Raw genomic sequence first — 41,945 nt, forward strand, 5'->3', positions numbered from 1 at the left:
GCGTCAACAGGACGCACAGGCGCCCGCCGGAGACCGTCAGCACTGCGGTGTCGGTGGCCACCGAGGGCCGCGGGTAGTCCTCAAGGGTCCGCCCCGAGCTGTCGCGATAGGTCACAGGCCGATTTTACGCTGAACTGCGTAATGTCGGAGGCGCCTGGGATGCTGAAGACATGGAAATGACAGACGAACAACTCGACCGGGCGATCGGCGCCGTCCTCGCCTCCGCCGCGGGCGACGCGCTCGGATCGCACTACGAGTTCGGCCCCGCACTGGACGACGCCGTGACGCCGGAGTTCGGAATCGGATGCTTCGGCCACGACGTCGGCGAATGGACCGACGACACCAGCATGGCCCTGCCGATCCTCCAGGTGCTCGCGGATGGCCGCACCCTCGAGGACTCCGCCGCACTCGACGAGATCGTCACCCGCTGGAGCGATTGGTCGCGGACAGCGAAGGATGTCGGCACCCAGACCCGCGGCATCCTCTCGCACCTCACCGACACGACCGCCGACGCAGCGCTCGCCCGCTCGCGTGCCGTGCATGAGTCGACCGGGCGCAGCGCCGGAAACGGATCGCTCATGCGCACGGGCCCGGTCGCCCTCGGCTACCTCGACCGCTCGCCCGGGGAACTGGTCGCGGCCGCAGGTCGGGTCGCGCAGCTGACCCACTGGGAGGACGACAACGTCGACGCGTGTGCGATCTGGTGCCTCGCGATCCGGCACGCGATCCTCACCGGCGAGCTGGATGTCCGCGCGCAGGTGGCGCTGATCCCGGCCGGGCGCCGGGGCCGCTGGACGGGCCTGATCGATGAAGCTCTGGCACCGGGCATCCATCCGCGCGATTTCCAGTCCGGGAACGGCTGGGTGGTGCGGGCATTCCAAGCCGCGCTTGCTGCGGTCAATGGAGCGGCGGCGCTGACGGACGCGCTCGAGCGAGCCGTGCGCGGCGGTGGCGATACCGACACCGTGGCGGCGATCGCGGGGTCGCTCGCAGGCGCGGTGCACGGCGGCAGCGCCGTGCCCCTCGGCTGGAAGCGCCGGCTGCACGGGTGGCCCGGCATCGACGCAGAAGAGCTGACCAGGCTCGCCGGACTCGCCGCGCGCCACGAGACGCTCGAACGCTAGGCGGCACCGCCCGGACTACAGCGGGCCGAAGACCCTGGAGGGATCGGCATCCAGCCCCAGCACTTCGAGCGCACCGAGCAGTTCGCGCTCCTCGTAGCGGAAGTGCGACTCCATGATCGCGCCGATGCCATCGAGATGCCGGCGGAGCACCGCGCCGGGCTCGCCCGACTGCAGCGCGCGATCGAGCTGCGCCAGCAGATGGGCGATCATGCCGTGATCCTGCTCGAGCTTCGCGATCACGGGACGAAGGTCCGGATGCCGCGCCTTCAGTTCGGGGAACAGCCCGGCGTCCTCGCCGACATGGTGCGTGCCGAGGGCCACGCAGAACCCGTGGCAGTAGAGGAGCAGATCGCGGGTCACCGATTCCGGGTCGGATTCGAGGCCGGAGCGCGCGACCTGCAGCGCGGCGCGCAGACGCTCGTGCGCGGTGCGAAGCTCGGCGTCCCACGCGATGAGTCTCGCCCGGTCGCTGTCGCCCACTCCCCCACTCTGGGGCACGGCGAAGCCGATGTCGACCGCGATCTCCTTCGCTCTGGGCGCGTCGGCGCTCCTCCTCCGCCCAAGCCGCGGCGCTGGCTCCTGGGAACTGTTCTGACCCCGTCGAAGGGTCGCCGATCACATCGAGGCATCACTGCATCACGGTGCCTGATGTTATGATGCAGGATGCGCACAACCATCACGCTGACACCTGAGGCCGATGCCCTGGTGCGCCGGATGATGCGAGAGCGCGGACTGTCTTTCAAAGACGCAGTGAACGCCGCGATCGTCGACGGTATCGCCCCACAACCGCGCACCGCCTACGAGACGCCGGTGCGACGCCTGGGCCGGGCGCGCATTCCCCTCGATCGGGCGCTGACCGCGGCATCCGATCTGGAGGACGAAGCGCTCCTGCACAAGCGGGAGCTCGGCAAATGAAGCTCGTCGACGCGAACGTGATGCTCTACGCGGTGGACGCGGATGCCCGCCACCACGAGCAGGCGAAGCGCTGGCTCGATCGCGCCCTCTCGGGGGCCGACACGGTCATGCTGCCGTGGGTGTGCGCGCTCGCATTCGTGCGCCTCACGACCAGCGCGCGGGTCTATGAGAACCCGCTCTCCGTCGACGATGCCCTCGACATCGTCGGGAGCTGGATGTCGCAGCCGAACGTGATCACGCCGGAGCCGGCGAGTGGGCATCTCGAGCGGATGCGCGAGCTGCTCACCCACACCGGATCCGGCGGCAACCTCGTCACCGACGCGCATCTCGCCGCGCTCGCACTCCAGCATCGGGCAACTGTCGTCACGTTCGACAGCGACTTCGGGCGGTTCGACGGGGTCGACTGGATGCGGCCGGAGTAGCCGGGGTCACTCCCCCAAGGCCTCAGGGCGAGGAAAGTCACCCACTTCGACGGCTCGCCCGGCGGAACGTCCATCGGGAACCACACCCGACCGGGAACGATGTCCTCCTGCAGCCACGTGCCGTCGGGCTGACGACGGGAGCGCACAAGCTCGAGAGTCTCGTCCACGCGCGAATCGAGCGGCACTCCATCACGACGTGCGGCCTGGGTGAAGTAGTCGACGGCCTTCAGCGCCGTGAACGGCGCCCGATACGGCCATAGGATCACGGTCGCCCAGCGCGTGACCTGCTCGCCATCGGACAGCCGATAGCGCAGCCGGCGCTCGAGCAGATACTCCTCGCCCCGCTTGCGAGCCGCGCGCAGCTCCGGCGTGCTGCCGGAGATCTCCTCGTACGCGAGGATGCCGCGGAGGGCATTGATCGTGGAGTGGAACGACGATCGGGTGGAGCCCTCGATCCATTCGCAGTTCCACCCGCCGTCGGCGAGCTGGTGCTCGGGAAACCATGCGGCGAGCGCACTCACGTCAGCGCCGAGCCACGCGCCGTTCGCGAGGGTCATCGCGTTGATGCAGACATCCACCTCGCCGTCCCAGTAAGGCAGGTCGTCGTACTCCCACCGCGAGTTGGCCGCGATCTTGGCGGCGGTGCCGGCGAGGGCCGCGGCATCCATCCCCCATTCGCGCAGCGCGGTGAGCGACCAGGTGGTCGCGGTCCATGGCTGACCCGCTTCGTCGTCGGTCATGTCAGCGGGGAAGAACGCCCCACCCGCCCACTGCCCATCGGGATCCTGGTGGGCAAGCAGAGCGGCGCCATTCCCCTCGGTCGCGATGCGTGCCCGGGTCGCCTGCCAGACCTCCGGCGGCGCTCCGACGAGGTCGCGCTCGACCTGCCAGCGCAGCGTCGGATCGGAGTCGAGCAGCCAGGCCATCACGTCCATTCGCCCACGCTAGATCTCACGGCCGACATACGCCACGGATGCCTCTACCCCGCGCCGATCGAACCCACCCGTCGTACGCTCGATGCATGGCGACCGAAGCGGGCTGGTACGACGACGGCTCCGGCAGGCAGCGCTGGTGGGACGGAGCGCGCTGGACGGAGCACTACGTCGACCTCAGCGAGCGGGACATCGCCCTGCACGCGGATGAGGCGACACCGGGTCGCGCTCCGGCCCGAGCGGGCTGGTACGACGACGGTCGTGGTCGCGAGCGTTGGTGGGACGGCGCCCGCTGGACGGACGCGGCCAAGTTCAGCGGCGACGAGCGGTCGCTCGCGGGCATCGTCATCGATGGGCGCTGGATCCACTTCGGGGCGCTGAGTCAGCCGGTCACCGGCGCCGGCGCGGTGCAGGTGACGGGGGCTGAGCTGCTCAAGCGCGGTCGTCTCCAGAAGCCCGCCGTCGCCCGGACGCTCTTCGGACCCTCGGGCCCGATCACCCCGCATCTGCTCAAGCGCTCGGTGCGGGCCGAGGCGACCTACCTCCTCATCGAGGTGGCGGGACAGACCTGGCTCACCGCCGTTCCCCCGGGACAGGATGCCGAGGCCCGGCAGTTCGCGACCTGGATCAACCAGGTCTCGCAGCATTACCGCTACCGGTGATCGGACCAGAGGAACTCACAGCGCGTCCCCAGGTTCGCGGGACCAAAAGCAGCGCGGCATCCGTTCTTCTCTATGGCGCCGCAGCCAGCAGCGCCGATCCAGGAGGGACCACCCAGTGAGCACCGACTACCGCAAGACCCCCGAGGCGCTCGAGCGCCTCACCGACACCCAGTACCAGGTGACCCAGAACGCGGGCACCGAGCCGCCGTTCCGCAACGAGTACTGGAACAACCACGAGGCCGGCATCTACGTCGACGTGGTCTCGGGCGAGCCCCTGTTCTCGTCGCTCGACAAGTACGACAGCGGCACCGGCTGGCCGAGCTTCACCCGGCCCATCGTCCCGGACGCGGTCACCACCAAGACCGACTGGAAGCTCCTGATGCCGCGCACCGAGGTGCGCTCGTCGGCCGCCGAGAGTCACCTGGGGCACGTCTTCAAGGACGGGCCGCGCCAGGCCGGAGGCCTGAGATACTGCATGAATTCGGCTTCGCTGCGCTTCGTCGCCGTCGCCAAACTCGAGGAGCAGGGTTACGGCGAGTACCTGAGCCTGTTCGACAACACCGACAGCACCACCAGCACCAACACCAACACCGAGGAGCACGCATCATGACCAGTGGCAGGACCGACACCGGCATCATCACCCAGACCCCGGGCACCGAGACCGCCGTGCTCGCGGGTGGCTGCTTCTGGGGCATGGAGGATCTCATCCGCCGCCAGCCCGGCGTGCTCGACACCCGCGTCGGGTACACCGGCGGCAAGAACGACCACGCCACGTATCGGCATCACCCCGGTCACGCCGAGGCGGTCGAGATCGTCTTCGACCCCACCAAGACGTCGTTCCGCGACATCCTGGCGTTCTTCTTCCAGATCCACGACCCGTCGACCATGAACCGTCAGGGCAACGACATCGGGTCGAGCTACCGGTCGACCATCTTCCCGCTCTCGCCCGAGCAGGAGCAGGTCGCCCGGGACACGATCGCCGACGTCGACGCATCGGGCCTCTGGCCCGCCAAGGCGGTCACCACGATCGAGCCCGCCGGTCCGTTCTGGGAGGCCGAGCCCGAACACCAGGACTACCTGATCACGTACCCGAACGGGTACACGTGCCACTTCCCGCGCGCGGGATGGGTGCTGCCCAAGCGCTCCGACGCGACCGTCTAGTCGACGCGATGACGGATGCCGGGGCCCGACGGGTCTCGGCATCCGCTCATTTCCGGCACCTAAACTCGAACCCGTTATGAGTCCACTCACCGACGCCCAGATCCGGGCATCGTTCATCAACGCGTCCCGCAGCGAACAGAAAAACGTCACCCTCCCGCCCGACCTCGACGACCTCGTCTGGGACCGGCTCGATTTCCTCGGCTGGCGCGATCCCAAGCTGCCGCACGTCGGATACCTCGTGCTCCACATCGACGACGAGCCCGTCGGCCTGATCCTGCGACAGACCGACACCCGAGCCCGCAGCCGCCCGCAGTGCTCGTGGTGCTCCGACATCCTGCTCCCCAACGACGTTGTGCTCTACACGACCAAGCGCGCGGGCCATGCCGGCCGCCGCGGCGACACGGTCGGCACGCTGATCTGCGAGAACTTCGAGTGCTCGAAGAACGTGCGGACGCTGCCGCCGATGGCCTACATCGGCTTCGACCGCGAAGCAGCCAGAGACCGTCGCATCGAGACGCTGCGCGAGCGCGTCGCCGGATTCGTCCGGGAAGTCCGCGGCGAGATCTGATCAGCGGATGCCGCGGCACGGCCGCCGGGTCGCGACAGCCGTCGCGTCTGCGATCAGCTGTGACGGACGACGACGACCGACACGGGGTCGCCGATGTCCTTGCCGAGCTGCCCCCGCACCTTCGCGTTGAGCGAGACCATGTGGCCACCCGTCCCGGTGACCATCGCGCCCACGTTCTCCAAGCGAACCTCGTCGATGACGGCATCGACGCGCACGGTCTTGCGCGTACCGAAGAATTCGGCGGACCCGGGGATCTCGACGCAGGCCCAGGTCTCGCCCTTGATCTCGATGCCGATCGTGGTGTCGAAGCGAAGTTCGTCTGAAGGAGTCACGCTGATCCGGTCGTTCGCTCCGCGAGCGCGGCGAGCGCGTCGCCCGTGAGGCGCTGGGTGGTCCACTCGTCCATCGGGGTGGCGTCGAGCGAGCGATAGAACGCGATCGCCGGCGCATTCCAGTCGAGGACGGTCCACTCGAGGCGGCTGTATTCCCGCTCGACGCAGACGGCCGCGAGCGACGCGATGAGCGCCTTGCCGTAGCCGCGGCCGCGCTGCGCCTCGTCGACGATGAGGTCCTCGAGCCAGATGCCGTGCCGGCCGGTCCACGTGGAATAGGTGAGGAACCAGATCGCGATGCCGACGATCTCACCCTCGCGCTCCACGACGTGCGCGAACGCCTTCGGTGCGGCGCCGAAGAAGGTCTCGGTGATCGCTTCGACGGTGTTCTCGACGGCATCCGGCTCGCGCTCGTAGACGGCGAGCGCGTGGATGGACGCGAGGATGCCGGGCTCGTCGCCTCGGCGAGCCTCGCGCAGCACGGCACCGTCGGAGAAGGTTCGGGGAGTCACGATTCGAGCGTAGAGGCAGCGGGGCGCGGCATCCGTCGCCGGCGGACCAGAGCGGCGATCAGCCGCCAGCCGACGAGGAACAGGAAGAGCACGATCGACGCGACGATGACGAAGGCGGGCACGACGCCCTGCCCGGTCATGGCACGAAGGACCATTCCGCCGACGACCGTGACCACCCAGAGCCCGAGCCCGGTGCGGATGGGAGCACCCGGAGCACGCCACGCGACGGTGACGGCCCAGCCGACGACGAGTCCGGCGAGGAACGGCCAGGCGGTGTGCCAGAGGCCGGCGAGGGCGTCCTCGTCATGGCTGGCGCGGCCGATCGCGGCGAAGAGGACGACGAGAATCACGTCAAGAACGAAGGAGCCGGCGATTGCCCGAGGAGTGGGCGGGGAACCACTCATCAACGGACCGGTCCGATCGCGGCGAGATCAGGCGTCAGCGCCTCGCGCTCGTCGAAGACGAAGCACTCCCCCGTGAAATGGTCGCTGCCGACCTGCTCGAAGTAGCCGAGGATGCCACCGTCCAGCTGCAGCGCGTCGACGCCGAGGCCGCCGAGGTAGAGCGCCGCCTTCTCGCAGCGGATCCCGCCGGTGCAGAAGCTCACGACGGTCTTGCCTTCGAGGTCCGCGCGGCGCGCGGTCGCGGCATCCGGGAACTGCGTGAACCGTTCGATGCGCCAGTCGAGCGCTCCCTCGAAGGTGCCGTAGTCGACCTCGAACGCGTTGCGGGTGTCCAGCAGCACGACTTCGCGACCCGCGTCGTCGCGTCCCTGGTCCAGCCACCGGCGCAGGGTCGTCGGTGCCACTGCGGGCGCGCGCACCGCGGTGGGTCGGATGGTCGGGTGGTCCATCCGGATGATCTCGCGCTTGACCTTCACGAGCATCTTGCGAAAGGGCTGATCCTCGGACCAGCTCTCCTTCGTGGTGAGCGCTGCGAATCGCGGATCCTCGCGCATTTCGTCGACGAAGCGGCGCACGGCGTCTGGGTCCCCGGCGAGGAAGAGGTTGATCCCCTCCTCGGCGAGCAGGATCGTGCCTTTCAGGCCCGCCGCGTCGGCCCGCGTGCGCAGCAGGGGACGCAGCGCGGCGCAGTCGTCGAGCGCCGTGAAGAGGTACGCGGAGATGTTGAGGACGGATGCCACGGCTCAAGCCTACGGACGACGCGAAGTGCCGAGCGACGGGAGCGCCTAACCCGCGACCGGGCGATCGTCAAGGGGTGGGTCGTCGGTGGCCACCCGGCGGAGGATGAATCTACCCGTCACACCTCGGCGGGGAATGGAGGATCCATGAACGCGTCACTTCCGGAGTCACCCCTTCCCGGACCCGGCGAGGTGCCCGCGGCTCCCTCCGCCCCCACCGGCCCGCCGCAGCCAGGGACTCCCGGCACGCCCGCGACACCACCGCCGAACGCTCCGCAGCCGGTCGCCCCCACGCCCGACGAGCCGCTCGCGCCGAATCCGGCAGAGCCCACCGTCCCGACGCCGACCGAGCCGCTGGCCCCGAATCCGCCGGAGCCGACCATTCCGGCGCCGGCCGAGCCGCTCGCGCCGCGTCCCGACGAGACTCCCCCGCCCGGCCTGGATCAGCCGACGGCCCCGAACCCCGCCGAGCCCGCCCCGATGTAGCCACGGCGGGGTGCGGCATCCGTCGTCATCTCATCGCGGAGGCAAGGCGTCGCCGAGATGTTCTTCGAGCCACCCGCACCACTCCGAGATCGCGTGCCACCGCTCGCAGATGACCYCACCCGCCTCCGGCGTCCACATCCAGTCGGCGGGCGGATCGCTGCGGCGGATGGCCAGGCGCTTGAGCCGCAGGAACTCCACCCGCGGGTGATCCGCGGGGTAGCCACGCGGTGCCGTGCGCAGCGCGTCGTCCGTCGAGAGTTCGAACTCCCGCGCATCGAGCGCCCGCAGGACGGAATCGAGCGAGCGAGCGGATGCCTCGTCGTCGACGAGTTGCCGGAAGCGCGCGAGCGCCGCGGGCGGGACGTCGAAGACTCCGCCGCCGGTGAGGAGGCCCTCCTCGCTCAGGTGCACGTAGTGCGCGACCCGCGCGCGAGTGACCATGCCGATGTGGAGCTTGTAGGGCGACTTGTCCGCACTGAACCGGACATCCCGGTAGGGCCGGAAGATCTTCACCTCACCGAACTCACCTTCGAGATCGGCGGCCAGCTTGAGCATCGGCTCGTGGACATGCCGCTCGTAGCGAATCTTGTTCGCCGTCCACCATTCCTTCGTGTTGTCGCCGCGGAGCTCGGCGTAGAAGGAAAGCGCGTCGCGGTCGAACCCGGAGAAGCCCACGGCGCGATGCTAGTCCCGTCGCCAGTCGCTGTCGCGCCTCAGTCCGATCGCCCGCGGCGACCCCACAGCCCCCCGAACAGGGCGTGCAGCAGGGCGGGAACCGACGCGACCTTGAGGACGGTCCCCAGGACCCGCGCCTCCGGCCGGGCCACGAGGCCGCCGACGAGGAGTCCGGAGAACAAGACAGCCGACACCATCCGGCGGTTCGCCCGCTCCAGCCGTCGCATGCGCTGATTCAGCGCCGGGGAATCGATGGCGAGCTTTCCGCCCTCCAGCCGTGTGGTGAGTGCGTCGAGCCGCTGGGGCAGGCGCGCGTAGACTCCCGCGACCGCGAGCGCCTGCTTCGCGAACGTCTGCACGACATTGCCGCCCTGCTCGCGCAGCAGCTGAGCGGCGAACGGCTCGACGGCACCCCACATGTTGAAGCCCGGGTCGAGAGCGCTGCACATGCCCGAGGTCAGCGACATGGCCCGCACGATCAGGAGGAAGTTCTCCGGCAGCTGGAACGGGAGTGCCCGCACCACATCGCCGAACTCGGTCGCGAAGTCGCGCAGCTCCCGGGGATCGACACGCTGCAGCTCGGACAGGCCCATGCCCCCGAACCGGGCGAACAGCTCGGTCATCGCCCGCTCGAGTTCTGCCGTGTCGGCAGACGGAAGCAGGACGCCTACCTCGTGGATGCTCTCGACGAGTGCCTTGCCGTCGCGCGAGGCGACCGCGATCATCAGCTTCTGCAGGCCTCTGCGCAGGTCGTCGGTGACCTCGCCCATCATCCCGAAGTCGATGAATGTCAAGGTCCAGGTGCGGCCGGTGGCGGCATCCGGAGCGCCCGCAATCGGGGTGACGAAGATGTTGCCCGGATGCGGGTCGGCATGGAAGTAGCCGTCCGAGAAGAGCTGCTCGAACATGACGGCGGCGAACTCGGCCGCGACAGCGGCCGGTTCGATGCCCGCCGCTCGCAGGGCATCGAGGTCGTTGATCTTTATCGCGGTGACATCCGCGAGGGTCAGCACCCGACGGGTGGTGCGCTCCCACACCACCTGCGGAGCATCGACCCGCGGATCCTCGGCGAAGTTCTCGGCGAAGCGCTCCGCGTTGCCGGCTTCGTGGATGTAGTCGATCTCCTGCAGGCTCACATGGGCGAACTCCTCCACAAGGGAGGGCAGGTCCACGTGGTCCGCCACGACTCTCACCCGACTGAGCCACGAGGCGACGCGACGGAGGGCCCGGAGGTCGACGGCGACGATCGCGTCGATGCCCGGCCGCTGGATCTTCACGACCCCCTCATCGATCCCGGTGTCAGCCGCGTCGACGGCCGACAGCCGCACCCGATGGGCCTGGCCGAGGGATGCCGCAGCCAGCGGAGTCGGATCGATCGATGCGAACGCACGCTCGAGGGGCATCCCCAGCTCAGCCTCGGCGATCGCGCGGATAGCCGCGAAGTCCACGGGGGGAACCTCGTCCTGCAGCCCTTCGAGCTCCTTCGTGATCTCGGGCGGCAGCACATCGAGGCGCGACGACATGAACTGGCCGACCTTGATCATGAGCCCGCCGAGCGACACCGCCAGCACGTGGAACCGCTTGGCGATGGTCTCGAGCCGCTTGCCGCGCCCTCGTGCCGACAGCCTTCCGAGCCCGATCCTGGGGAGGAACAGCTCATACCACCACGCCTGGACGATGTATCGCCCAGCGAAGCGCAGAATCCGGCGATAGCGGGCGCGCGAGTCAACTGCGTCGAACATCAAGCCTCCTTGACGCCGACGGGCCGGAGCCGACAATCTCAGTCTTGAGCGAGGATCGAGTACAGCTTACGGCGAGCTTCGTCGAGCACCTCCACCGCCTGCTTCACCTGCTCCGGGGTCCCCGACCGGCCCACCTGCGCGGCCGCCTGAGCGAGATCGATGCCGGCCTTCGGCAGCGCGCTCGTTCGCGGTCCGCCGAGGCCAGTGGACTCCCATGGCGCCGACTTGCCCGTGGATCCCTCTGCTTCGGCGCGCCCCGCATCGGTGAGCGAGTAGGTCTTCTTGCCGCCGGACTCCTCGGCGCTGATCAGGCCCTCATCGGCGAGCATCTGGAGGGTCGGATACACCGAGCCGGCGCTCGGCTTCCACGAGCCGCCGCTGMGCTCCTCGATCTCGTGGATGATCTGGTAACCGTGCATCGGCTGCTCCCCCAAGAGGGCGAGGACGGCGGCACGCACGTCGCCTCGGCCCATGCGCGTGCTGACGCCGACGTTCTTCTCGAACATCGTCTTCAGCTGGTCCAGCCCCTCCCACAGGCTGCCGCCGCCCGGCCAGCCCGAACCCGGCCCGCGACCGTGCGATCCGAAGGGCTCTCCTGCATACGATCCGCTCATGATGACCTCCTAGCTATCGTCGTCCAGCTCTGGACGATATATACCGATATATCGCTGACTGGGCGAAGATGCCAGTGACTTGGCGGATTTCACACGCCGCTCCCAGGTTCGACCGGCTGCCTCAGAATGGTGCGCAGCTTCGCCGGATCGGTGCGGCGGATGTCGCTGAGATAGATCTCGTGGTGCCTGCCCGTCATCCGCAGGCCCCGCGACGGGATGACGTCGCGATGCATCGCCTCCAGGACCGGACCCTCGTCATCGAACGAACCCAGGTGGAGCGTCTGCACGCACCGGCCTTCCGCCAGCGTCGCGATCCGCAGCTTGTCGAGTGCAGGCGCGGCCACCGAAGAGCGGACGCGATCGAACTGGTCGTCGGTGATCCAGTCGGGCACGAGGTTCACGACCGTCCAGCTCCAGCGGGACTTGTCCCGGTCGCTCGTGAAGGCCGCCATGTCTTCCGACCACCAGAGCGCCTCAAGCGGCATGACCGCATAGTCGCGGCCCGACTCCTTCTTGCTCATGAACTTGAGCCGGTAGGCGACCGGGAAGATCGTGGAGACCGCGTCGGCGTATTCGGGTCCATTCGGATCGCCGTGGCCGTCGATCATCAGATACCTCAGCGGGGGCGCATCGACGACGTCGAAGGAGCCACGGCGGGCGCGGTACGCGGAGATCTCCTTCTTGAGGTCGGTCTTGGCGTTCCGGATGCCGTCACTCATGGCATCACCGTACCCATCGACGCGACATGCAATGTTGTGGTTGCAGTTCTTCGCGGATCGTGCAACCATAAAGTTGCAGTATTCATCGAAGACAAGGATCATCATGAGCATGACATTCAACCCGTCGGTGGTCGATGAGGGCCGCTTCGCCGTTCGACGCACGATCCGGATCGCCGCACCGATCGAGAAGGTGTGGTCGGCGGTCACCGACCCCGCGCACATCTCACTGTGGTTCGGCAATGCCGTGCTGGACGGCGCCGGCGTCGGCGCCGCCGGCACGCTGACCTTCCCGGACTACGGGGCGGTGCCACTCCGGATCGAGGCCATCGATGCACCTCGGACGGTCACGTACCGCTGGAGCAACGATGATGCGCTCGGGCACCTGCCCGCCGAGCTCGACGTCGCACACTCGACCGTGTTCACCTTCACCCTCGAGTCGGTGCCGGATGGCACCGAGCTCACCGTGGTCGAGACCGGATTCGAGAACACGTCCGATCCGACCGCCAACCTCGAGAGCCACCGCGAGGGCTGGGACTCCGAGCTCGACAAGCTCGTCGCGCTGCTCGAGGGCGGCTCGTGATCGAGACGCTGGTTCCGGTGTTCGCCGCGCTCGGAGACGAGACCCGGTGGAGCATCCTCGCGGCACTCGGCGAGGGCGACGCTTCGGCGTCTGCCCTCGCCGGGCGCCTGCCGGTGAGTCGCCAGGCGATCGCGAAGCACCTCGCGGTGTTGCACGAGGTAGGCCTCGTGGAACCGATTCGCGTGGGGCGCGAGCTGCAGTACCGCGTGATCGGGTCGCAGCTGAGCGCCACCGCGCAGCGCCTCGACACGATCGGCGCCGAGTGGGACCGCCGCCTCGCCGTGATCAAGGCGATCGCGGAGGGGTCGGCCTAGTTGTAGAAGCCCTCGCGCAGGGAGATGCCGTGCTCGAGCCAGACCTTGAGCGCGGCGAGCATGCCCGTCCAGCCCTCGCAGTTGCCGAACGCTCCCTTCGCGCCGTCGGCGCTCGCGAGCCACGCCGACTCGGTGATCGTCACGAGTGTCCTGGCGCCATCCTCGATCGGCGCGAACTGGAAGGTGACCGTCGTCTTGCCGTCCGCGGCAGCCGCGGCAGCCGCGGCGGTCCAGCGGATCACGATCCGGCGAGGTGGGTCGGTCTCGCTCACGTCGATCGGGAAGGCGCCGGGGAAGTCGTGGAAGTCCCAGGTGACGTCGGCTCCGGCATCCAATCTGCCCTTCGCTCCCCCGGTGGTGAAATACCGGGAGAGCTGAGCAGGGTCGGCCACGGCTTCATAGACCTCCGCGACCGGACGCGCGATACGGCCGGACACGGTGAAGGCGAGTTCTTCCAGCGGTTGCGATGAAGCGGTCGACACACCTCACCGTTACGCCCGCCCCCAGGGGTTGTCAAGGTGGTTCCTGGCACCGGCATCCGCTTCTACCGTCGAAGCATCCACACGACGGAAGGAACGAAGATGGCCACGGCACGTGAAATCATGACGTCAGACCCGCAGTGCATCGGCGAGAACGACACGCTCGTCGACGCGGCGAAGCTTCTCGCGCGCATCGATGTCGGTGCTGTGCCGATCTGCGGCGAGGACAAGCGACTCAAAGGCATGCTCACCGACCGCGACATCGTCGTCAGGGCACTCGCGACAGGCAAGGACCCGAGCACCACGACGGCGGGCAGCCTCGCCACGGGGTCCGTCGTCTGGGTGGATGCCGAAGCCGACGCCGAAGAGGCCATGCGGCTTATGAAGGACAACCAGGTCAGGCGGCTTCCGGTCATCGCCGACCATCTGCTCGTCGGCATCATTAGCCAAGCCGACATAGCGCGCTCGATGTCGCCCGAGGCGACCGGCGAGGTGGTCGAGGAGATCTCCGAGTAGAGCCGAGGACCGTCGCGCGGCGAGGGCGCGGCGGCGAGGCATCCCGTCCGTCCCCGCCTAACCTGGCCACATGGTGGCCAGCAACAGCCGACGCGCGCGCGCAGCGCGCAGACGCGTTCGGCGCGTTGCGGCGGCGAACAACGACCTGACCGCAGCCGAATGGGACAGCATTCGTGAAGCATGGGCGGCGTGCGCGTACTGCGGCGCGACCGGCGTGCCGCTCCAGCGAGACTGCGTCCAGCCGATCTCGCGTGGTGGGCGCTACACCCTCGACAATGTCGTCCCCGCCTGCGGGTCGTGCAACGCAAGCAAGTCCAACTCCGAAGTCACCTCGTGGATGCGCCGGCGACGCCTCGACGAGCCGGCATTCCTCCTGCGCTACCGCGAAGTGACGGTGCTTCTGCGACCGCCGTTGGCCGTCAGCAATCCGCCCCAGTCCACCCCGGCTGAATCGGCCTGAGACATACTGCGGGGGAAGGCGATAGTCGCCCTCCCCCGCAGTGCGTGAAGTACAGGTACTAGGAGGCAGCCGCCTTCGGGGTCACTTCGATGACCAGGTCACCCGGCTTGACGGTTCCCTCGAGCACCGGCGACACCTCACCGAAGTCGTCAGCGTTGAGCACGATGACCGGGGTGATCAGCGGGTAGCCCGCATCTTCGATCACCTTGCGGTCGAACACCACCAGCGGGGTGCCGAGCTCGACCCGGTCGCCGTTCTTGACCTTCACGTCGAAGCCCTTGCCCGCGAGGTTCACGGTGTCGATGCCCACATGGATCAGAACCTCGAGCCCGCCGTCCAGCACGAGACCGAACGCGTGTCCTGTCGGCTGGGCCGCAGCGACGGTGCCGGCTCCCGGCGAGAACACCGTGTTGCCGCTCGGGATGATCGCCACGCCCGGTCCCATGACTCCGCCAGCGAAGACGGGATCGGGCACCTCGGAGATCGGCACGACCTGGCCTGCGAGGGGGGACCCGACCTCGAGTACGACGCGGTCGAGCAGCGCCGTCCCCGCCACCGTCGCCGTCGCGACCGCAGCGGCGGCCGCGGCCGGCCTGGCGTCGGATGCGTCGATCGCTCGCGATTCGGCCGCCTCGACCGATGCCGCCGAGACATGTTCAGCGGCAGCCGTAGCCTCAGCGGCGTCGCGCACCGCCTCGAACTCCGCCTGCTGCTCCTTGGTGCGGAAGTTCGACCCGATCACGAGGAACATCGACGTGAAGAAGGCGCCGGCGATCGCGATCGCGTAGAGCCCGATCGGGTTGAACGCCGGAATCGTGAGCAGCGAGGTGAACACGAACGCGTTGGTCGTGACGCCGTCCGGCAGACCCAGGATCAGACTGCCGGTGCCGATGATCAGACCGCCGACGAAGCATCCGACGAGCATGCGTGGATAGATGCGCTTGAAGCGCAGATGGATTCCATACAGCGACGGCTCCGAGATGCCGCCGAGCAGACCCGCGGCGAGAGCACCGGTCGCGGTCTGCCGCATCTGCTGGTCGCGGTGGCGGAGCGAGAGCACGAGCACGCCTGCCGTCGCGCCGAAGCACGCGAAGTTCCACGCGCCCATGGGGCCCTGGATGAAGTCATAGCCGAGTGTGTTGATGTTCAGCAGCATGACGGCGTTGATGGGCCAGTGCAGGCCGAGCGGCACCATGAACGGATACGCGAGCGGGATGACGATCGCGAAGATGAACGGTGACCATTGGTTGATCGCCGCGAGACCCTGCGCGAGCGCGGCACCCGCGTAGACGCCGATCGGGCCGATGATGAAGGCCGTCAGCGGGATCATGATGAGCATCGCGAAGAACGGCACGAAGATGAGCTGCAGGTTCGCCGAGATGATCTTGCGCAGCAGCTTGTAAAGCGGTCCCAGTACGGCTGCCATGAGCAGCGGCGGGAACACCTGGGAGCTGTAGTCGAAGATCGTCAGCGGGAAGCCGAAGATCGGGACGATGAAGACCGTCGAGCCGAACACGACCTGCTCGGTCGCCTCGGCCTTGAGGGCGGTGAACCMCGGCAGCATGAGCACGGCCATGATCGCGAAACCCACCCACGGGTCGGMGCCGATCTTCTTCGATGCGTTGTACGCGACCATGAGCGGCAGGAAGACGAAGACAGATTGCCACATCAGGTTGATGAACGCCCACGACGGGTCGAGTGTCACGCCGGGCGCGTTCCAGTCGGGGATGACGTCGAGTGTCGCCATGAGCGCCATGAAGGTGATGAAGAAGGATGCCCCGAGCAGAGCGCCGAGGATCGGCCGGAAGGAGTCCGACAGGAACTCGAAGAACGAGTCGATCCATGCGACCTTGCCCCGGACGCCCTTCGCGCGCTCCCGAGCCTTGATCGCGTCGAGATCGTCGTCGTCACCGCCGGACGGTGCTGCCACGGTCCGGCCGGTCATCTCGGGCAGCGCATTGATGTCGTTGTAGACGGTCTGCACGGCGCCGCCGATGACGACCTGGTAGCGGTTGCCCGCCTGGGGCACCGCGCCCATCACGCCGGGGATCGCCTCGACGACCTTCTGGTCGACTGCGCTGCCGTCCACCAACTGGAACCTCAGCCTCGTCGCGCAGTGCGTGAGGCTCTCGATATTTCCCGCACCACCGACGCTCTTGACGATGTCGGCTGCAGTGTTACTGGCCATTCACTCGCTCCTTCGAAGTCCCCCGTCGCGGACGACGACCGATCATGCAGAGATTTCACAGGAATGGGCCGTCGCTCCGGATGCTATACCCGTAGTCGGGGGCAACTGAAGGGGTCTCCCGGCGCGCCGGATGCTCCATGCATTCATTGGAATGCATCAGTCGCGTGTGCCGTTGCACACCACATGCAGCGCTTCGGAACCCTCTCCTTCGGCCACTACGGCCCCCTCGGCGGAGGCCGGCAGCTGACCGCCGGCGACTCCATGCGACAGGCAATCGACCTCGCCCAGGGGATGGACGACCTCGGCGTCGACGGCACATACTTCCGCGTCCACCACTTCGCCCGGCAGCAGTCCTCCCCCATGCCGCTCCTGGCGGCGATTGCCGCCCGTACGAAGCGGATCGAGGTCGGCACCGGGGTCATCGACATGCGCTACGAGAACCCGCTCTACCTCGCCGAGGAAGCGGCATCCGTGGATCTCATCAGCGACGGGAGACTTGCGCTCGGCGTCAGCCGCGGCTCACCCGAGACGGTGGTGCGCGGCTATGAGACGTTCGGCTACACGGGGTCGGACGACCCCCGCGGCGCGGACATCGCGCGCGACCACTTCTCGACCTTCCTGCGCGCGATCGAAGGCGAAGGGCTCGCGGAGCGGGATGCCTCGAGCCCGTTCGGCGGCGGTCCTTCGACAGGCTCAGGGACCGACTTGCAGCGCATCGAGCCGTACTCCCCCGGTCTGCGGTCGCGGATCTGGTGGGGCGCCGGCAACAGCGACTCCGCGGAGTGGGCGGGACGGATCGGCGTGAACCTCATGTCGTCCACCCTGCTGACCGAGTACCGCGGGCTCCCGTTCGACGAGCTGCAGGCACAGCAGATCGAGGTGTTCCGCACGGCCTGGCGCGAAGCCGGGCACGCCGGCGAGCCGCGCGCGTCGGTGAGCCGCAGCATCTTCCCGATCACCACCGCCGAAGAGGAGATGTACTTCGGCGGGCGCCAGGACGGCGACCAGGTCGGCGTGATCGACGGCATGCAGTCGACCTTCGGCAAGACGTATGCCGCTGCGCCCGATGTACTCGTCGAGCAACTGCTGGCGGATGCCGCGATCCGCAGCGCCGATACGCTCATGCTCACGATCCCGAGCCAGCTCGGGGTCGAGTTCAACCTGCGCCTCGTCGAGTCGTTTGCGAAGTACGTCGCCCCGGCGCTCGGCTGGACCGGCACGCGCGCCGCCTGAGCGAGCGCCGCTCAGCCCAGGAAGGTGTTCGGGTCGAATTCGTCGATCGGGATGACCCGGATGCGCGGCAGAGGCGCGTCGAAGACGCGGGCGTCGTACTCGAGGTCGAACTTCTCGATGCCCTCGAGCGCGTTGAAGCCCGCGTTGCGGAACTCCGTGAATGCGACGACTCCCACCCGGCGGTCCTCGCCGATGAGCGCACCGACATCCTGCAGGAAGTCCCCGTCGTGGCTCACGAGCATGACATCGGCGGAGCGCGGCTCGAGCGCCTGCAGCGTCCGCTGGATCGCGATGTCGACGACCTTCTCGTCAGGCGCACCGGCCAGGGGCACGACGACGAAGTCCATCGCCTTGAGCGCCTGGACGAACGCCATCGGGATGCCGGACGAGGCGTTGAGGAAGAACACGCCCTGCGCGTGCTGAGACCACACGCGGGCGCAGAACGAGATGAGTCGATCCCACCGCGGCCGCTCATCCGGCTGCGGTCGACGCCCCAGAATCGCGGTGCCGAAGGTGGCATCGATGTTCTCGCCATCCACCAGCACCCAGGTGATGCGACCGTCGTTCGCCATGTCCCGCCTCCGTCGCGCACCGCAGTGGTCCGCTGGTCCTGATCCTATGGGGCGGAGGCGACGACCAGACTCGCAGTGGCCCACGCGCGAGAGCGCCCCCCGCACGCGGCGGGGAGCGCTCTCGGAACCAGCTGGAGGGTTACGCGGCCTTCTTGCGACCGGCGATGAGCCAGTAGATCAGCAGCACGATGAACGAGCCGACGATCGCGAGCACCCAGGTCCAGATCGAGAAGAAGTCGCCGAGGGGGGCGTTGAACAGGACGCTGCCGAGCCAGCCGCCCAGGAGTGCGCCGACGACGCCGAGGAGGAGGGTGATGAGCCATCCGCCGCCTTGCCGACCGGGCATGAGGAGCTTGGCGATCGCTCCCGCGATCAGACCAAGGATCAGAAATGCAATGAATCCCATGAGGGTGCTCCTTCGTTGTGAAGCGCTCCGGGCATCGTTGTCCGGAGGTCATGAGCGTATTCCTCATGGTATTGCGCGCTGGGAAGGCCTCGGCGTGTCCGGAATCGTCGTGATGAGAATGCAATGTGCGCGGGGAAGCGGGCCGCGGTATCCGTTTATGAAGTCACGTAATCATGAACTAAGGTAACGATATGCACTCGCCCATTCTGCTGGATCGTCTGCTCGAGGTCGGCGAGCTGTTCCAGCGCGATATGACACGCGCCTTCGACGGCACCGCACTGTCGTCGGCGCGGATGCGGGTGCTCTGGGTCATCCACCACACCGGGCCGCTCACTCAGCAGTCGCTGGCGACGAATCTCGCAGTGACCCCCCGGAACGTCAGCGGGCTCGTCGACGCACTCGAAGCCACTGGGTTCGTCGTGCGAGGCCCACATCCCACCGATCGCCGGGCGACGCTGGTCACCCTCACCGCGACCGGCATGCAGCTCATGGGCCGGACCGTGCGCGAGCACGCCGACCTGAGCGCGACGCTGCTCGATGCCGTGCACGCGGATGATCGCGCGTCGCTCGAGCGCGGACTCGACGCCGTGCTGGCGCGCCTGCGAGGGCTGGTCGCCGAAGCAGAAGCCGACGACGAAGCGGCGGAGTCGTGACCACGACCGAGGCGCCCCGCAGGATCGTCGCGATCGGGTCGCTGCTGTGGCGAGCGGTCCTGATGGAGCTGCGGGTCTACGCGAACATCGGCCGTGCGATCGTCCGTCGTCCAGCGCTCCCGGTCGGCGCCTCGGGGTTCGGCTACCACCGTCCCGTGCTGACGATCCTGCTCGTCTTCATCGGACTGTCGGCGATCGAGATCCCGATCATCGACCTCATCGCGCAGCGCTGGCCGGCCGCACGGGTCGGGCTCCTCATCCTCGGCATCTGGGGCGTCACCTGGATGGTCGGTCTGCTCTGCGCGTACCTGATGCGTCCGCACACCGTGGGGCCCGATGGCATCCGCGCTCGGCAGGGCTTGGAGATCGACATCCCGCTCGCGTGGGACGACGTCGCCTCGGTCGCCCGAAAGCTGGTCATCGACGCGCCGAAGGCGCCCCGCATCGCCGACACCGAGGGCGTACGGATTCTGTCACTCCGGATGCAGAACGAGACCAATGTCGAGATCCTCCTGGAGCGACCGACGGAGGTGCGGCTCCCGGGACACGCCCCGAAGGGCGGGGCTCAGGTGGTCGAGGCTGTGCGGCTGTGGACCGACGACCTCGACGGCTTCATGGCCGCCGTGCGCGAGCACATGCCCTAGTCGCGGAGTGCCCGCCAGTCGGGAGACTGACGGGCAGGTGATCTTGCCTCGGAGCTCTAGTAGCCGACCGCCGTCAGCGCGAACGCGATCTGCTCGGCGCTGTATTCCTCGTAATCCAACTGATCAGCGAGTTCGTCACGCGAGAATGAAGAGTGGTCCAGGTAGGACTGAGCCGACTCAGCCGCCTCCTGGTTCCAGTCGGCGCCCGCCGCGTCCGTCGCCCAAGTGGCCTCGTCCGTGGTGTATCCCTCATACTCCAACTGGCCGATCAGGCCAGCGCGCGAGAAGCTGCTGTGCTTGAGATAGGACTGCGCCGACTCCAGCGCGTTCTCCTGCGCGAGGTTGAGTACACGCTTCTTCTMGACGGTCAGCGTGATCGTGGATCCCTCCTCGACCTCGCCCGACTCGGCGACCGCGAGGACCTTCGCGCCCTCGAGTCCATCGCCGTCGTCTGTCACCTCGAGGCCGAGCGCCTCCAGCGCCGCGACGGCATCCGTCAGCGGCATCCCGACGAGGTCAGCCGGCACGGTGACCATCACCGGCGCCGCGACCTCCTCCACCTGGGATGTGCTGACTGAGCTACTGGCCGCCGGATCCGAGGATCCGTTGGCGACTGACGAGATACCGGCGACGGCGAGCGTGGCCGCCAGCACGGAACCGGCGATGATCAAGCCCTTCTTTTTCTTCTTCTTCGGCTTCTTTCCGTCGGACGGCTCGGCAAGCGGAGCCGGCGGAGCGGGCGGAGCCGGCGGAGCGGCGGGGGCTGCCGGACGCGTCTGGTCGGTCCACTGCGTGCCGTCGAACCAACGCTCGAATCCGGGCCGATTGGTGTCGGGGTACCAGGCTGCTGGCGGAGAAGTGGTTTCCTGCGGGGTCTGAGTGCTCATCGGAGCCTCCATGTATCTCGTGGCTTCGGTGGGTGAATTGGCCCAACGACCCGATGCCGCGCGATGCAGAAGGAAAGATGCAGGAATGGGTGAGTCACCTATCCCCGCGGCGGATTCCGAGGCGGACTCTGCTGCCCTGGGCTCGACTTACGCCGCGCCGTCCTTAGAATCCGATTCGCGCTTGATCTGGTGTTTTCAGTTTAGCGTATGTGGTCAGACCACACCCTGCGAGGGAACCGTGAAGGTCCTGGAGTTGCCTGGGCGCAAGACGACGCGCCCGCGTTGCTCACCAGGTGGAGACGTACTCCGAGACGCGCTGCTGCGCGGCCTGCTCGATAAGCGGCAGACCGCGGCTGACGGCCTGCTCGATGCGCTGTTCGACGCTGCCCTCACGCAGGCGGTAGCCGTCGAAGTCGCTCGTGCTTGCATAGACGCCGAGCGGCAGGGTGAGCGACTGGAAGAACCCGAACAGCGGGCGCAGCTGGTGCTCGATGATGAGCGCGTGGCGCTCTCCCCCGCCGGTGGCGCCGAGGAGGACGGGCTGGCCGACGAGAGCGTACTGATCCACGAAGTCGAAGAGGTGCTTGAACAGGCCGGTGAAGCTCGCCCGGTAGACGGGACTCGCGACGATGAGCAGGTCGGCGCTCTCGATGTCGAGGAGTGCCTGCTCGACATTCTCCGGCAGATCGGAGCGCTTCAGCGAGCCGGCGAGTGAAGGGCCGAGCTTGGCGATCTCGATCAGCTGCGCGTCCACGGGCACCTTGCGCCCGACGGCCGCGATGAGCGCCTCGACGAGCGCGCTCGTCTTGCTCGGCTCGTGCAGCGAGCCCGACACGCCGACGACCTTGAGCGGTCGGCGGACGGAGCCCGCGAGGGTGCTGGAGGACTCGATGCGGTCTGTGATCGTCGTCATGCGTCGACCGTACGGCGATCCGGCTCGGGGCGCGCAGGCGCTCCGACTCAGGGCGTCACACGAACGTCATGCCGCGTAACGGTCCGCCCTCACCACCGAAAACCCCGGATAGCGTCGTAATCCCGCACGGAACTTCAACGCCCGCGCGAGAACCGACATCCGCACGCGCGAGAGGCACACACCGCCATGACCGACTTCTTCGACCGCGAGGGCGACCGCGCCTACACCCGCGTCTACAAGGCCGAGACCCCCGACATCCTCAAGGCCTGGGCCGAGTTCGACGGCGCCGTGTTCGCCGCCGAGGGTCGCGAGATCCCGCTGAAGTACCGCGAGCTCATCGCGCTGGCTGTGGGCATCACGACGCAGTGCACGTACTGCATCGACGGACACTCGCAGAAGGCGGTCCGCGCCGGCGCGACCGAGGCCGAACTCGCCGAGACCGCGTGGGTCGCCGCCGCGATCAAGGCAGGCGGCGCCGTCGCGCACGGCCGCCTCGGCTTCAAGTTCGCGCAGGACGCAGTTCCCGTCCACCAGCACTGACCCGCTGCGTGTCACAACTCCGCCTCGGGGCCGCCTGAAAGCGGCCCTGACCCCTGATGACGCGGGGCTGGGCCGACCACAGGACGTCGCCTGGCGGAGTTGTGACACGCATCACTCCCCCTCCGCGTTGCAGTATGTTTCGCCGCGGTCACCCGGGCCGGACGATCGCGGGCCGCCGAGGGATCCCGATCCGGCCCTCGCTCGGTAGGCTCGTCGGCATGGCCACCAAGAGCACCCGCAGCACCGCTGTCGAAGAAGACGACTACGACCTGTCGAGCAAGTCCACGCTCTGGGGCTTCCTCGTCGGCATCATCGTCGTCGCGTTCATCGCCGTCCCGCTGTCGGCCGCCTTCTCGTTCGCGACGCACCCGGGCACGCAGCAGCTCTTCGGCGGTCGGCTGGAGAACGCCACGCAGGGCGGCTACGTCGCCTTCTGGTGGATCGTGACGATCTTCCTGCTCGCCATCCCCTTCCTCGCCGGCTTCGCCGTGGCGAAGCTGTCGGGCCGCACGCTCGCGATCGTCGGCGCCATCGTCGCCGTATTCGTCATCGCGATCATGGTGCTGGGGCAGATCTTCGTCTTCTGAGCCCGCCCGGCGGCTCGGAAGTGCCGTCACGCCCCTCGGCGTCAGACGGTCGCGGGTGCGCCCACCGTGATGCGGTCGGCCCTCGAGTAGACGTTCATCGACGCTCCGCGGACGAATCCGGCGAGCGTGAGACCGGATGCCTCGGCCAGTTCGACCGCGAGCGATGAGGGTGCCGACACCGCGGTGAGCATCGGGATGCCGGCCATTACGGCCTTCTGCACGAGTTCGAAGCTCGCGCGTCCAGAGACCTGGAGCACCACTCCGCGCAGCGGCAGCCGGTCGCTCAGCACCGCCCAGCCGATCACCTTATCGACGGCGTTGTGGCGGCCGACATCCTCGCGCGCCACGAGGAGCTCCCCCGTGGCGGCGTCGAACAGCGCGGCCCCGTGAAGGCCGCCGGTCGTATCGAACACGGTCTGCTCCGCCCGCAGCCGTTCCGGCAGCTCCACGACGGCCGCGGCATCCATCGTCACGTCGTCGGCGGCGACGTCGTAGGCCGACACCGTCTCGACCGCGTCGATCGACGCCTTGCCGCACAGGCCGCAGGAGCTGGTCGTGTAGAAAGTGCGGGTGAGGTCGGGGTCGGGGGCTTTCACGCCGGGCGCGAGCGACACGTCGAGCACGTTGTAGGTGTTGCCCCCCGACGCGCCATCGGCCGAATGGAGCAGGTCGCCGCGGCCGACCGGGCTGAGCAGCCCGCCGGTGCCGGGCCCGCCGCAGTGGATCGCCGAGCGGAACTCGTCGCCGCGCGAGATGACGCCCTCCGACACGAGGAATCCGGCGGCGAGTTCGACGTCATGCCCGGGGGTGCGCATCGTGATGGCGAGCGGTGTGCCGCCGACCCGGATCTCGAGGGGCTCTTCGACCGCGAGCGTGTCGGGGCGACGGGTGGATTCACCGCCGATCGTGATCTTCACGATCGGTCGCCGTGTCGTGATCCGTCCCATGGACTCAGGGTAGCCCGCGGCAGGCTCGCCGCGGCGGGGGCTCAGCCGCCGATCGCGTTCATTCCCCGGGCGGGCTGGAGGAAGCCGGGGTCGTTGATCGCGTGACCGGGAAGCTTGCGGCGCACGCAGGAGCGCAGCATCCGATCGATCCCGGCATCGATCGCTTCGAGAGGCTCAGCGACCGGCGGGCGCAGCACCGGGAGAAGGTCGAACTCGGTGGTGGAGAAGAGGCAGTTGCGCAGCTGGCCGTCGGCGGTGAGTCGCAGCCGGTCGCAGTYGCCGCAGAACGGTGCGGTGACCGATGCGATGACGCCCACCTTGTGCGGTCCGCCGTCGAGGGTCCAGCGCTCCGCCGGAGCGCCGCCCCTTCCCGGCACCGGGGTGAGCGTCCACCGCGTCGACAGCGTGTCGAGGATCTCGTCGCGGGTGACCATCCGCGCGCGATCCCAGGTGTGGCCCGCGTCGAGCGGCATCTGCTCGATGAAGCGCAGCTCAGCGTCGTGGTCGAGGGCGAACTGCACGAGATCGATCAGCTCGTCGTCGTTCACATCGCGCATCGCGACCGTGTTGAGCTTGAGTGGGCGGAGTCCGGATGCCGCGGCCGCGGCGATCCCGGCGAGCACATCGTCGAGCCGATCCCGGCGGGTGAGGTCGCGGAAGCGATCGCGGCGCAGCGTGTCGAGCGAGATGTTGAGCCGGCCCAGGCCCGCCTCGACGAGTCCGGGCAGGAGTTCGGACAGGCGGATCCCGTTGGTCGTCATCGCGAGCTCGACCGCCTCGCCGTCGGGCCCGGTGATCGCGGCGAGCCTGCGGACGACATCAACGATGTCGGCGCGCAGCAGCGGTTCGCCGCCGGTGAGCCGGAAGGTCGTGACGCCCGCCGCAGCGGCGACCCGCGCGATCTGTTCGATCTCGTCGACGGTCAGGATGCTCGAGCGGGCGAGCCACTCGTTCCCCTGCTCGGGCATGCAGTACGTGCAGCGCAGCGAGCAGCGGTCGGTGAGCGAGACGCGGAGGTCGCGGTGGACGCGCCCGAAGGTGTCGACGAGCGGGCCGCAGGCCGCGGCATCCGAAGCGTCCTCGAGGGCAGCCGTGCGCCTCGTGCCGATCAGCACGGGCACCGCGCTCATGTTCGCTCCTGACTGCCCATGCTTCGAGGGTAATCCCGCGTTCAGGTCACTGCGCACGTTCCCCTTTTCCACGGCCATGCGTCTGGAAGGCTGGGAGATTCCTGGATAGGTTGGCCGCAGATTCCTGTTTGCGACGTGGAGGCCTCATGGACTGGCTCGATCCGCTGCTGCTCGCCCGCTGGCAGTTCGGCCTGACAACGCTCTACCACTTCATCTTCGTGCCGCTCACGCTGGGCATGTCTATCTCGGTCGCGATCTTCCAGACCGCTTGGTACCGCACCGGCAACCTCAAGTGGCTGCACCTCACGCGGTTCTTCGGGAAGATCTTCCTGATCAACTTCGCGATGGGCGTCGTCACCGGCATCGTGCAGGAGTTCCAGTTCGGCATGAACTGGTCGGCGTACAGCCGGTTCGTCGGCGACATCTTCGGTGCCCCGCTCGCCTTCGAGGGCCTCATGGCCTTCTTCTTCGAGGCGACCTTCATCGGGCTGTGGATCTTCGGGTGGGACAAGCTGCCCAGGGGCCTGCACCTCGCGACGATCTGGATCGCCTCGATCGGCGCTTGGATCAGCGCCTACTTCATCCTCGCCGCGAACGCGTTCATGCAGAATCCGGTCGGCTACCAGCTGGCCGAGGACGGCCATCGCGCCGAACTGGTCGACTTCGTCGCCGTCCTCACCAATCGCGTCGCACTGGCGGCGCTTCCGCACACGCTGTTCGCCGCGATGATGTTCTCCGCCGGGGTCATCATCTCGGTGTCGGCGTGGCAGCTGTCGCGCAAGCTCAACGTCGTCATGATGCGCTCATCGCTGCGATACGGGCTGTGGTTCATGATCGTGGCGTTCATCGGGGTCGTGCTCTCCGGCGACCAGCTCGGTCTGCAGATGGTGGCGACGCAGCCGATGAAGATGGCGTCGGCCGAGGCGCTGTACGACTCCGCCTGCGGAGCGGATGCCTCGTTCTCGATCTTCTCCATCGGCACACCGGACGGCTCGGAGGAGATCTGGTCGCTGCGCGTGCCCTATCTRCTCGCATTCCTCTCCACCCACACCCTCACCGGCTGCGTCGAGGGCATCAACGACCTGCAGGCCCTGTACACCGAGCAGTTCGGCTCCGGCGTGGACTACTCCCCGATCATCTGGATCACCTACTGGTCGTTCCGCTGGATGATCGGCTTCGGCGGACTGGCCGTGCTTGTCGCGATCGCGGGTCTCTGGTTCACCCGCAAGAAGGCCACCCGCGAGGTGCCGCAGTGGGCGTGGAAGCTCGCCGTGTGGTCGGCGCCCCTAGCCCTGTTCGCCACGCTGATCGGCTGGATCTTCACCGAGATGGGCCGGCAGCCCTGGATCGTCTTCAGTCTCATGTTCACCGAGGACGGGGTCTCGCCGAGCGTGCCGGGGTGGAACGTCCTGCTCTCGCTCGTCACCTTCACGGCTCTGTACGCCGTGCTCGCGGTGGTCGAGATCGGCCTCATCATCAAGACCGCCCGCACCGGCCCAGAACCCCTGCCCGGGCCGGGCGATCCCGATCCCTCCGAGCTCGCGCTCGAAGACACGCCGACCACGGTCTACTAGGAGGCCGCCATGGATCTCGCATACCTCTGGTTCTTCATCGTCGGCTTCCTCTTCGTCGGCTACTTCGTGCTCGACGGCTTCGACTTCGGCGTCGGGATGTCGCTCCCATTCCTCGGCAAGGACGACATCGGCCGCCGCCAGATCATCAACACGATCGGCCCGGTCTGGGACCTGAACGAGACGTGGCTCATCGTCGCCGGCGCGTGCCTGTTCGCCGCGTTCCCGGAGTGGTACGCGACGCTGTTCAGCGGCTTCTACCTCGCCTTGCTGCTGATCCTGCTCACGCTCATCATGCGCGGCGTCTCGTTCGAGTACCGCCACCAGCGCGACAGCCTGAAGTGGAAGTCGGGCTTCGACACGATGATCGTCGTCGGCTCCGCCGTGCCGGCGCTGCTGTGGGGCGTCGCGGTGGGCAACATCGTCCAGGGCGTGCCGATCGACGCGGACCACGAGTTCACCGGGTCGCTTCTCACTCTGCTGAACCCGTACGGGCTGTGGGTCGGGGTGACGACGCTCCTGCTGTTCTTCCTGCACGGCGTGTACTTCGTCGCCATCAAGACCGACGGCCAGGTGATGGAGGATGCGCGCAAGCTTGCCTGGCGTGCCGCCATTCCGACCGTCATCTTCGCCGCCGGCTGCGTCGTCTGGACGATCGCCATCGCGGCCGGCCGTGAGGCCCCCCTGCTGTGGCTGACGATCACGTGCGGTGTCGTCGCGGCGGTCGCGCTGATCGGCTCGATCCTGGCGAACATGCGCAAGCGCGAGGTCTGGGCGTTCGCTGCCGGAGCGGTGACGATCATCTTCGCCGTGCTGACGCTCTGGACCGCGCTCTTCCCGTTCGTCATGCCGTCGACGACGGATGTCGCGAACAGCCTGACGATCGAGAATGCGTCGAGCACCCACTACACGCTGACGATCATGTCCTGGGCCGCGCTCGTCTTCCTCCCGCTCGTGCTCGCCTACCAGGCGTGGACGTACTGGATCTTCCGCAAGCGCGTCTCCCGGACCCGCATCGAGCGGGCCGTCGCCGCCGCCGCGCACTGACCCCTCCCTGATCCTGGAATAGGGTCGAGACAGCATGAGTGAGCAGGAAGCCGGGGCAGCGCGGCGCACGCCTCCGGTCGATCCGCGGCTGCTGAAGCACGCCAGCGCATCGCGTGGATTCTTCGTCGCGATCGCGGCGATCAGCGTCGGGCAGACCGCGGCCATCGTCGCGTTCGCGTGGTTGCTCACCCGGGCGATCGTCGGGGCGATCGACGGGATGCCGGTGGCCGAACTGGGCGTGACGCTCGGCGCGCTCGCCTTCGTGGTCGCCGTCCGCGCGGTCCTGGTGTGGGCACGCGAGGCTGTCGCCTCCCGCGCCGCGGCGAAGGTGGAGGCGCAGCTGCGCACGCACCTCGTCGACGCAGTCGGCAAGCTCGGTCCGCGCTGGCTCGCCACCCGCAGCACCGCTCAGCTCGCGGTCACCGCGGGCCGGGGACTCGCCGCGCTCGACCCGTACTTCGGGCGCTACCTGCCGCAGCTCGTGCAGACCGTCGTCGCGACACCCGTCATCCTGCTCGTGATGTGGTCGCAGGACTGGATCTCCGGGCTCACGGTGCTGCTCACCCTCCCCCTCATCCCGGTGTTCATGGTGCTCATCGGCATGGCGACGCGCGGTGTGCAGCAGCGCCAGTGGCGCACGCTGAACCAGCTCGCCACCCGCTTCGCGGACACGGTGCAGGGTCTGTCGACGCTCAAGGTGTTCGGGCGTCAGCATCGGGCCGCGGCATCCATCCAGTCCGTCACCGAGCGCTATCGCGTCGAGACGATGAAGGTGCTGCGGGTCTCGTTCCTCTCCGGGTTCGCCCTCGAGTTCCTCGCGAGCATCTCGGTGGCGATCATCGCGGTGTCGATCGGCTTCCGGCTGCTCGACGGCTCGCTCGCGCTGACGGTGGGGCTGTTCGTCCTGCTGCTCGCGCCGGAGGCCTACCTGCCGCTGCGGCAGGTCGGGGTGCAGTTCCATGCGGCCGCCGAGGGCGTGGCCRCGACCGAGGACGTGTTCGTCGTGCTCGACGCGGCACGGGCCGCTTCGTGGCCGTCAAGCGGCACAGCCCGGGAACCGACGACTCCGATCGCGGCGATGCCGTTGCTCGTGCTCGCGGATGTTCGGGTGCAGCGCGGCGGTCGCGCCCTGCCGACCGTCGACCTGACCGCCGCGCCCGGGACCATCCTGCTGATCGAGGGACCGAGCGGCTCGGGCAAGTCGAGCCTGCTCGCGGCCCTGCGCGGGGCGGCCGAGTTCGATGGATTCGCAACGTGGCAGGGCCAGGACGTACGCGACCTCCCCACGGCGACCTGGCTCGCCTGGGCCGGCCAGCAGCCCGGACTCGTCGCCGGCCGCATCCGCGACAATGTCGCCCTCGGCGACGCCGAACCCGAGGCCGCCACGGTCGCGCGCGCCCTCGACCTCGCGTGCGCGGGCGACCTCGACCCCGACGCCGAGCTCGGCGTACAGGGTGCCGGGCTCTCCGGCGGTCAAGCGCAGCGGGTTGCGGTGGCGCGTGCGTTCTATCGGCATCTCCGGGGCGTCGGGCCCGTGATCGCCCTGGACGAGCCCAGCTCCGCCCTCGACCCCACGACCGAGACCCGGCTGTGGCGCAGTGTCCGCGCCCTGGCCGACGACGGTRCCCTCGTCCTCGTCGTCTCGCACCGCACGAGTGCGCGCGAGTTCGCCGACACGGTCGTGCGGCTCGAGCCGAGCGAGGTGGTGGTGTGAGCAGCCTCGAGACACGGGTGCCGGATGCCGCGGCATCCGTCTCCTCCTCCCCCTCGGCGATCCTGCGCGGCGCGATGCCGTCGTGGCGCCGCTTCGCGCTCGGAGCCGGGTCCGCCTTCCTCTCCGAGGCATCGGCGGTCGCGCTCCTCGCGGTGAGCGCCTGGCTCATCTTGCGCGCGAGCGACCAGGTGCCGGTGCTCTACATCTCGATCGCCGTCGTCGGGGTGCGGTTCTTCGCGATCTCGCGCGCGGTCTTCCGCTACACCGACCGGCTGGCGAGCCACGATGCCGCCCTGCGGCAGCTCGCCACCACCCGCACGTCGCTCGTGCGCCGCCTGATCCCGCTCGCGCCCGACGGGCTTTCGCGGACGCGCCGCGGCTCGGTGCTCGGCGCCCTCGTCGACGATGTCGACGACCTGCAGAACCTGCCGCTCCGGGTGGTGCAGCCACTTCTCGCCTCGGCCCTGGTGTCGGTCGGCGCCGTCATCCTCGTCGCGGTGGTGTGGTGGCCGGCCGCGCTGACCCTGCTCGCCTGCCTGCTGGTGGCCGGGGCGGCGTCGCTGGTCTGGGGCTGGGTGTCGGGGTCGAAGGCCGAGCGCGCGATCGCGCCGCTGCGCGCCCAGCTCGCCGATGCCATCACCGACCACCTCGGCAGCCTCGAGGTGCTGATCGCGTGCGGCGCCGAGGCGGCGAGCCAGGCACGGGTGCGCTCGGCCGATCAGGCACTGCGCCGCGCGGTGACGCGCCKAGCGGGCGCACAGGCCGGCACGACCGCGGTCGTCTCCCTCCTCGCAGGGGTCGCTTCCGTGCTCGCCCTCCTCGTAGCGGCGCCGGGCATCGCGGCGGGGACGCTGACCGGACCCGCGCTCGCGGTGGTCGTCCTCGTGCCGATGGCCGTGTTCGAGGTCTTCGCCGCGGTGCCGATGGCCGCCTCGGCGTGGCGGCAGGTGCGGGCCTCCGCCGAGCGCATCTCGGACTCCCTCCCCGCCGAGCTGCCTCCCGGCCTGGTGCCCGAGTCCATCGCTGCGGAGGGAGTCGGCCCCGACCTCGGCGAGGGGCTGCGCCTGCGGAATGTCTCGGCGCAGTGGCCGACGGCCGGCGGCGACGCGCTCGACGGCGTCGACCTCGACGTGCGCCCGGGCGAACGGCTCCTCGTGGTGGGATCCAGCGGCGCGGGCAAGACGACCCTCGCGCACGTCCTGGTGCGCTTCCTCGACAGCGCCGGCGACTACACGATCGGCGGGCGCTCCGCCCACGATCTGGCCGGCGACGACCTCCGGCGCACGGTCGGCCTGTGCGAGCAGCATCCGATGCTCTTCGACGAGGACATCCGCCAGAACCTCCTCTTCGCGAAGGAGGACGCGACGGATGCCGAGCTCGAGGCTGCCCTGGACCGCGTCGGTCTCGGCACGTGGCTGCACGACCGGGGCGGACTCAGCGCTCGGGTCGGCGAGCGCGGCGCGCTGGTGTCGGGCGGTCAGGCACAGCGGATCGCGCTCGCGCGGGCGCTGCTGCGCGGTTTTCCGGTGCTCGTGCTCGACGAGCCGACGGCGGGCGTCGACCCGGAGGCATCCGATGCCCTGCTCACCGACCTGCTCACCGCGGTGGGGCCCGACCAGGCCGTGATCCTGATCTCGCACGTCGAGGTGCCCGCAGGCCTCGTCGACCGGACGGTGCGGCTCGAGGCGGGACGAGTGCAGTGACCGCAGCCGCACGCGCGACGAACCAGGTCGCCGAAGCGCGATAATCGAGGGGTGCCTCGCCGCGTCGACGAATTTCGCGGGCTCACTCAACTGAGCCGTCTTAAGCTGCTGCGCGCCATCCAGGTGTCACCGGACAGCACTCTTCATGAGCTCGTCGACGAGACCGGACTGCACGCGAACACGGTGCGCGAGCACCTGCAGATCCTCGAGGACGAGGGGCTCATCGCGTCCACCACGGTGCATCGCGGAACCCGCGGGCGCCCTCCCGTCATCTACCGCGCCGTCGCCGCACCGGCCGAGAGCGCTGCCGCCCAACGCCGCATCCGCCTGTCGCTCGAGCACGGCGACCTGCTGCGTCGGGTCGCACCCGAGCTCGATCACACCGCGGAGCTCGGCGAAGCCGCTGTGCACCAGCTCGACGCCCTCTACGAGCACCTCGAAGACGCCGGACTCCAGCCCGACATCGACGACCGGTCGCTGAGCGTGGGCCTCATCCCGTGCCCGTACCACACGGTCGTCGACGAGGAGCAGGACCTCGTCTGCCACGTGCACGAGCAGCTCATCGCAGACGTGCTCGCCCAGGTGCCGGGGCCCGTGCGGATGCGTGAGGTGCGACCGTTCACGACCCCGCACTCCTGCGCCGTCCTGCTCGAACTGCGCACCGCGCTGCCGCAGTCCGAACCGGTCTGAGCGCGACCTACTTCAGCGCGGCCGCAGCCTTCTGCGCGCGGGCGTCGCGGAGCATTCCCGCGACCACGAGCGCGATCGCACCGACGAGCACGAGCAGCCACAGCCCCAGCGCGTACGAGTTCGTCTCGGCGTTGTACGTCGCCCCCATGACGAGCGGAGGAAAGTACCCGCCGAGGCCCCCCGCCGCAGCCACCACGCCGGTCACGGCGCCGACCTTCTCGGGCGGCGTCGAAGGCCCGACCCAAGCGAAGACGGCACCCATCCCGAGGCCCATCGCCGCAGCCATCAGCAGGAACGCCACGCCCGTCAGCACCCCTTCGGGCGGCTCCTGCCCGACGATGTAGGCGCACGACACGATGCCGGCCAGCGAGATGAGCGAGATCACCTTCGGTCCGAGCTTGTCGGCCAGGACCCCGCCGATCGGCCGCGCGATGACCGCAGCCGTCGCGAACATCGCGGTGCGGGTGCCCGCACCCACGGCATCCACATCGTTCGGATAGATGGTCGTCAAGTACTTCGGGAGGAAGGTGGAGAACGCGACGAATCCCCCGAACACGATGGCGTAGAGGAACGACATCTGCCATGTCACGGGGAGCTTGAGCGCGCCCTTCACCTTCGGGACGAGCGGCTGGGTATTCGGAATCCACACCGGCGACTCACGAAGAGTGAACCAGGTCAGCCCTGCGGCGACCACCATGATCCCCGCGACGAGCAGGTGCGTCTGCAGGTAGCCGATGCTCAGGGCCAGCCGCGGTGTGAAGAAGGCCGAGACCGCCGTGCCGATCATGCCCATGCCGAAGACGCCCGTGGCGAATCCACGCCGCTCCGCCGTGAACCAGGCGCTGGAGAACGGGATGCCGACGGCGAAGATCGTACCGGCGATGCCGAGGAGGAAACCGCCCACGAGCAGCAGCGGGTAACTCCGGATGCTGCCGGCCAGTGCGACGAGCAGGACGGCGGGCACGGCGGCGAGCAGGACGAACGTGAACATCTTGCGCCCGCCGAAGCGATCGGCGTAGGCGCCGACGACGATGCGACCGAGTGCGCCGACGAGCACCGGCGTCGCGAGCATGATCGAGATCTGCACTTGGTCCAGGCCCATCTCGCTCGCGTAGATCCCCTGCAGCGGTGCGATCATCATCCACGCCCAGAACCCGACAGTCGAGGCGAGGGTCGCGATGAGTACTTGAGGGAACCCGCCGCGCAGGTCGATCGACGGCGGGGCTGCGATCGCGGCCATGGTCACTCCAATCGTTGAGAGTGAACGTACTCACTCTCGGCCGCTCCTCTGCTTCTTTCGCCGGGTTTATTGCGAATCCCCCCGCGACCGGGCACTCTGCTCAATAAACACGGCGTTCCCCTGCACGGTTCCGCACTCACTCGGAGGATGCTGAGCGCAATCGCAATCCTGGGAGGGCACGACATGACCCCCGACATCCGCACGACGCCGGCCACCGATGGGCCACTCGCGGATGCGCTCCTCTCGATGGGGCGCTTCCTCCGTCGGGGCGAGACATCGCCCGACCTGCGCTCCGTCTTCCTCGAAGGCGGCCGCTCCGGCGATGTGTTCTACCGCGACCGCTGGTCGCACGACAAGGTGGTGCGCTCCACCCACGGCGTGAATTGCACGGGGTCGTGCTCGTGGAAGGTCTACGTCAAGGACGGGATCATCACGTGGGAGACGCAGCAGACCGACTACCCGTCGGTCGGCCCCGACTCCCCCGAATACGAACCGCGCGGCTGCCCTCGGGGCGCCGCGTTCAGCTGGTACACCTACTCGCCGACGCGCGTGCGCTACCCCTACATCCGCGACACGCTCGCCGCCCTCTACCGCGAGGCGAAGCAGCGCCACGGCGACCCTGTCGCGGCCTGGGCGTCGATCGTCGACGACCCCGAGGCATCCGCCGCGTACAAGAGCGCACGCGGCAAGGGCGGCCTCGTCCGCACGACCTGGGACGAGGCGCTCGAGATCATCGCGGCCGCACACGTGCACACGGTCAAGACCTACGGACCCGACCGGGTGGCCGGCTTCTCGCCGATCCCGGCCATGTCGATGGTCTCGCACGGCGCCGGCGCGCGGTTCCTGAACCTCCTCGGCGGCACGATCCTGTCGTTCTACGACTGGTACGCCGACCTGCCGGTGGCGAGCCCGCAGGTGTTCGGCGACCAGACGGACGTTCCCGAGTCGGCCGACTGGTGGAACGCGGGCTACCTCATCATGTGGGGCTCGAACGTCCCGGTGACGCGCACGCCCGACGCGCACTTCATGGCCGAGGCGCGCTACCGCGGGCAGAAGGTCATCACGGTCTCGCCCGACTACACCGACAACACGAAGTTCGCCGACGAGTGGGTCGCGCCCCACCCCGGCACCGACGGGGCACTGGCGCTCGCGATGGGTCATGTCATCCTCACCGAGCACTACGTGCACAAGCGCACGCCGCGCTTCGAGGACTACATGCGGCGCTTCACGGACTCGCCGTTCCTGGTCTCGCTCGAGCCGCATCAGGGCGGACTCGTGCCGGGCAAGTTCGTCACAGCGAGCGATCTGGGCGGAACGGATGCCGCGGCCCCGCGCGCCGAGTTCAAGCCCGTGCTGCTCGACGCCGACGGCACGCCAGTCGTGCCGAACGGGTCGCTGGGCCACCGCTTCACGCCCGAGGACGAGGGCAAGTGGAACCTCGACCTCGGCGATGTCGTCCCCCCGCTCTCGGTCGCCGACGTCGCCGACGGCACCGGGTCGACCGCCGAGGTGATGCTGCCGCGCTTCGACCTCGCCCCCGAGGCCGGCGGCGAGCACGCCGGTGGATCGGGCGTCGTCGTGCGCGGCGTGCCAACCCGCATCGTCGCCGGCAAGCTCGTCACGACGGTCTTCGACCTGCTCCTCGCTCAGTACGGTGTAGTCCGCGAAGGCCTGCCGGGAACATGGCCGACCGGCTATGACGACCCCACCAGCCCCGGAACCCCGGCCTGGCAGGAGGAGCTTACTTCGGTGCCCGCGGTGCAGGCCACCCGGATCGCACGCGAGTTCGCCGACAACGCCGACCGCTCCGGCGGGCGCTCGATGATCCTCATGGGCGCCGGGACGAACCACTGGTTCCACTCCGACACGATCTACCGCACCTTCCTCGCCCTCACGACGATGACCGGCTGCCAGGGAATCAACGGCGGCGGCTGGGCCCACTACGTCGGCCAGGAGAAGGTCCGCCCGATCACCGGCTACTCGCAGTACGCGACCGCGGGCGACTGGAACCGGCCACCCCGGCAGATGATCGGCACCGCCTTCTGGTACCTCGCCACCGACCAGTGGCGCTACGACGGACTGCCGGCAGACCAGCTGGCATCGCCGCTCGCGCGCGGCGCATTCGCCGATCGCACGACCGCCGACTGCCTCGTCGACTCGGTCAAGCGCGGGTGGATGCCGAGCTATCCGACGTTCTCGCGCAATCCGCTCGACCTGTGCGACGAAGCCGAGGCGCTCGGCAAGGAGCCTTCCCAGCAYGTCGTCGACTCGCTGACCGACGGATCCCTGCACTATGCGGTCGAGGATCCCGATGCTCCGGAGAACTTCCCCCGCATCGTCACGGTCTGGCGCGCGAACATCCTCGGATCGTCCGGCAAGGGCAACGAGTACTTCCTCAAGCACCTCCTCGGCACCGACTCGGCGATTCGCGCGGGCGAGGCCGAGGAGGGATCCCGTCCCCGGGACATCCGCTGGCGCGACGACGCGCCGAACGGCAAGCTCGACCTGCTGCTGACGGCGGATTTCCGGATGACGAGCACGACGCTCTTCAGCGACATTGTGCTGCCCGCCGCGACGTGGTACGAGAAGCACGACCTTTCGTCGACGGACATGCATCCGTTCATCCACGCCTTCAACCCGGCGATCGCGCCGCCCTGGCAGACCAGGACGGACTTCGACATGTTCGGCGACATCGCCCAGCGCTTCAGCGAGCTGGCGATCGGCCATCTCGGGGTGCGGCGCGACATCGTGGCCTCGCCCCTGCAGCACGACACGGCCGATGTCATGGCGACACCCCACGGCCGCGTCGTCGACGACCTGCCGCTCATCCCCGGCCAGACGATGGCGAAGCTCATCGTGGTGGAGCGCGACTACCCCAACCTCGCGGCCAAGTGGCGCGCGCTCGGTCCGCTCACCGCCAAGCTCGGTCTCACGACAAAGGGCATCACCTACTCGGCTGAGCCCGAGATCGAGCTGCTCGGCCGGACGAATGGGCTCGTCAAGTCCGGCCCCTACACCGGCTCGGTGCGCCTCGACACCGACAAGCGGGTGTGCGAGCTGATCCTCGCGCTGTCCGGCACGAGCAACGGCCGGCTCGCGGTGCAGGGCTTCCGCACACTCGAGAAGCGCACCGGGCAGAAGATGGCGCATCTCGCTGAAGAGCACGAGGGCTCGCGTATCACCTTCGCCGACGTGCAGGTGCAGCCACGCAGTGTCATCACGTCGCCGGAGTGGTCGGGATCGGAGCACGGCGGCCGCCGCTACACCGCGTTCGCGATCAACGTCGACCATCTCAAGCCCTGGCACACCCTCACCGGTCGTCAGCACTTCTTCCTCGATCACGACTGGATGGAAGACCTCGGCGAGAACCTGCCGATCTTCCGACCGCCCCTGGACATGCACCGCCTGTTCGACGATCCGAAGGTGGGTGCCACCAAGCGCGCCGACGGGCGCGGCTCGAACGGCCAGACCGAGGTCGCGGTGCRCTACCTCACGCCGCACTCGAAGTGGTCGATCCACTCCGAGTACCAGGACAACCTGTTCATGCTCTCGCTCTCGCGAGGCGGCCCCACGATCTGGATGAGCCCGCAGGATGCCGACAAGGTCGGCGTGCGCGACAACGACTGGATCGAGTCGTACAACCGCAACGGCGTCGTGGTCGCGCGGGCGATCGTGTCGCACCGGATGCCGGAGGGCACGGTGTTCATGTACCACGCGAAGGACCGCACCGTGGATGTGCCGATCGCCGAGACGAGCGGGCAGCGCGGCGGCATCCACAACTCCCTCACCCGGATCCTGCTCAAACCGAGCCACCTCATCGGGGGCTACGCCCAGCTCGCCTGGGCCTTCAACTACCTCGGTCCGACGGGGAACCAGCGCGACGAGATCACGACGATCCGCCGCCGCAGCCAGGAGGTCGAGTACTGATGAAGGTCATGGCTCAGATGTCGATGGTCATGAACCTCGACAAATGCATCGGGTGCCACACCTGCAGCGTGACGTGCAAGCAGGCGTGGACGAACCGCACCGGCGTCGAGTACGTCTGGTTCAACAACGTCGAGACCCGACCGGGCGTCGGCTACCCGCGCGGATATGAGGATCAGGAGAAGTGGGGCGGTGGCTGGGTGCGCACCAAGCGCGGTCGGCTCAAGCTGCGCAGCGGCGGTCGGCTCGCCAAGCTCGCGCGGATCTTCTCCAACCCCACGCTCCCCGAGATCCAGGACTATTACGAGCCCTGGACGTACGACTACGACATGCTGCTGAACGCGCCGAAGGGCGCCCAGGTGCCGGTGGCCCGCCCGAAGAGCCTGCTCACCGGCAAGGACATGAAGATCTCCTGGTCGGCGAATTGGGACGACGACCTGGGCGGCTCGATCGAGACGATGCAGGACGACCCCATCCTCAAGAAGATGAGCGAGAAGGTCGAGGCCGAGTTCTCGAAGGCCTTCATGTTCTATCTGCCGCGCATCTGCGAGCACTGCCTCAACCCCTCGTGCGTGGCATCCTGCCCCTCCGGCGCGATGTACAAGCGCGCCGAGGACGGGATCGTGCTCGTCGACCAGGACCAGTGCCGTGGCTGGCGCATGTGCGTCTCGGGCTGCCCGTACAAGAAGGTCTACTTCAACCACAAGACCGGCAAGGCCGAGAAGTGCACGATGTGCTACCCGCGCATCGAGGTGGGCCTGCCCACCGTCTGCTCCGAGACGTGCGTCGGCCGCCTGCGCTACCTCGGCCTGGTGCTGTACGACGCCGACCGCGTCGCCGACGCCGCGAAGGTGGAGGACGAGAAGGATCTGCTCGACGCGCAGCGCGACGTCCTTCTCGACCCGCACGACCCCGCCGTCATCGAGGCGGCCCGCCGTGACGGCATTCCGGAGGACTGGATCGACGCAGCCCAGCGCAGCCCGATCTGGAAGCTCATCCAGACCTACCGCGTCGCGCTGCCGCTGCACCCCGAGTACCGCACCATGCCGATGGTCTGGTACATCCCGCCGCTGTCGCCCGTCGTCGACGTCGTCACCGAGAGCGGCAACGACGGCGAAGACGCGCGCACGCTGTTCGCGGCGATCGACAAGCTGCGCATTCCGATCAGCTACCTGGCGGAGATGTTCACCGCCGGAGACATCGCCCCGGTCGATCGCGCCCTGCGCACGCTCGCGGCGATGCGCTCGTACATGCGCGGCGTGAGTATCGACGGCGAGCGCGACGAACGCATCGCCCGTGCCGTCGGGATGAGCGGCACCGAGATCGAGGAGATGTACCGGCTCCTCGCGATCGCGAAGTACGAAGACCGCTACGTGATCCCCACGGCGCACGCCGAACGGGCCCACGAACTCGAGGAGATGGCGTGCTCGCTCGACTACGAGGACGGACCCGGCATGGGCGGGGCAGGCCCGTTCGGCTCCTCCAGCGGGCCGAGCGTGCCGGTCGCGGTCGAGAACTTCCACGTGCTCGCCGATCGACAGACCGCCGACCGGCCGTCGACACCCGGCCGGGTCAACCTCCTCAACTGGGACGGCAATGGCACCGCCGACGGACTGTTCCCGCCGTCGGCCGGACCGACCCACACGACGTCCAAAGGCCGTCGCGCCGCGGGCGGCGGTGAGACGCAGCCATGAGCGCCGTCCTGCCACCCCGCGTAACGCCGCGCCGTCCGCTGCCGGACTCGCTCGACGCCCTGAAGCTCTCCGCCGCCGACCGCGCCCGCACCCATATGGTCGCTTCGCTGCTGCTGGACTACCCAGACGATGCGTGGTTCGGGCGCCTTCCCACGATTCGGGAACAGGCGCACGGACTTCCGGAAGCCATCCAGGGCGCGCTGGTGCGATTCATGGATGCCGCGACCTCCGCGGGTGTCACCGAATGGCAGCGCCGGTACGTGGTGACATTCGATCTGAAGCGCAAATGCAGTCTCTATCTCAGCTACTACGCGACCGGTGACACGCGGCGCCGGGGGGCGGCGCTGGTCACCTTCAAGGAGGCCTACCGCGCGGCAGGCTGGGAGTTCGACGCCCCGGAACTGCCGGACTATCTGCCTGCCGTGCTCGAGTTCTCGGCGGTGTCGGACTCACCGATCGCGTCGGCGCTCATTTCCGCACACCGCGAAGGCATCGAAGTGCTGCGGGCTGCACTCGAGGGCATCTCGAGCCCGTGGGCGGACATCGTCCGCGCTGTGACACTGTCGCTGCCGCCCATCGACGAGCGCACGCGTGAGCGCTTCCTCGCGCTCATCAACGAGGGGCCGCCGGTCGAGACGGTGGGATTGAGCTTCCTCGGGCATCTTCCCCCGTTCACCCCGCGGGGGGACTCGTGAACGCGCTGCCGATGATCCTCTGGGTCGCGATCCCGTACGCCGCCATCGCGGTGTTCGTCGTCGGGCATCTGTGGCGCTACCGCTACGACAAGTTCGGCTGGACGACCAGATCGAGTCAGGTCTACGAGAGCCGCCTGCTGCGGCTGGGCTCGCCGATGTTCCATCTCGGCATACTGATGGTGATCGCCGGGCACGTGGTGGGACTCCTCGTCCCCCGCGAATGGCTCTACGCCATCGGGATCTCAGAGGAGATGTACCACTGGGGAGCGACGGTGATGGGATCCTTCGCCGCCATCCTCACCCTTGCGGGCCTCGCGATCCTGATCTATCGACGCCGCACCGTAGGCCCGGTCTTCCTCGCGACGACCGTCATGGACAAGGTCATGTACGTCTTCCTCGGAGCGACGCTGCTCTTCGGAACGCTCGCGACGTTCGTCTACCAGGTGTTCGGTCCCGGGTTCCACTACCGCGAGACGATCTCGCCGTGGATCCGCAGCATCCTTTTCTTCCAACCCCAGCCGGAGCTCATGGCGGAGGTGCCGCTGCTCTTCCAGATCCACGTGCTCACCGCATTCGCGCTCTTCGCACTGTGGCCGTTCACGCGCCTGGTGCATGTCTTCTCGGCGCCGGTCGGGTACCTCTTCCGCCCGTACATCGTCTACCGCTCCCGTGACGAGCAGCGTGGCAGCAGGCCCAGCCGTCGAGGATGGGACCCCGTGAGCACCCCGGACTCGAAACGGCTGCGGCGCCCCTGATCCCTGACCGTTCCGGGCGCGTCATCCTCCTGACGCGCCCGGAACGCCCTGCGTCGCCTCGGCGTCGGCAGCGGCGGCGATCCGGTTCGCCATGCCGCGGAAGATGAACCCGTGGAACGGCAGCACCGCGAGCCAGTACAGGCGCCCGGACAGCCCCTGCGGGAAGAACACCGCGCGCTGGTCGTAGCGGGATCCGTCACCCTCCGCTGAGGCACGAAGCTCGAGCCAGGCGAGACCAGGCACCTTCATCTCKGCGCGCAGGCGCAGGAACGACCCTCGCTCGATCGCCTCGACGCGCCAGAAATCCAGGGCATCGCCGACCTCGAGCCGGGCTCGGCTGCGGCGACCTCGCGCCAGCCCGATACCGCCGACGAGTCGGTCCATCCATCCGCGGAGAGCCCAGAGCAGTGGGGATGAGTACCACCCGTTCTCGCCGCCGATCCCCTCGATCACGCGCCAGAGCTCGGCCGGGGGCGCGGGGGTGAACGCCGATCGGGCATCAACGAACACCGTCTTGCCCGCCCAGTCCGGGTCGCTGGGCAGTGGGTCGCTCGGCACGCCGAGCACCTCGGCATCCAGCCAGCTCGTCTCCACTGCGTCGTCCTGCTGCCGTCCGAGAGCCAGTGCCACCGAGCGCCGATAGGAGGTGAGTCCTTCCGCCGGCCGCGGGATGAGGACATCCACGTCGTGATCCTTCATCACGCACTCGTTCTGCAGCGACTCGACGAGCGGACGCGCGATCGCCCTCGGGATGGGCGTGACGAGGTTCACCCAGTGCGATGCGAGCCGGGGTGTGAGCACCGGCAGGGCCGCGATCGCCCGCTGCGGCAGCCCCGCCTCGAGCGCGTAGGCGTTCATCATCTGCCCGTACCGCAGCACGTCCGGACCGCCGATGTCGACGGCGCGATTGACGTCCGGGGCGATCCGCGCGGCGCCGAGCAGGTAATGCAGCACATCGCGCACCGCGATCGGCTGGATGCGATTGCGCACCCACTTCGGTGCCGGCATGTACGGCAGCACGTCGGTCAGATGCCGCACCATCTCGAACGAGGCCGAGCCCGAGCCGATGACGACGCCGGCCTGCAGGACGAGCGTCGGCACTCCCGATCTCAGGAAGACGTCACCCACTTCGACCCGGGACCGCAGGTGCGGTGACAGCAGGTCGCGGTCCGGGTGGAGTCCACCGAGGTACACGAGCCGACCGACGGATGCCTCGGCCGCCGCGTGCGCGACGGTCTCCGCGGCACGGCGATCAGCCTCTTCGAAGCCCTTGCCGGCTGACATGGAGTGGACGAGGTAGTAGACCAGGTCCGCCCCACTCACCGCTCGGCTCACCGGAAGGGGATCGGTGACATCTCCCGCGATCGCCTCGACCGCGCTCCCCCACGCGAAGGCGGAGACCCGCGAAACGTCGCGGGCGACGACGCGCACCCGATAGCCCGCGGCGATCAGCCGCGGGACGAGACGCCCGCCGATATAGCCCGTGCCGCCGAACACGACGGCTACCGGAGGGGTGCCGTCCGGTCGGGGCACAGCGGCGAGTTCGGGTTCGCGGCCGGTGGGAGCGGAGAGGTCATCCATCCTCGCAGGCTACGCGCGCGCCCCGGCGCCACGGCGGGGCTTGACGAGACCCCGAGGAAGACTCGCGCGCACTGGCTAGGCCGCCTGGGGTACGAGGATCCAGGGCGAGATGATGCCGAACGCGTCGGCGACAGCGCGGATCTCCTCAGGGCTGAGGCCTTCACCGAGTCCTCCGGCGGTGAGGTTCATGTGCTCGTATTTGGCGCCCGTCTCGGCGTACTCGATGCGGTCCACCGCGCGGGTGACCGAGAGGTCCGAGCGGGCCATCACCCCGTGC

Annotated in this window: 45 protein-coding genes and 2 pseudogenes; 26 read left to right on the forward strand and 21 right to left on the reverse strand. The window is 68.6% G+C overall.

Annotated elements, in window-relative coordinates; translation table 11 throughout:
* Positions 1 to 176: 176 nt before the first annotated feature.
* Complete coding sequence (locus AC1DVT_RS01630; RefSeq protein ID WP_477385961.1) at positions 177 to 1,124, forward strand: ADP-ribosylglycohydrolase family protein; 948 nt, start codon at positions 177 to 179, stop codon at positions 1,122 to 1,124.
* Between the two features lie 15 nt (positions 1,125 to 1,139).
* Here the strand turns inward: AC1DVT_RS01630 and AC1DVT_RS01635 are convergent, their stop codons facing one another.
* Positions 1,140 to 1,604: a hemerythrin domain-containing protein gene (locus tag AC1DVT_RS01635; protein ID WP_477385963.1), complete on the reverse strand. Its 465-nt coding sequence runs from the start codon at positions 1,602 to 1,604 to the stop codon at positions 1,140 to 1,142.
* Between the two features lie 183 nt (positions 1,605 to 1,787).
* Between AC1DVT_RS01635 and AC1DVT_RS01640 the strand changes: the two genes are divergently transcribed.
* Positions 1,788 to 2,039, forward strand: a complete 252-nt coding sequence (locus AC1DVT_RS01640) for an antitoxin (RefSeq protein WP_477385965.1) — start codon at positions 1,788 to 1,790, stop codon at positions 2,037 to 2,039.
* 20 nt (positions 2,040 to 2,059) lie between these two features.
* Positions 2,060 to 2,461, forward strand: coding sequence for a TA system VapC family ribonuclease toxin (locus tag AC1DVT_RS01645; protein WP_477386029.1), 402 nt, complete (start codon positions 2,060 to 2,062; stop codon positions 2,459 to 2,461).
* A gap of 20 nt (positions 2,462 to 2,481) precedes the next feature.
* Here the strand turns inward: AC1DVT_RS01645 and AC1DVT_RS01650 are convergent.
* A pseudogene (locus AC1DVT_RS01650) lies at positions 2,482 to 3,396 on the reverse strand (squalene cyclase); the annotation flags it as partial.
* Between the two features lie 86 nt (positions 3,397 to 3,482).
* Here AC1DVT_RS01650 and AC1DVT_RS01655 point away from each other — a divergent pair.
* The 4 genes from AC1DVT_RS01655 to AC1DVT_RS01670 all read left to right on the forward strand — a co-directional run bounded on the left by AC1DVT_RS01655 (position 3,483) and on the right by AC1DVT_RS01670 (position 5,784).
* On the forward strand, positions 3,483 to 4,055 hold the full coding sequence (locus tag AC1DVT_RS01655) for a DUF2510 domain-containing protein (protein WP_477385967.1): 573 nt from the start codon (positions 3,483 to 3,485) through the stop codon (positions 4,053 to 4,055).
* A 115-nt stretch (positions 4,056 to 4,170) separates the two neighbouring features.
* A complete protein-coding gene (gene msrB / locus AC1DVT_RS01660) occupies positions 4,171 to 4,665 on the forward strand; it encodes a peptide-methionine (R)-S-oxide reductase MsrB (RefSeq protein WP_477385969.1) in 495 nt (164 codons plus the stop codon).
* Complete coding sequence (gene msrA / locus AC1DVT_RS01665; protein ID WP_457099200.1) at positions 4,662 to 5,216, forward strand: peptide-methionine (S)-S-oxide reductase MsrA; 555 nt, start codon at positions 4,662 to 4,664, stop codon at positions 5,214 to 5,216. Before msrB ends, msrA begins: the two co-directional genes overlap by 4 nt.
* A gap of 76 nt (positions 5,217 to 5,292) precedes the next feature.
* Entirely contained in the window at positions 5,293 to 5,784 is a 492-nt protein-coding gene (locus tag AC1DVT_RS01670) for an FBP domain-containing protein (RefSeq protein ID WP_477385971.1), read from the forward strand.
* 53 nt (positions 5,785 to 5,837) lie between these two features.
* Here the strand turns inward: AC1DVT_RS01670 and AC1DVT_RS01675 are convergent, their stop codons facing one another.
* From AC1DVT_RS01675 to AC1DVT_RS01690, 4 genes are read right to left on the reverse strand one after another with little or no spacing between them, the layout of a single operon-like run.
* A complete protein-coding gene (locus tag AC1DVT_RS01675; RefSeq protein ID WP_477385973.1) occupies positions 5,838 to 6,116 on the reverse strand; it encodes a DUF1905 domain-containing protein in 279 nt (92 codons plus the stop codon).
* Positions 6,113 to 6,628: an N-acetyltransferase family protein gene (locus AC1DVT_RS01680; RefSeq protein WP_477385975.1), complete on the reverse strand. Its 516-nt coding sequence runs from the start codon at positions 6,626 to 6,628 to the stop codon at positions 6,113 to 6,115. Before AC1DVT_RS01680 ends, AC1DVT_RS01675 begins: the two co-directional genes overlap by 4 nt.
* Complete coding sequence (locus tag AC1DVT_RS01685; RefSeq protein WP_477385977.1) at positions 6,625 to 7,032, reverse strand: DUF3054 domain-containing protein; 408 nt, start codon at positions 7,030 to 7,032, stop codon at positions 6,625 to 6,627. The genes AC1DVT_RS01680 and AC1DVT_RS01685 overlap by 4 nt, the downstream gene beginning before the upstream one ends.
* Positions 7,032 to 7,772, reverse strand: a complete 741-nt coding sequence (locus AC1DVT_RS01690; RefSeq protein ID WP_477385979.1) for a sulfurtransferase — start codon at positions 7,770 to 7,772, stop codon at positions 7,032 to 7,034. The genes AC1DVT_RS01685 and AC1DVT_RS01690 overlap by 1 nt, the downstream gene beginning before the upstream one ends.
* Positions 7,773 to 7,916: 144 nt before the next feature.
* Between AC1DVT_RS01690 and AC1DVT_RS01695 the strand changes: the two genes are divergently transcribed.
* Positions 7,917 to 8,255: a hypothetical protein gene (locus tag AC1DVT_RS01695; RefSeq protein WP_477385981.1), complete on the forward strand. Its 339-nt coding sequence runs from the start codon at positions 7,917 to 7,919 to the stop codon at positions 8,253 to 8,255.
* Positions 8,256 to 8,285: 30 nt separating this feature from the next.
* Here the strand turns inward: AC1DVT_RS01695 and AC1DVT_RS01700 are convergent, their stop codons facing one another.
* The 4 genes from AC1DVT_RS01700 to AC1DVT_RS01715 all read right to left on the reverse strand — a co-directional run bounded on the left by AC1DVT_RS01700 (position 8,286) and on the right by AC1DVT_RS01715 (position 12,005).
* Positions 8,286 to 8,930 (reverse strand): DUF2461 domain-containing protein, encoded by a 645-nt coding sequence (locus AC1DVT_RS01700; RefSeq protein WP_477385983.1) that lies wholly within the window; start codon positions 8,928 to 8,930, stop codon positions 8,286 to 8,288.
* Between the two features lie 38 nt (positions 8,931 to 8,968).
* The gene (locus tag AC1DVT_RS01705; RefSeq protein ID WP_477385985.1) at positions 8,969 to 10,672 is read right to left on the reverse strand and encodes an ABC1 kinase family protein; all 1,704 of its coding nucleotides are present in this window, start codon (positions 10,670 to 10,672) and stop codon (positions 8,969 to 8,971) included.
* Between the two features lie 38 nt (positions 10,673 to 10,710).
* Positions 10,711 to 11,286 carry a PadR family transcriptional regulator gene (locus AC1DVT_RS01710; RefSeq protein WP_477385986.1) on the reverse strand — a complete coding sequence of 192 codons (576 nt, stop codon included), beginning with the start codon at positions 11,284 to 11,286 and terminating at the stop codon, positions 10,711 to 10,713.
* Between the two features lie 89 nt (positions 11,287 to 11,375).
* Positions 11,376 to 12,005 carry a GyrI-like domain-containing protein gene (locus tag AC1DVT_RS01715; RefSeq protein WP_477385988.1) on the reverse strand — a complete coding sequence of 210 codons (630 nt, stop codon included), beginning with the start codon at positions 12,003 to 12,005 and terminating at the stop codon, positions 11,376 to 11,378.
* Between the two features lie 103 nt (positions 12,006 to 12,108).
* Here AC1DVT_RS01715 and AC1DVT_RS01720 point away from each other — a divergent pair, with 103 nt between their 5' ends.
* Positions 12,109 to 12,585 carry an SRPBCC domain-containing protein gene (locus AC1DVT_RS01720; protein ID WP_477385990.1) on the forward strand — a complete coding sequence of 159 codons (477 nt, stop codon included), beginning with the start codon at positions 12,109 to 12,111 and terminating at the stop codon, positions 12,583 to 12,585.
* Complete coding sequence (locus tag AC1DVT_RS01725; protein ID WP_477385992.1) at positions 12,582 to 12,899, forward strand: ArsR/SmtB family transcription factor; 318 nt, start codon at positions 12,582 to 12,584, stop codon at positions 12,897 to 12,899. The genes AC1DVT_RS01720 and AC1DVT_RS01725 overlap by 4 nt, the downstream gene beginning before the upstream one ends.
* Here AC1DVT_RS01725 and AC1DVT_RS01730 read toward each other — a convergent pair.
* Complete coding sequence (locus AC1DVT_RS01730; protein ID WP_477385994.1) at positions 12,896 to 13,381, reverse strand: SRPBCC domain-containing protein; 486 nt, start codon at positions 13,379 to 13,381, stop codon at positions 12,896 to 12,898. The genes AC1DVT_RS01725 and AC1DVT_RS01730 overlap by 4 nt on opposite strands.
* Positions 13,382 to 13,480: 99 nt before the next feature.
* On the opposite strand from AC1DVT_RS01730, the gene AC1DVT_RS01735 reads away from it, so the two are divergent.
* Entirely contained in the window at positions 13,481 to 13,894 is a 414-nt protein-coding gene (locus AC1DVT_RS01735) for a CBS domain-containing protein (RefSeq protein ID WP_457099186.1), read from the forward strand.
* 70 nt (positions 13,895 to 13,964) lie between these two features.
* Positions 13,965 to 14,354, forward strand: coding sequence for an HNH endonuclease (locus AC1DVT_RS01740; protein WP_477385996.1), 390 nt, complete (start codon positions 13,965 to 13,967; stop codon positions 14,352 to 14,354).
* Positions 14,355 to 14,412: 58 nt separating this feature from the next.
* Here AC1DVT_RS01740 and AC1DVT_RS01745 read toward each other — a convergent pair whose 3' ends face one another.
* Positions 14,413 to 16,542 carry a glucose PTS transporter subunit IIA gene (locus tag AC1DVT_RS01745; RefSeq protein ID WP_477385998.1) on the reverse strand — a complete coding sequence of 710 codons (2,130 nt, stop codon included), beginning with the start codon at positions 16,540 to 16,542 and terminating at the stop codon, positions 14,413 to 14,415.
* Between the two features lie 183 nt (positions 16,543 to 16,725).
* On the opposite strand from AC1DVT_RS01745, the gene AC1DVT_RS01750 reads away from it, so the two are divergent.
* Entirely contained in the window at positions 16,726 to 17,775 is a 1,050-nt protein-coding gene (locus AC1DVT_RS01750) for an LLM class flavin-dependent oxidoreductase (RefSeq protein WP_477386000.1), read from the forward strand.
* Between the two features lie 11 nt (positions 17,776 to 17,786).
* Here AC1DVT_RS01750 and AC1DVT_RS01755 read toward each other — a convergent pair whose 3' ends face one another.
* Both AC1DVT_RS01755 and AC1DVT_RS01760 read right to left on the reverse strand, forming a co-directional pair.
* The gene (locus tag AC1DVT_RS01755) at positions 17,787 to 18,347 is read right to left on the reverse strand and encodes an NYN domain-containing protein (RefSeq protein ID WP_457099182.1); all 561 of its coding nucleotides are present in this window, start codon (positions 18,345 to 18,347) and stop codon (positions 17,787 to 17,789) included.
* Between the two features lie 139 nt (positions 18,348 to 18,486).
* Positions 18,487 to 18,753, reverse strand: a complete 267-nt coding sequence (locus tag AC1DVT_RS01760; protein WP_457099181.1) for a GlsB/YeaQ/YmgE family stress response membrane protein — start codon at positions 18,751 to 18,753, stop codon at positions 18,487 to 18,489.
* Between the two features lie 191 nt (positions 18,754 to 18,944).
* On the opposite strand from AC1DVT_RS01760, the gene AC1DVT_RS01765 reads away from it, so the two are divergent.
* Both AC1DVT_RS01765 and AC1DVT_RS01770 read left to right on the forward strand, forming a co-directional pair.
* Positions 18,945 to 19,406 carry a MarR family winged helix-turn-helix transcriptional regulator gene (locus AC1DVT_RS01765; protein ID WP_457099180.1) on the forward strand — a complete coding sequence of 154 codons (462 nt, stop codon included), beginning with the start codon at positions 18,945 to 18,947 and terminating at the stop codon, positions 19,404 to 19,406.
* Positions 19,403 to 20,050 carry a hypothetical protein gene (locus tag AC1DVT_RS01770; protein WP_457099179.1) on the forward strand — a complete coding sequence of 216 codons (648 nt, stop codon included), beginning with the start codon at positions 19,403 to 19,405 and terminating at the stop codon, positions 20,048 to 20,050. Before AC1DVT_RS01765 ends, AC1DVT_RS01770 begins: the two co-directional genes overlap by 4 nt.
* A gap of 56 nt (positions 20,051 to 20,106) precedes the next feature.
* Here AC1DVT_RS01770 and AC1DVT_RS01775 read toward each other — a convergent pair whose 3' ends face one another.
* Positions 20,107 to 20,937: an Ltp family lipoprotein gene (locus tag AC1DVT_RS01775; protein WP_477386003.1), complete on the reverse strand. Its 831-nt coding sequence runs from the start codon at positions 20,935 to 20,937 to the stop codon at positions 20,107 to 20,109.
* A gap of 286 nt (positions 20,938 to 21,223) precedes the next feature.
* On the reverse strand, positions 21,224 to 21,850 hold the full coding sequence (msuE, locus tag AC1DVT_RS01780; protein ID WP_457099177.1) for an FMN reductase: 627 nt from the start codon (positions 21,848 to 21,850) through the stop codon (positions 21,224 to 21,226).
* A 186-nt stretch (positions 21,851 to 22,036) separates the two neighbouring features.
* On the opposite strand from msuE, the gene AC1DVT_RS01785 reads away from it, so the two are divergent.
* Both AC1DVT_RS01785 and AC1DVT_RS01790 read left to right on the forward strand, forming a co-directional pair.
* Positions 22,037 to 22,390 (forward strand): carboxymuconolactone decarboxylase family protein, encoded by a 354-nt coding sequence (locus tag AC1DVT_RS01785; RefSeq protein ID WP_457099176.1) that lies wholly within the window; start codon positions 22,037 to 22,039, stop codon positions 22,388 to 22,390.
* 218 nt (positions 22,391 to 22,608) lie between these two features.
* Positions 22,609 to 22,977: a hypothetical protein gene (locus tag AC1DVT_RS01790; protein ID WP_477386006.1), complete on the forward strand. Its 369-nt coding sequence runs from the start codon at positions 22,609 to 22,611 to the stop codon at positions 22,975 to 22,977.
* Positions 22,978 to 23,018: 41 nt separating this feature from the next.
* On the opposite strand, the gene fdhD is transcribed toward AC1DVT_RS01790, so the two are convergent.
* The gene (gene fdhD / locus AC1DVT_RS01795; protein WP_477386008.1) at positions 23,019 to 23,924 is read right to left on the reverse strand and encodes a formate dehydrogenase accessory sulfurtransferase FdhD; all 906 of its coding nucleotides are present in this window, start codon (positions 23,922 to 23,924) and stop codon (positions 23,019 to 23,021) included.
* Positions 23,925 to 23,965: 41 nt separating this feature from the next.
* Positions 23,966 to 25,054, reverse strand: coding sequence for a GTP 3',8-cyclase MoaA (gene moaA / locus AC1DVT_RS01800; RefSeq protein ID WP_477386010.1), 1,089 nt, complete (start codon positions 25,052 to 25,054; stop codon positions 23,966 to 23,968).
* A 146-nt stretch (positions 25,055 to 25,200) separates the two neighbouring features.
* Between moaA and AC1DVT_RS01805 the strand changes: the two genes are divergently transcribed.
* The 5 genes from AC1DVT_RS01805 (at position 25,201) to AC1DVT_RS01825 (ending at position 31,779) form a co-directional block, all read left to right on the forward strand.
* On the forward strand, positions 25,201 to 26,628 hold the full coding sequence (locus tag AC1DVT_RS01805; protein WP_477386012.1) for a cytochrome ubiquinol oxidase subunit I: 1,428 nt from the start codon (positions 25,201 to 25,203) through the stop codon (positions 26,626 to 26,628).
* 9 nt (positions 26,629 to 26,637) lie between these two features.
* Positions 26,638 to 27,672, forward strand: coding sequence for a cytochrome d ubiquinol oxidase subunit II (cydB, locus tag AC1DVT_RS01810; protein WP_477386014.1), 1,035 nt, complete (start codon positions 26,638 to 26,640; stop codon positions 27,670 to 27,672).
* Between the two features lie 34 nt (positions 27,673 to 27,706).
* The gene (gene cydD, locus AC1DVT_RS01815) at positions 27,707 to 29,386 is read left to right on the forward strand and encodes a thiol reductant ABC exporter subunit CydD (RefSeq protein WP_477386016.1); all 1,680 of its coding nucleotides are present in this window, start codon (positions 27,707 to 27,709) and stop codon (positions 29,384 to 29,386) included.
* A gap of 74 nt (positions 29,387 to 29,460) precedes the next feature.
* Positions 29,461 to 31,089: a thiol reductant ABC exporter subunit CydC gene (cydC, locus tag AC1DVT_RS01820; RefSeq protein WP_477386031.1), complete on the forward strand. Its 1,629-nt coding sequence runs from the start codon at positions 29,461 to 29,463 to the stop codon at positions 31,087 to 31,089.
* A 51-nt stretch (positions 31,090 to 31,140) separates the two neighbouring features.
* The gene (locus AC1DVT_RS01825) at positions 31,141 to 31,779 is read left to right on the forward strand and encodes a winged helix-turn-helix transcriptional regulator (RefSeq protein WP_477386018.1); all 639 of its coding nucleotides are present in this window, start codon (positions 31,141 to 31,143) and stop codon (positions 31,777 to 31,779) included.
* A gap of 7 nt (positions 31,780 to 31,786) precedes the next feature.
* Here AC1DVT_RS01825 and AC1DVT_RS01830 read toward each other — a convergent pair whose 3' ends face one another.
* Positions 31,787 to 33,019: an MFS transporter gene (locus AC1DVT_RS01830; protein ID WP_477386020.1), complete on the reverse strand. Its 1,233-nt coding sequence runs from the start codon at positions 33,017 to 33,019 to the stop codon at positions 31,787 to 31,789.
* Between the two features lie 183 nt (positions 33,020 to 33,202).
* Between AC1DVT_RS01830 and AC1DVT_RS01835 the strand changes: the two genes are divergently transcribed.
* From AC1DVT_RS01835 to narI, 4 genes are read left to right on the forward strand one after another with little or no spacing between them, the layout of a single operon-like run.
* Positions 33,203 to 36,946 carry a nitrate reductase subunit alpha gene (locus AC1DVT_RS01835; protein WP_477386021.1) on the forward strand — a complete coding sequence of 1,248 codons (3,744 nt, stop codon included), beginning with the start codon at positions 33,203 to 33,205 and terminating at the stop codon, positions 36,944 to 36,946.
* Positions 36,946 to 38,637 (forward strand): nitrate reductase subunit beta, encoded by a 1,692-nt coding sequence (gene narH, locus AC1DVT_RS01840; protein WP_477386023.1) that lies wholly within the window; start codon positions 36,946 to 36,948, stop codon positions 38,635 to 38,637. Before AC1DVT_RS01835 ends, narH begins: the two co-directional genes overlap by 1 nt.
* Positions 38,634 to 39,332: a nitrate reductase molybdenum cofactor assembly chaperone gene (gene narJ, locus AC1DVT_RS01845; protein ID WP_477386025.1), complete on the forward strand. Its 699-nt coding sequence runs from the start codon at positions 38,634 to 38,636 to the stop codon at positions 39,330 to 39,332. The genes narH and narJ overlap by 4 nt, the downstream gene beginning before the upstream one ends.
* Before the next feature lie 11 nt (positions 39,333 to 39,343).
* Positions 39,344 to 40,087 (forward strand): respiratory nitrate reductase subunit gamma, encoded by a 744-nt coding sequence (gene narI / locus AC1DVT_RS01850; protein ID WP_477386033.1) that lies wholly within the window; start codon positions 39,344 to 39,346, stop codon positions 40,085 to 40,087.
* A 21-nt stretch (positions 40,088 to 40,108) separates the two neighbouring features.
* Here narI and AC1DVT_RS01855 read toward each other — a convergent pair whose 3' ends face one another.
* Together AC1DVT_RS01855 and AC1DVT_RS01860 are read right to left on the reverse strand one after the other, a co-directional pair.
* Positions 40,109 to 41,668, reverse strand: coding sequence for an SDR family oxidoreductase (locus AC1DVT_RS01855; protein WP_477386027.1), 1,560 nt, complete (start codon positions 41,666 to 41,668; stop codon positions 40,109 to 40,111).
* Between the two features lie 75 nt (positions 41,669 to 41,743).
* Positions 41,744 to 41,945, reverse strand: a pseudogene (locus AC1DVT_RS01860) (class II aldolase/adducin family protein); the annotation flags it as partial.

This window comes from Microbacterium sp. P2_F9 (genome assembly GCF_056403635.1).

What these genes read in the sequence shown, in the direction of transcription:
- AC1DVT_RS01630 (WP_477385961.1), top strand. Translation starts at nt 177, where the DNA reads ATGACAGACGAACAACTCGACCGGGCGATCGGCGCCGTCCTCGCCTCC.
- AC1DVT_RS01640 (WP_477385965.1), top strand. Translation starts at nt 1,788, where the DNA reads ATGCGCACAACCATCACGCTGACACCTGAGGCCGATGCCCTGGTGCGC.
- AC1DVT_RS01645 (WP_477386029.1), top strand. Translation starts at nt 2,060, where the DNA reads ATGCTCTACGCGGTGGACGCGGATGCCCGCCACCACGAGCAGGCGAAG.
- AC1DVT_RS01655 (WP_477385967.1), top strand. Translation starts at nt 3,483, where the DNA reads ATGGCGACCGAAGCGGGCTGGTACGACGACGGCTCCGGCAGGCAGCGC.
- msrA (WP_457099200.1), top strand. Translation starts at nt 4,662, where the DNA reads ATGACCAGTGGCAGGACCGACACCGGCATCATCACCCAGACCCCGGGC.
- AC1DVT_RS01670 (WP_477385971.1), top strand. Translation starts at nt 5,293, where the DNA reads ATGAGTCCACTCACCGACGCCCAGATCCGGGCATCGTTCATCAACGCG.
- AC1DVT_RS01685 (WP_477385977.1), bottom strand. Translation starts at nt 7,032, where the DNA reads ATGAGTGGTTCCCCGCCCACTCCTCGGGCAATCGCCGGCTCCTTCGTT.
- AC1DVT_RS01695 (WP_477385981.1), top strand. Translation starts at nt 7,917, where the DNA reads ATGAACGCGTCACTTCCGGAGTCACCCCTTCCCGGACCCGGCGAGGTG.
- AC1DVT_RS01705 (WP_477385985.1), bottom strand. Translation starts at nt 10,672, where the DNA reads ATGTTCGACGCAGTTGACTCGCGCGCCCGCTATCGCCGGATTCTGCGC.
- AC1DVT_RS01715 (WP_477385988.1), bottom strand. Translation starts at nt 12,005, where the DNA reads ATGAGTGACGGCATCCGGAACGCCAAGACCGACCTCAAGAAGGAGATC.
- AC1DVT_RS01720 (WP_477385990.1), top strand. Translation starts at nt 12,109, where the DNA reads ATGAGCATGACATTCAACCCGTCGGTGGTCGATGAGGGCCGCTTCGCC.
- AC1DVT_RS01735 (WP_457099186.1), top strand. Translation starts at nt 13,481, where the DNA reads ATGGCCACGGCACGTGAAATCATGACGTCAGACCCGCAGTGCATCGGC.
- AC1DVT_RS01740 (WP_477385996.1), top strand. Translation starts at nt 13,965, where the DNA reads ATGGTGGCCAGCAACAGCCGACGCGCGCGCGCAGCGCGCAGACGCGTT.
- AC1DVT_RS01750 (WP_477386000.1), top strand. Translation starts at nt 16,726, where the DNA reads ATGCAGCGCTTCGGAACCCTCTCCTTCGGCCACTACGGCCCCCTCGGC.
- AC1DVT_RS01755 (WP_457099182.1), bottom strand. Translation starts at nt 18,347, where the DNA reads ATGGCGAACGACGGTCGCATCACCTGGGTGCTGGTGGATGGCGAGAAC.
- AC1DVT_RS01760 (WP_457099181.1), bottom strand. Translation starts at nt 18,753, where the DNA reads ATGGGATTCATTGCATTTCTGATCCTTGGTCTGATCGCGGGAGCGATC.
- AC1DVT_RS01765 (WP_457099180.1), top strand. Translation starts at nt 18,945, where the DNA reads ATGCACTCGCCCATTCTGCTGGATCGTCTGCTCGAGGTCGGCGAGCTG.
- msuE (WP_457099177.1), bottom strand. Translation starts at nt 21,850, where the DNA reads ATGACGACGATCACAGACCGCATCGAGTCCTCCAGCACCCTCGCGGGC.
- AC1DVT_RS01785 (WP_457099176.1), top strand. Translation starts at nt 22,037, where the DNA reads ATGACCGACTTCTTCGACCGCGAGGGCGACCGCGCCTACACCCGCGTC.
- AC1DVT_RS01790 (WP_477386006.1), top strand. Translation starts at nt 22,609, where the DNA reads ATGGCCACCAAGAGCACCCGCAGCACCGCTGTCGAAGAAGACGACTAC.
- fdhD (WP_477386008.1), bottom strand. Translation starts at nt 23,924, where the DNA reads ATGGGACGGATCACGACACGGCGACCGATCGTGAAGATCACGATCGGC.
- cydB (WP_477386014.1), top strand. Translation starts at nt 26,638, where the DNA reads ATGGATCTCGCATACCTCTGGTTCTTCATCGTCGGCTTCCTCTTCGTC.
- AC1DVT_RS01830 (WP_477386020.1), bottom strand. Translation starts at nt 33,019, where the DNA reads ATGGCCGCGATCGCAGCCCCGCCGTCGATCGACCTGCGCGGCGGGTTC.
- narH (WP_477386023.1), top strand. Translation starts at nt 36,946, where the DNA reads ATGAAGGTCATGGCTCAGATGTCGATGGTCATGAACCTCGACAAATGC.
- narJ (WP_477386025.1), top strand. Translation starts at nt 38,634, where the DNA reads ATGAGCGCCGTCCTGCCACCCCGCGTAACGCCGCGCCGTCCGCTGCCG.
- narI (WP_477386033.1), top strand. Translation starts at nt 39,344, where the DNA reads ATGATCCTCTGGGTCGCGATCCCGTACGCCGCCATCGCGGTGTTCGTC.